The sequence below is a fragment of the Veillonella sp. genome (assembly GCF_032470285.1).
GTDB lineage: Bacteria > Bacillota > Negativicutes > Veillonellales > Veillonellaceae > Veillonella.
In genome coordinates this window covers 288,358-346,028 of sequence record NZ_JAWEKP010000002.1, presented here as the reverse complement: position 1 = coordinate 346,028, position 57,671 = coordinate 288,358, and the positions used below count along the sequence as shown (strand labels likewise).

At 38.7% G+C, this 57,671-nt stretch carries 53 protein-coding genes and 1 riboswitch (2 of these 54 only partly in view); of the genes, 41 read left to right on the top strand and 12 right to left on the bottom strand.

Annotation, left to right across the window (positions count from 1 at the left end; genetic code table 11):
* Positions 1-1,031 carry the end of a DNA gyrase subunit A gene (gene gyrA, locus E7B10_RS04090; protein ID WP_287510768.1) on the top strand. Its footprint begins 1,438 nt before the window's first position, so only the last 1,031 of its 2,469 coding nucleotides appear in the window; its start codon lies beyond the left edge, outside the window; it ends in the stop codon at positions 1,029-1,031.
* 80 nt (positions 1,032-1,111) lie between these two features.
* Positions 1,112-1,483 carry a hypothetical protein gene (locus E7B10_RS04085; protein ID WP_004694430.1) on the top strand — a complete coding sequence of 124 codons (372 nt, stop codon included), beginning with the start codon at positions 1,112-1,114 and terminating at the stop codon, positions 1,481-1,483.
* Between the two features lie 448 nt (positions 1,484-1,931).
* On the opposite strand, the gene E7B10_RS04080 is transcribed toward E7B10_RS04085, so the two are convergent.
* Positions 1,932-3,287, bottom strand: a complete 1,356-nt coding sequence (locus E7B10_RS04080) for an MFS transporter (protein WP_024060921.1) — start codon at positions 3,285-3,287, stop codon at positions 1,932-1,934.
* Positions 3,288-3,389: 102 nt separating this feature from the next.
* Between E7B10_RS04080 and E7B10_RS04075 the strand changes: the two genes are divergently transcribed.
* From E7B10_RS04075 to E7B10_RS04040, 8 genes are all read left to right on the top strand, one after another.
* The gene (locus E7B10_RS04075) at positions 3,390-4,487 is read left to right on the top strand and encodes a metalloregulator ArsR/SmtB family transcription factor (protein WP_004694435.1); all 1,098 of its coding nucleotides are present in this window, start codon (positions 3,390-3,392) and stop codon (positions 4,485-4,487) included.
* A gap of 112 nt (positions 4,488-4,599) precedes the next feature.
* Complete coding sequence (locus E7B10_RS04070; protein WP_004694437.1) at positions 4,600-4,974, top strand: hypothetical protein; 375 nt, start codon at positions 4,600-4,602, stop codon at positions 4,972-4,974.
* 438 nt (positions 4,975-5,412) lie between these two features.
* Positions 5,413-6,843, top strand: coding sequence for a [FeFe] hydrogenase, group A (locus E7B10_RS04065; protein WP_287510015.1), 1,431 nt, complete (start codon positions 5,413-5,415; stop codon positions 6,841-6,843).
* Between the two features lie 487 nt (positions 6,844-7,330).
* Positions 7,331-8,479 (top strand): glycoside hydrolase family 3 N-terminal domain-containing protein, encoded by a 1,149-nt coding sequence (locus E7B10_RS04060; protein ID WP_042986571.1) that lies wholly within the window; start codon positions 7,331-7,333, stop codon positions 8,477-8,479.
* Positions 8,480-8,969: 490 nt separating this feature from the next.
* On the top strand, positions 8,970-10,034 hold the full coding sequence (locus tag E7B10_RS04055) for an ATP-binding protein (protein ID WP_302010196.1): 1,065 nt from the start codon (positions 8,970-8,972) through the stop codon (positions 10,032-10,034).
* A gap of 292 nt (positions 10,035-10,326) precedes the next feature.
* Complete coding sequence (locus E7B10_RS04050; RefSeq protein WP_316055510.1) at positions 10,327-11,193, top strand: sigma-70 family RNA polymerase sigma factor; 867 nt, start codon at positions 10,327-10,329, stop codon at positions 11,191-11,193.
* Between the two features lie 319 nt (positions 11,194-11,512).
* Positions 11,513-12,121: a hypothetical protein gene (locus tag E7B10_RS04045; RefSeq protein WP_004694448.1), complete on the top strand. Its 609-nt coding sequence runs from the start codon at positions 11,513-11,515 to the stop codon at positions 12,119-12,121.
* Positions 12,122-12,434: 313 nt separating this feature from the next.
* Complete coding sequence (locus E7B10_RS04040) at positions 12,435-13,436, top strand: DNA cytosine methyltransferase (protein WP_123138229.1); 1,002 nt, start codon at positions 12,435-12,437, stop codon at positions 13,434-13,436.
* A 44-nt stretch (positions 13,437-13,480) separates the two neighbouring features.
* On the opposite strand, the gene E7B10_RS04035 is transcribed toward E7B10_RS04040, so the two are convergent.
* Positions 13,481-14,374 (bottom strand): hypothetical protein, encoded by an 894-nt coding sequence (locus tag E7B10_RS04035; RefSeq protein ID WP_123138228.1) that lies wholly within the window; start codon positions 14,372-14,374, stop codon positions 13,481-13,483.
* Positions 14,375-14,523: 149 nt separating this feature from the next.
* On the opposite strand from E7B10_RS04035, the gene E7B10_RS04030 reads away from it, so the two are divergent.
* A complete protein-coding gene (locus E7B10_RS04030) occupies positions 14,524-15,441 on the top strand; it encodes a DUF6731 family protein (RefSeq protein ID WP_123138227.1) in 918 nt (305 codons plus the stop codon).
* Complete coding sequence (locus tag E7B10_RS04025; RefSeq protein WP_123138226.1) at positions 15,422-15,889, top strand: hypothetical protein; 468 nt, start codon at positions 15,422-15,424, stop codon at positions 15,887-15,889. The genes E7B10_RS04030 and E7B10_RS04025 overlap by 20 nt, the downstream gene beginning before the upstream one ends.
* Positions 15,890-15,950: 61 nt before the next feature.
* On the opposite strand, the gene E7B10_RS04020 is transcribed toward E7B10_RS04025, so the two are convergent.
* Entirely contained in the window at positions 15,951-16,115 is a 165-nt protein-coding gene (locus tag E7B10_RS04020; protein WP_165850987.1) for a hypothetical protein, read from the bottom strand.
* A gap of 5 nt (positions 16,116-16,120) precedes the next feature.
* On the bottom strand, positions 16,121-17,425 hold the full coding sequence (locus tag E7B10_RS04015; protein ID WP_287507996.1) for a cytosine permease: 1,305 nt from the start codon (positions 17,423-17,425) through the stop codon (positions 16,121-16,123).
* 334 nt (positions 17,426-17,759) lie between these two features.
* Here E7B10_RS04015 and E7B10_RS04010 point away from each other — a divergent pair, with 334 nt between their 5' ends.
* Entirely contained in the window at positions 17,760-20,072 is a 2,313-nt protein-coding gene (locus E7B10_RS04010) for a hypothetical protein (RefSeq protein ID WP_287507998.1), read from the top strand.
* Positions 20,073-20,407: 335 nt separating this feature from the next.
* Here E7B10_RS04010 and E7B10_RS04005 read toward each other — a convergent pair whose 3' ends face one another.
* On the bottom strand, positions 20,408-21,826 hold the full coding sequence (locus E7B10_RS04005; RefSeq protein ID WP_278467413.1) for a sodium:solute symporter: 1,419 nt from the start codon (positions 21,824-21,826) through the stop codon (positions 20,408-20,410).
* A 273-nt stretch (positions 21,827-22,099) separates the two neighbouring features.
* Between E7B10_RS04005 and E7B10_RS04000 the strand changes: the two genes are divergently transcribed.
* The 7 genes from E7B10_RS04000 (at position 22,100) to E7B10_RS03970 (ending at position 28,271) form a co-directional block, all read left to right on the top strand.
* Positions 22,100-22,681 carry a hypothetical protein gene (locus E7B10_RS04000; protein ID WP_118091186.1) on the top strand — a complete coding sequence of 194 codons (582 nt, stop codon included), beginning with the start codon at positions 22,100-22,102 and terminating at the stop codon, positions 22,679-22,681.
* A gap of 8 nt (positions 22,682-22,689) precedes the next feature.
* The gene (locus E7B10_RS03995) at positions 22,690-23,259 is read left to right on the top strand and encodes a hypothetical protein (RefSeq protein WP_004698206.1); all 570 of its coding nucleotides are present in this window, start codon (positions 22,690-22,692) and stop codon (positions 23,257-23,259) included.
* A gap of 5 nt (positions 23,260-23,264) precedes the next feature.
* Positions 23,265-23,705 carry a hypothetical protein gene (locus E7B10_RS03990; protein WP_118091187.1) on the top strand — a complete coding sequence of 147 codons (441 nt, stop codon included), beginning with the start codon at positions 23,265-23,267 and terminating at the stop codon, positions 23,703-23,705.
* Positions 23,706-24,176: 471 nt separating this feature from the next.
* Positions 24,177-25,397: a hypothetical protein gene (locus E7B10_RS03985; protein WP_038125637.1), complete on the top strand. Its 1,221-nt coding sequence runs from the start codon at positions 24,177-24,179 to the stop codon at positions 25,395-25,397.
* A 35-nt stretch (positions 25,398-25,432) separates the two neighbouring features.
* Positions 25,433-26,008, top strand: coding sequence for a TonB-dependent receptor (locus tag E7B10_RS03980; RefSeq protein WP_118091188.1), 576 nt, complete (start codon positions 25,433-25,435; stop codon positions 26,006-26,008).
* Positions 26,009-26,457: 449 nt separating this feature from the next.
* Complete coding sequence (locus tag E7B10_RS03975; RefSeq protein ID WP_118091189.1) at positions 26,458-26,994, top strand: flavin reductase; 537 nt, start codon at positions 26,458-26,460, stop codon at positions 26,992-26,994.
* Between the two features lie 35 nt (positions 26,995-27,029).
* Entirely contained in the window at positions 27,030-28,271 is a 1,242-nt protein-coding gene (locus tag E7B10_RS03970) for a hypothetical protein (RefSeq protein ID WP_180773332.1), read from the top strand.
* Between the two features lie 159 nt (positions 28,272-28,430).
* Here E7B10_RS03970 and E7B10_RS03965 read toward each other — a convergent pair whose 3' ends face one another.
* A complete protein-coding gene (locus E7B10_RS03965; RefSeq protein ID WP_118091190.1) occupies positions 28,431-29,762 on the bottom strand; it encodes a hypothetical protein in 1,332 nt (443 codons plus the stop codon).
* 298 nt (positions 29,763-30,060) lie between these two features.
* On the opposite strand from E7B10_RS03965, the gene E7B10_RS03960 reads away from it, so the two are divergent.
* From E7B10_RS03960 to E7B10_RS03930, 7 genes are all read left to right on the top strand, one after another.
* Positions 30,061-30,309 carry a hypothetical protein gene (locus E7B10_RS03960; protein WP_256196221.1) on the top strand — a complete coding sequence of 83 codons (249 nt, stop codon included), beginning with the start codon at positions 30,061-30,063 and terminating at the stop codon, positions 30,307-30,309.
* 376 nt (positions 30,310-30,685) lie between these two features.
* Positions 30,686-31,129, top strand: a complete 444-nt coding sequence (locus E7B10_RS03955) for a hypothetical protein (protein ID WP_004698117.1) — start codon at positions 30,686-30,688, stop codon at positions 31,127-31,129.
* Positions 31,129-31,728 carry a DNA-3-methyladenine glycosylase I gene (locus E7B10_RS03950; protein WP_101928877.1) on the top strand — a complete coding sequence of 200 codons (600 nt, stop codon included), beginning with the start codon at positions 31,129-31,131 and terminating at the stop codon, positions 31,726-31,728. Before E7B10_RS03955 ends, E7B10_RS03950 begins: the two co-directional genes overlap by 1 nt.
* A gap of 451 nt (positions 31,729-32,179) precedes the next feature.
* Entirely contained in the window at positions 32,180-32,896 is a 717-nt protein-coding gene (locus tag E7B10_RS03945) for a DUF554 domain-containing protein (RefSeq protein ID WP_316055509.1), read from the top strand.
* A 402-nt stretch (positions 32,897-33,298) separates the two neighbouring features.
* A complete protein-coding gene (locus E7B10_RS03940; RefSeq protein WP_287510800.1) occupies positions 33,299-33,619 on the top strand; it encodes a HigA family addiction module antitoxin in 321 nt (106 codons plus the stop codon).
* An 86-nt stretch (positions 33,620-33,705) separates the two neighbouring features.
* Positions 33,706-34,059 (top strand): Spx/MgsR family RNA polymerase-binding regulatory protein, encoded by a 354-nt coding sequence (locus E7B10_RS03935; RefSeq protein WP_005384960.1) that lies wholly within the window; start codon positions 33,706-33,708, stop codon positions 34,057-34,059.
* A 302-nt stretch (positions 34,060-34,361) separates the two neighbouring features.
* Positions 34,362-35,135, top strand: a complete 774-nt coding sequence (locus tag E7B10_RS03930; RefSeq protein WP_021148765.1) for a hypothetical protein — start codon at positions 34,362-34,364, stop codon at positions 35,133-35,135.
* 139 nt (positions 35,136-35,274) lie between these two features.
* Here the strand turns inward: E7B10_RS03930 and pgtP are convergent, their stop codons facing one another.
* Positions 35,275-36,597 carry a phosphoglycerate transporter protein PgtP gene (gene pgtP, locus E7B10_RS03925; RefSeq protein ID WP_287510799.1) on the bottom strand — a complete coding sequence of 441 codons (1,323 nt, stop codon included), beginning with the start codon at positions 36,595-36,597 and terminating at the stop codon, positions 35,275-35,277.
* Positions 36,598-37,109: 512 nt separating this feature from the next.
* Between pgtP and E7B10_RS03920 the strand changes: the two genes are divergently transcribed.
* The gene (locus E7B10_RS03920) at positions 37,110-39,047 is read left to right on the top strand and encodes a cation-translocating P-type ATPase (RefSeq protein WP_004698168.1); all 1,938 of its coding nucleotides are present in this window, start codon (positions 37,110-37,112) and stop codon (positions 39,045-39,047) included.
* Between the two features lie 186 nt (positions 39,048-39,233).
* On the opposite strand, the gene E7B10_RS03915 is transcribed toward E7B10_RS03920, so the two are convergent.
* Positions 39,234-39,824 (bottom strand): nitroreductase, encoded by a 591-nt coding sequence (locus E7B10_RS03915; protein WP_128114211.1) that lies wholly within the window; start codon positions 39,822-39,824, stop codon positions 39,234-39,236.
* A 376-nt stretch (positions 39,825-40,200) separates the two neighbouring features.
* Between E7B10_RS03915 and E7B10_RS03910 the strand changes: the two genes are divergently transcribed.
* The 10 genes from E7B10_RS03910 to E7B10_RS03865 all read left to right on the top strand — a co-directional run bounded on the left by E7B10_RS03910 (position 40,201) and on the right by E7B10_RS03865 (position 51,311).
* Complete coding sequence (locus E7B10_RS03910) at positions 40,201-40,719, top strand: MarR family winged helix-turn-helix transcriptional regulator (protein WP_004694519.1); 519 nt, start codon at positions 40,201-40,203, stop codon at positions 40,717-40,719.
* A 154-nt stretch (positions 40,720-40,873) separates the two neighbouring features.
* A complete protein-coding gene (locus tag E7B10_RS03905) occupies positions 40,874-41,272 on the top strand; it encodes a hypothetical protein (protein ID WP_004694522.1) in 399 nt (132 codons plus the stop codon).
* Between the two features lie 90 nt (positions 41,273-41,362).
* Complete coding sequence (locus E7B10_RS03900) at positions 41,363-42,133, top strand: carboxymuconolactone decarboxylase family protein (protein ID WP_004698144.1); 771 nt, start codon at positions 41,363-41,365, stop codon at positions 42,131-42,133.
* A gap of 9 nt (positions 42,134-42,142) precedes the next feature.
* On the top strand, positions 42,143-42,769 hold the full coding sequence (locus E7B10_RS03895; protein ID WP_004698228.1) for a site-2 protease family protein: 627 nt from the start codon (positions 42,143-42,145) through the stop codon (positions 42,767-42,769).
* A gap of 342 nt (positions 42,770-43,111) precedes the next feature.
* The gene (locus E7B10_RS03890) at positions 43,112-43,345 is read left to right on the top strand and encodes a (2Fe-2S)-binding protein (RefSeq protein WP_024061575.1); all 234 of its coding nucleotides are present in this window, start codon (positions 43,112-43,114) and stop codon (positions 43,343-43,345) included.
* A 276-nt stretch (positions 43,346-43,621) separates the two neighbouring features.
* Positions 43,622-44,770 carry a glycoside hydrolase family 3 protein gene (locus E7B10_RS03885; RefSeq protein WP_302943238.1) on the top strand — a complete coding sequence of 383 codons (1,149 nt, stop codon included), beginning with the start codon at positions 43,622-43,624 and terminating at the stop codon, positions 44,768-44,770.
* A 353-nt stretch (positions 44,771-45,123) separates the two neighbouring features.
* A complete protein-coding gene (locus tag E7B10_RS03880; protein WP_316055508.1) occupies positions 45,124-46,668 on the top strand; it encodes a ClC family H(+)/Cl(-) exchange transporter in 1,545 nt (514 codons plus the stop codon).
* A 52-nt stretch (positions 46,669-46,720) separates the two neighbouring features.
* Positions 46,721-47,170 (top strand): GNAT family N-acetyltransferase, encoded by a 450-nt coding sequence (locus tag E7B10_RS03875; RefSeq protein ID WP_012864970.1) that lies wholly within the window; start codon positions 46,721-46,723, stop codon positions 47,168-47,170.
* Positions 47,171-47,195: 25 nt separating this feature from the next.
* Positions 47,196-47,990 carry a sulfite exporter TauE/SafE family protein gene (locus E7B10_RS03870; protein WP_058948294.1) on the top strand — a complete coding sequence of 265 codons (795 nt, stop codon included), beginning with the start codon at positions 47,196-47,198 and terminating at the stop codon, positions 47,988-47,990.
* 498 nt (positions 47,991-48,488) lie between these two features.
* The gene (locus tag E7B10_RS03865; protein WP_316055507.1) at positions 48,489-51,311 is read left to right on the top strand and encodes an FAD-binding and (Fe-S)-binding domain-containing protein; all 2,823 of its coding nucleotides are present in this window, start codon (positions 48,489-48,491) and stop codon (positions 51,309-51,311) included.
* Positions 51,312-51,595: 284 nt separating this feature from the next.
* On the opposite strand, the gene E7B10_RS03860 is transcribed toward E7B10_RS03865, so the two are convergent.
* Positions 51,596-51,670: a type I toxin-antitoxin system Fst family toxin gene (locus tag E7B10_RS03860; RefSeq protein WP_229039624.1), complete on the bottom strand. Its 75-nt coding sequence runs from the start codon at positions 51,668-51,670 to the stop codon at positions 51,596-51,598.
* A gap of 118 nt (positions 51,671-51,788) precedes the next feature.
* Here E7B10_RS03860 and E7B10_RS03855 point away from each other — a divergent pair, with 118 nt between their 5' ends.
* Entirely contained in the window at positions 51,789-52,430 is a 642-nt protein-coding gene (locus E7B10_RS03855; RefSeq protein WP_077707811.1) for a tetratricopeptide repeat protein, read from the top strand.
* Positions 52,431-52,855: 425 nt separating this feature from the next.
* Here E7B10_RS03855 and E7B10_RS03850 read toward each other — a convergent pair whose 3' ends face one another.
* Complete coding sequence (locus E7B10_RS03850; RefSeq protein WP_008714666.1) at positions 52,856-53,233, bottom strand: type II toxin-antitoxin system HicB family antitoxin; 378 nt, start codon at positions 53,231-53,233, stop codon at positions 52,856-52,858.
* 9 nt (positions 53,234-53,242) lie between these two features.
* Positions 53,243-53,419: a type II toxin-antitoxin system HicA family toxin gene (locus E7B10_RS03845; RefSeq protein WP_008714667.1), complete on the bottom strand. Its 177-nt coding sequence runs from the start codon at positions 53,417-53,419 to the stop codon at positions 53,243-53,245.
* Between the two features lie 247 nt (positions 53,420-53,666).
* On the opposite strand from E7B10_RS03845, the gene E7B10_RS03840 reads away from it, so the two are divergent.
* Entirely contained in the window at positions 53,667-54,566 is a 900-nt protein-coding gene (locus tag E7B10_RS03840; RefSeq protein ID WP_024061583.1) for a DUF3829 domain-containing protein, read from the top strand.
* A 93-nt stretch (positions 54,567-54,659) separates the two neighbouring features.
* Here the strand turns inward: E7B10_RS03840 and rarD are convergent, their stop codons facing one another.
* On the bottom strand, positions 54,660-55,556 hold the full coding sequence (gene rarD / locus E7B10_RS03835) for an EamA family transporter RarD (protein WP_024061584.1): 897 nt from the start codon (positions 55,554-55,556) through the stop codon (positions 54,660-54,662).
* A gap of 268 nt (positions 55,557-55,824) precedes the next feature.
* Positions 55,825-56,001: riboswitch (cobalamin riboswitch) on the top strand.
* Between the two features lie 290 nt (positions 56,002-56,291).
* Between rarD and E7B10_RS03830 the strand changes: the two genes are divergently transcribed.
* A protein-coding gene (locus E7B10_RS03830) for a methylmalonyl-CoA mutase family protein (RefSeq protein ID WP_302683029.1) crosses the window boundary here: on the top strand, positions 56,292-57,671 show its 5' portion. 783 nt of this gene lie beyond the right edge of the window; 1,380 of the gene's 2,163 nt are visible here — the first part of the coding sequence; the start codon lies at positions 56,292-56,294; its stop codon lies off the right edge, out of view.

Sequence of the window (57,671 nt, the reverse complement as noted above, 5' to 3'; positions counted from 1 at the left end):
AATACGGCGACCCTCGTCGTTCTGAAATCACCATCGATACGTCTGACCTTGATGTAGAAGACCTCATTGCTGACGAAGAAATGGTTATTACCTTGACTAAACAAGGCTATATCAAACGCATGAACGCGAACGTATATCGCAACCAACATAAAGGCGGCGCTGGCGTTATCGGCATGAAGACGAAGGAAGATGATTATGTAACGCAAATTATGCATGTGCGGACCCATAATACATTGCTATTCTTCACATCTGCAGGCCGTGCATATCGCCTCAAGGCGTACGAAGTGCCGGAAGCAGGCTCCCGCAACTCTCGCGGTACCGCTATGGTTAACGTATTGCCGCTTGCGGTAGGCGAATCCGTTACGACTATGATTGACCTTGAACGGGTCCATGAAGATGTAAATTTATTCATGGTCACTGAGTTCGGCGTTGTAAAACGTACGGCTATTGAAGAATACCGTAATATCCGTCGTTCTGGCCTCAATGCAATTAATCTCGACGAAGGCGATCGTTTGATTTCCGTTAACGTGACGACTGGCAACCAAGATATCTTGATTGGCACTAAGTTGGGCATTGCTATTCGCTTCAGCGAGCACGATGTGCGCCTCATGAAACGGGCGGCTCACGGCGTGCGCGGTATTAAACTCAATGCAGGCGACGTGGTTGTAGGCGCTGGTGTTCTTAATACTGATGAAAGTGAAGCACAAGTGTTTACTATCTCTGAAGAAGGTTTTGGTAAACGCAATGATGCGGAAGCTTACACATTGCAAAAACGCGGTGGTAAAGGCTCTAAGAACTTCAAGATTACGAACAAAACTGGCGATGTAGTAGCCGTAGAAGTTGTTCATAACGATGACGAAGTCATGCTTATTTCTGAGCAAGGTAAAATCATCCGCTTCAATATGAATGACATCGCTGTGAAGAAGGGCAAAGCTATCTCTGGTGTGAAAACACAAAATCTCGACGAAGGTGATAAGGTAGCTAGTATTGCTGTTATTCCAGGCGCTGAAATCGAAGAAGAAGTAGAATAATATAAAACACTATATTAACTATTGAGTAATTATGGGCGACCATCTAAGATGGTCGCCTCTAGTGTTGGGGGAGTTTAAAAATGAAAAAATGGCTAGCTGCTATGTTTGCAGCAGGGGTTTTCTTTGTAGGTGGCTTTGGTCAAGCTAGTGCTGCTGACTGGTACTATATCGATGCTGATGCTGACGATGCGGCATGGTTTATTGACAACTCTTCTGTATATAAAACAGATGATGCGGCCACAGTACTTGTTAAAATTAACAATGTTGAAGGCTTTACATATATCTACACAGTACGGATCGATCGCAAAGAAAAAACATGGACAGAACTTGATACAACAGTATATAGCAATGCTGGTATAGCATTGTTATCCAGTAAAGAAGCACAAAAACCTACGAAAATTGAACCGGATACCATGGGGGCGGAAGTTATGCAGGCCCTATGGGGTAAATAATCCAACAATTTAATAGAAGCTGATATTCGCTCTGTCTATTTAGATACTCAGAACGTATAAGTAGCCCCGAACTATCCTGAAAGCCTCCATAGTGACCTAAGTCGGTTTCAGAATAGTTCGGGGCTTTCTATATTATTAGTACTCTTACAGGGCGAATATCCGCTTTCAAATCCGTTGGATTATTTAATCCCATAAGGGGCCTTGCTAGACTTCCTAGGGAGAAAAAGTGACCTAAGTCGTTTTCAGAGTAGTTCGAGGTTTTCTATATCATTAGTACTTTTACAGGGCGAATATCCATATTCAATCGTGTCAGATTCATTTTTTCATACAGAGAGAATATTCCAAGGTGAGTGTGTTTTTGTTTTAGGTAGGTATGTTATTGAATAGATATGACAAAGAGGTTGTAATTAAAACTTAGTTTTAATTACAGCCTCTGGATTAGATTGTATTAACTATTATGATGGGAAAATTTAAATACTTCTTTTAAACTTATAATAACCAGAATTAGTGTAATTCCCCATCCAATTCGAGTTGCTAATAATAAATCATTTGACCAGATATTTAAGCAAGTTGCACCAATAGCTGAACCGATTGAAATCGCAACATTTTGCAGCATTCGTTGCAAAGCTCCTGTACTTCCTTGGATTTCCATAGGACTGGCTTGCATAATACTGGCAATATTAGCAGGTTGAAAGTATCCTCCACCAATACCGTAGATGAATAATCCTAATGTTAAGAGTTGATAAGGCCAGTTAGGATTGATCAGTAAGAGAAAAATCAAGGATATGATAATAATACTTAGACCAATATGGCTAAATAGCTTATTTTTATTGCCGTTATTGATTTTACTGGATATTCTTGAAAAAAGCACCAGCCCTGTAGGAGCTCCTAGAACAAGAAATCCAGTTTGCCCCACTTCTAGATGATATGATTGTTCAAAAATGAAGGGGGGAAGTAAAAAGATCATTGCAGAGGCAAAGCCAAAAGTAACTGTTTGAAAAAGGTAAGAGATTACTTGAGGATTATTTTTTAATCCTTTGATATCGATAAGTGCGTGTTTGTTATTAAGTTCCACATAGTAAAATATAATTCCGAGCAACAAGCTAGATAGTATCAGGATTATACCAACTACAAATAGATGTGATTTGTTTAATAAAGATAATCCTAATAAGAGAGAAACTAACATGAGAGTGTTTATAGTAATTCCAAGCATATCTAATTGTCGGTTGTTGTTTTTTTCGGAGAGTTTATTGAGAAGGAAATTATTACATGCAATTCCAAAAATTACAAAAGGAATATTTATCAAAAAAATAAGTTGCCAGAAACTTAACGAAAGTATGATCCCGCCTAAAGAGGGCCCTAGAATAGGGCCTAAACCAATCATAATTCCGAGGATACCAATAGAGCTATTTTTACGTTTTTCAGAAACTAAAGTTGTAATTAGTGCGGCAGAAGTAGCTTGTAAAGCAGCCGCTCCTATGCCTTGAAAAATTCGTCCAATAATTAATAAACTGATATTGTTAATTAAGCCACAAAATAAAGAACTTAGACCAAAAAGCACGAATCCTAAATACGAAATTTTTAATTTTCCAAATTTATCGCTTAATACGCCTAAAGGTAGGATAGAGATAGCTAAAGCTAAAGTATAACCGGTTATTGTGAAGGCTGCAATATCAGTTGAAGTTTGAAATTGTTCTTTTAAAAAGGGTAATGCTATATTGATAATTCCTGTATCGAGAGTGGATAATAACATTCCCATACCTGCAACAATTGTTATGAGTAAATCTTGCAATTGTTTATTCATAAAGATTTCTCCTTTTCTTTAAAACTATTAAGTATAATATAATAAGTCTAAAGTCTATAATCAAACGATTCAAAAAATATCGAATCGTTTAGGAGGATGTTTATGTCTATTACAATTCGGTTTAGCGATTATGCTTTGGAAACAAATGAAACGTTAATACAAAGAATACAATTTGTGTATTCCCCTTTAAATGAACTTTTTAGAAGTTTACATGTGCTTTTAAATCCGCGCCATCATGGAACTAATATTGATTGGGTGATTGAGATACAAGATAAACTTACTGAAGAATTTTATGAGAATCTTCATTATTTCCAACTTTTTTATGAACTGGGGGTCTCTCCTATTTTACTTTGTAATTTTCGTTATCATATGACAACGATTGAAGAGGAAATACAAAATTTAAAGAAATTTCTGGTTAATTATCCGACTATTCAATTAATTGAGTATTTGGAGAGAATAATAGATGATAGAGAAAATGCCTTTATTCCAACATTAGCAAAAGGACTAGAGTGGAAAGATTTTTCTTTAAATGAAAATGATCAATTGCTTAAAGATTTGAAGCGAAATGCTACAAGTGTTTATAGGAGACTTTTTTCTTTTATTGATTGGTATAGAAAATCAATTTTTGATGATACTTGGAAAGAAAAATCAATTGAGCAAAAGCTTTTAATTGAAATACAAAAGCAATCTTCATTTTTGAGGGAAAAAGGTTTTATAGAGATGTTTAATCATTTACAAATTGATCGAATCCATTGGGAAAAAGGAGCTTTAGCTATTATTAAACCTTTTAATCAAGAGGTTTATTTAAAGGACAGTGACTCTATTATGTTGTTACCAAGTTATTTTATTTGGCCGCATCTGTTTGTTGAATCTTTTAATCAAGGAATTGCTATTACTTATGATATTGCGGAGCAACCAAGTTATTATAACTCCACACCGGAGGGATTAGTTACTATTTTTAAAGCCTTGAGCGATTCAGTGCGGTTGCAAATTATGAATTATGTTTTGGAAAAACCAAGTACGACACAGTCTTTAGCGCAAATTTTATTAATGACTGAATCAAGCGTATCGAGACACTTACAAATTTTAAAAGACGCAAAGTTATTGAAAGCAAGAAAAGTGAAGAAGTTTGTTCTATATGAACCGACAGAGTTAGTTACTCAACTTATGCCGAATTTCTATCGCTTCTTTCGAAATTAAGAGAAGATGAATTACCATGTTGTGGGTTGATAGAGATAGTTTTCATATAACATTTAGTTTTCCCTTATATACTAGTTTGTATATTTTTGTATTTTCTTTGAGAGGTATTAATATGAAAAAAACATTGGCAGCTGTTTTGGCAGCAGGTGCATTATTAATCGGCGGTATTGGTAGTGTTGATGCGGCTAATTGGTATACAGTAGGCACTGATAGCAATGGTGTTACTTGGTCTATCGACAATGATTCCGTTAAAAAAGATGATAAAAAAGCGGTAATGGATATTAAAGCTATGGACTATGAAGGTTACCATTACATTGTGACTGAAGAGTTTAATCATAAAAAACGGGAAGTTAAGGATCTTAAGGTGACTCTTTATAATCCACAAGGTTATGTTGTGAAAGAGGAACAAGTTAATAAAAATAGCCGTAAAGTTGAGCCAGGTACGCCTGCGTACGCTGTATTCCAACTTATTTGGGGCGGTAAATAATTGAATCCTACAGACGAGTACACTATTGCTTAGTACCGGCTTGTCTAGATTGAATGATTTTGTGAAAGCTTCACACACGCACGTTCTTTTAAAGAGCGTGCGTTTTTTATGTACAATATAATTTTGTTTTAGCTCTTATAGTATTAACAATTAAGCCATTAGTTTTTATAGTGCTAATAAGTAAGTCACTTATTAAGGCACGTTAGTTAACGCCCTTAAGATAGATGAATTATTCATTATTCTATGTTAAAATGTGATTTATATTACACTTTTTCGGAGGTTTTGTGCAAAAGTGTAACAATTCTACATAGTATAAACTTTCACCATATCGTATACTATAGGTAAGATGCAGAAGTATGGCTTGGGCGCAGTGCTCTGTAGTTTAGCATATTTCGCCCCAATAGGTTTGGTAGTTATAGTTTGTTAGAGGAGGTCCTCATGTCTCAATACGAATTTATCGATAAACGCGTGCCGATTGCACTAGACAATCCATCCATTTATCACGACATTTCCAAGTGTAAAAACTGTACGTTATGCCGTCGCGCTTGTGCGGATGTAATGAGCGTACTTGATTACTACGACCTTGATGCAAACGGCGATGTGCCTGTATGTATCCATTGCGGTCAATGTGCGGCAGCATGCCCATTCGACTCTATGCATGCTAAATCCGAGCTTGAAAAGGTAAAAGCAGCCCTTGCAGATCCTGAAAAAATCGTCGTTATCCAAACGGCTCCGGCTGTTCGTGTAGCCATTGGTGAAGGCTTCGGTTATGAACCTGGCACATTCTTGGAAGGTAAAATGGTCGGTGCCTTGCGTGCACTTGGTGCAGATTATGTAGTAGATACTAACTTTGGTGCGGACTTAACCATCATGGAGGAAGCGTCTGAGCTTGTGGAACGCCTTAAAAATGGTGGTCAAATTCCTCAGTTTACAAGTTGCTGCCCAGCGTGGGTTCGCTTTGCGGAAATCTACTTCCCTGAATTGATTCCTAACTTGTCTTCTACACGTTCTTGTATCGCTATGGAAGCGGCCATGATTAAAACGTACTTTGCAGAGAAAAAAGGCATCGATCCTCGTAATATCGTATCCGTATCTGTAAACCCTTGTACGGCTAAAAAAGCAGAAACGAAACGGGAAGAAGAAAATGCGGCGGCTCGTTACCATAATGATGACTCCCTTGGCATGGATACAGATATTTCCATCACAACTCGTGAGTTCATCCGTTGGATCCAAGAGGAAAACCTCGACTTCAATGCCGTTGAAGATTCCCAATTTGATGACTTAATCGGTATGGAAACTGGCGCATCCATCATCTTCGGTAACACTGGTGGGGTTATGGAAGCGGCGATGCGTACGGCTTACAAGCTCATCACTGATAAAGAGCCACCTCCATATGCGTTGACTCACCTCGAAGACGTTCGCGGTATGGAAGGCGTAAAAGAGGCAACTGTTCAATTGGGTGACGACGTAACATTGTCCGTTGCCGTTGTTCATGGTGGTAAGAACACACGTGACTTCTTGAATGCTTTGAAAGACAGCGGTAAACACTACGACTTCATCGAAGTTATGGCGTGCCCAGGTGGTTGTATCGGTGGCGGTGGTCAACCGCGTACTAAATTGCCTCAAGCGGTTAAAACTAAGGAAGCTCGTATCGGCGGTCTTTACGAAGCTGACGAAAACTACAAATGGGTTGCGTCCTATGAAAATGAAGAAATCCAAACATTGTACAAAGATTTCTTAGGCGAACCATTGGGGCACAAGGCACACGAACTTTTACACACACACTACACAAATCGTAGTGCAGTTCTTGGTACTCGTAAAGATGTAACACCTGAAACGTGCCCAACATCCCCTAAATTCAAAGGCTAATGATAGTCGATTGCTTGAATATGGTGCAAGTTGGTGTTGATGATGTGCCAGTAAACAAAGAAAAAATTTAAAGATTAATAATAGTCGATTACTTAAACAGTAGGCTGTTACGGCAACTCAATGTTTATAAACATATAGTAGCGTTTGCTATTTAGGGTATAACAACATAAAATAGAAAATCCTACGGGTCATGAGTGACTTGATACTCACGTAGCCTTTGTTACAGTGCGGTCACTTTTTAAACGATCCGTAGGATTTTTTATATAATTATTCAAAATTCACATATTTTTACTGTATAACTTTATTATAATAATTCAGTACAAAAAAAATTATTTTATTATGAGGAAAAGATGAATCATTTAGTGTATAATATAAAAATATACTGTACGGATCAAGAGGGGACTTATGGGTGTTGCATTGGGAGAGCAACATAGAAAGCCCATAATATTCATAATATTGCGTAAGCATTAAGGAGCTTTTAGGAGAGATGAACCAGTTTTTTCGGCGGGTCCTGAGTGGCCTTGCCTTACTAGTTGCTGTCGTTGGTACAACTGGATGCCAACATGAGAGTCAGGCAGAACAAGAAACGGTACGAACCGTATCGTACCGTGCCGTCCTGGAGTCCAACAAACCTGTGTCTGAAAAGGTGGACACTTGGATTGCGGCCATGTCCCAAGAGGATAAGGTAGGGCAGCTGATGATGATCAGCCTTCATGGTAGTACGATAGGACAATCCCAAAAGGATGTGATCCGAAAATACCGTGTCAGTGGCGTTATGCTAACGAATGAAAATCTTATTAATAAGAACCAAGTGAAAACTTTCACCAGCGATATTATGCAAACGGCGATAACCTCTAGCATGGTGACACCCTATATTGCGGTGCATCGTGATCGCATATTGCATGGGAATGAAAGTTTCTTGCGGTTGCCGAAGCCCAATCGATGGGGGCAATTGCCTATGGATCGTATCATTAATTTGGCCACGCGATCTGCTATTGAAATGCGGGATATGGGCTTTAACTTGGTTATTGGGCCTAATGCTAACCTAGGTGTTCCTAATATGTCCTATACATCGGACCCCACGTGGGCAGGCCATATAAATCTTGCCATGGTGGAGCGTTACCAAATTAATCATATGTGGTCCGCTTATAACTACTTTCCGGCAGTGACCTTAGGGGATGCGTCCTTTGGCTCAGCTAATGAGGCAAAAGCATATCTCAGCAATAATGATGTAGCCGTCTTTAAACGGCTCATTGCACAGACGACGGCGAATAGCTATATGCTTGTGATGAGCCATATCCAGATTCCCGCCATCGATAATGAACACTTGGCGAGTTCCTCTAAGCCGATTATTGATGGTTGGCTTCGCAAGGAGCTTGGTTATAAAGGTATCGTTATGACGGACCGTATCGATGTGGGTGCGTTGCAATCCAATCAAAAGATAGGCGATTACGCTGTGGCTTCCATTTTGGCGGGCAGTGACCTCATTCTTGTTGATGCGGATACGATTCATATCGATGAAGTCCATCGTGCGCTGACGCAAGCGGTGGCGGATGGAACGATTTCGACCGAGCGTCTCAATGAATCGATTAAGCGCATCTTATTGATGAAAATGCAAACGCAAATTGATCCATAAGATATTTAAGAATATTAGATTTTGTAATCAGAAATTTACGAATTAGATATTTACAAGTTAGATATTTACTATTAAGAAACTTAGTACTAAGAAATTTAGTAACAGTTTAATATGCTTTACATGCAAATGACGTGCTATACCTTTTGGGTAGCACGTCATTTTTAAACTATATAGATTAAATTATATAGATTAAATTATATAGATTAAACTATATAGTTTAAACTATATAGTTTAATATGTATAGCTTATCTTATAATATATAACTTATATAACCATGCCTTATAGGATATGTTGATATCAAAGGTATATGAAAATAAAGTAATCATAAGGACTTTTATGATGATAAGGCAATACGTATCGCATAAAAGCTCTGATTTGATGGGTAAAAAAATTAACATAATAAAAAGCTATGTTAACTATATGAAAAAAAGTTTAATAATGATTTAAAATTATGATATAATAATTTCCGTAAATAGTTGGAGGTGAGTATATGAATTTTGTGGGACGTGCTGAAATTATAGAGCGTATCCAGTCCCGAATTGCAATGGGCCAAATGAGTTTATGTGTTGTATATGGTCCTCATCGCAGTGGTAAATCTTATGTGGCTTCGCAACTTGTACGCCGTCATAAGGCGATATATTTGGCGGGGCGTATGGCCAATGAATCCGTCCATGTGGCTGATATAAATAGAGCTCTTGAGGCACGTTTTGTTCCTGCTAATGCTCAAGATACATTCGAGCCTGTAGAGAGTTTGCAGCAGGCTTTTGTGAGACTTTTTGAAAGCAGTGTGAAAACACCTCAGACTGTGGTGATTGACGATTATCCATCCTTGGTGGAAGCAGTTCCTCAGTTTCCCATTCACTTGCGTGATTTATTAGATACCTATAAAGATACGAGCCGTTTGAATATCATTTTGATGGCGAATGGTCTGGAACAACTCGATGGCCGCATCATTGGCGATCGTAGCCTCATTGCTCCTTTCGTGTCCGAATATCTTGAGGTGAAACCATTTTCCTTGGTTGATATGAAATCTTTGGGCCTTCACTATGCAAAGGATGATTTGCGCACCGTCTTTGCCGTAACCGGTGGGTTACCTGCCTATGTGCAATACTTTGATAATGGTGAAAGCATCGATACGAATATTATTAACTTGTTCTTCTCAGTAACGGGAGCTCTCTTTGAAGAAACACAATATATTTTGCATCGAGATATGAAGAATATAACTGGCGCCAATGCCATTTTAACGGGCCTTGCTAGCTTGGAAAGACCGTACTACGTAGAGCTTTTACAAGAAAGCCAAATTAAAAGTGGCACCTTTACATCTCGTTTGAACGATCTCATGTCCATGGGGCTCGTGGGCCGTATTCAGGCAAGTAACCGTGGGAACGCAAAGTACGCGGATTACCATTTTACGAACAGTATGTTCCATTTCTGGTACCGCTATGTATATAAATATTGGGGCGATATCGTGCGCGGTTATGGCGCTGATGTATATTATAATCATGTAAAACCGCAGCTCAATGACTTTGTCCAAGCCGCGTGTATTGCGATTTAATCAGACAATTTCAGATTGAATACTACTACCTAAAGATTGAATACTATTACCCAATGATAGTATATATTTCCTCTTATAATGACACCACATTGCGTATGTGGTGTCATTTTTAGTAATTATCTATTTTCAGCAATTACTCTTTGAATCGCATACGTATGGTGTACTGTGGATGGAAACTAAGACTCAAATATAACAGAATATAGGGAAATTCCAAGGAATTGCCAATTTGTCAAAACACTCTTTCCGCGGTATTGTGTACATAAGCGCTATGCCATGGCAGGAAAGGGGATTTATGTTATACACAAACGAAGAACCTTTAGTACAAAAAACAAGTATTAAAACTGCAAACTTACAACATGACAACTATCAGTCAGAAACGTTAGAAACACAGGCATTACCATCTCATTCTTTACTATCGAAAGCTAATGAGTCTAGGGAAAGTATTCCAGAGGAATTGAAATTACAGACCCTCGTCTGTGGTCATCAAGTTTTATCGTCCTTGTCGGACAAGAGCCTCGTGTCTATCTGTCAAAAGCCGAATATGCGGATTCAGACGGTGGGATATCAGCCGTGGTCCGCTGATGAGCTTCGTCATGATGCGGCACAAATCGAGCTCTGTCGCAGGTATCGACCGCTCATCTTGCACTATACGAATCGCATGGGAAACCGCGAGTTCCGCGAGGACGTAGAGAGCTATCTCTGGGCCATCCTCATAGAATCGATTTATAGCTTTGATTTGAACGGGGCCGTACCGTTCCCAGGCTTTGTGAAAGCTGGCATCATGTACGGTTACATGCGGTACTGGAAGCGTGAACGATTGCGCTATCGCCGTGAAATTCACATTCCAGATCGCGCCACTGATGATGGAGACGTCGTATTTTGTATGGATATCTTCGCATCTGGTGAGAATGTGGCGGATATGGTGATGAGTGCCGATGAAGAGCATAGGCTGCGAGCACGCCTCGTATGGGCCTTAGGCAGACTATCGCCTGATCAACGAGACCTACTGCGTCGTGTCTACGGTGAGTGCCAAAGCTTGGTATCGGTTAGTGAAGAATTGAACTGTAGCCGCCAAGCCATCCAACGGCGCCACGAACGAGCCATTCGGAAGCTGCGGAGGTATTTGAGTACGGACTTTGAACACTTGTGTGTGCATTAGTTATTATAATTTAATTTCTTATTTATATCCTATATATTGCATATTTCTTTTAATCTCGATTAACAAATATACATAGAATATGCAATTCTCAATTTAAATGAGAAAATAATGACACATCAAGGTATATATAACTTTTACAAGATCATAAAGTCTTTAAATATACATAAATTTCTATAGTTTTGTATATATATTTACAAATTATACAGGCTGATATACAATTAAGTCAGCAGCAGATTAAAGCATGCTAATCTGCTTTCACAGAACACGTGTTCATTGTATTGTTGAAAGGAATGTTCCTGATTAGATTGGAGAGGATTCCATGGCAATAGATGATAAACTAACAGATTTGATGGCCGCTCGGCTATCTAAGGGAGAAGATTTGGATTTGATCTATACGAATCCAAAGAATCACATTGTTTGTTTTATTCCTACCTATCAACCTAGTGGTGGAGACAGTACGAAGTGTTATTTTGTGGATGGACGGGAAGAAATGGTCCATCTGCCGATGCGCACAATCACGCGAGAGCTAGCGATGCAGGAAGGGCTGAGACCCAATTACATCATGACTAGCGACGGTCGACGCAGTAGCTATACCGCGCCTAAGACCTATGGTCCGCATCTAACCTTTGCGCATATTAAATGTCGCCGCCCCATCGGCAAGGACGTGGTGTACGGCCTCTTTAACGTGGCTATACCCTATGAATATATCGTTACGGAAGGTCCAGAACCCGATACGAGCTATATTCATGTGGCGGACTTTGCACCCATCTTGGTGTACCAATCCCCGCGTCATGTCAAACACAAACTGAACGAAGCGATGCTAGAACACTGCAACTACGTGCGAAAAATGCTAGCCCGCATCAAACTCAGTCAAAACCCTCAAGTCGTGGCCGAACTATTTATCGCCTGGAGAGACCTAACGAGATAACTCGTTGGACGGTGAAAGTAGAAATAGGAGGGTGGAGAGAAATTTGGAAAAGGAGGATAGGCGTATAAGAAAATATATAAATAGTGGTATTTAAAACAGATAAAAAACATTCTTTGTGTAAGCAAAGAATGTTTTTTTATTTTAAAGAGTTAAGTTTATGGTCTTTATTTATTAATCTAGATATGGTATTATTTCTGTATTTATAAAATAATTTTTTAAATATTTTTAGTATTTAGTTGAAAAAATCGAACATTTGTGCTATAATTATATAAAATAATAATAGTAAATTTATATATATTTAGGGGTGTATTCTATGAAGCTTATAAGTCTTTTTAGTGGTTGTGGTGGCTTGGATTTAGGCTTTGAGCGTGCTGGATTTCAAATTCCGATTGCTAATGAATATGATAAGACAATCTGGGATACTTTTAAAGCTAATCATCCTAATACTCATCTTATTGAAGGTGATATAAGAAAAGTAAATAAGAGAGATATAGAAGAATTTATTACAGACGATATTGATGGCATTATTGGTGGACCTCCTTGTCAATCGTGGTCTGAAGCAGGAGCTTTAAGAGGTATAGAAGATGAAAGAGGACAATTATTCTATGATTATATTCGTATATTAAAGGATTTTAAACCTAAATTTTTCTTAGCTGAAAATGTTAGTGGAATGCTTGCTAGTAGACATTCTCAGGCGGTAGAAAATATTATACACTTATTTAATAATGCTGGATATGATGTGAGTGTTAATTTAGTAAATGCTAAGGATTATGGTGTTGCGCAAGAACGAAAAAGAGTTTTTTTTATAGGATTTAGAAAAGATCTTAAAGTCGATTTCAAATTTCCAACGGGCTCAACACATAATGATGAAGATAAAATATCTTTAAGAGATATAATTTGGGATTTGAAAGATTCGGCAGTGCCTGCTCTTGAAAAAAATAATAGAAATCCTAATGCTATTAATAATAATGAATATTTTGTTGGTGCATATTCTACTATATTTATGAGTAGAAACCGTGTTAAAAGTTGGGATGAACAAGCTTATACAGTGCAGGCCTCTGGTCGTCAATGTCAACTTCATCCACAAGCTCCAAAAATGGAAAAAGTTGATAAGAATAAATATATTTTTGTTAAATCTCATGAAAATTTATATAGAAGAATGACGGTCAGAGAGGTTGCTCGTGTTCAAGGCTTTCCTGATGACTTTAAATTTATTTATAGTAAAGTTGATGTAGGCTATAAAATGATTGGTAATGCAGTTCCAGTTAATTTAGCATATGAGATTGCTTCTGCTATTAAAGCTACTTTAGAGTAAAAATAAAAAAAATATGGTTGATATATTTATATCAACCATATTTTTTATTCATGGGTAATTTCATCGTAGTTCACAACGTTATTTTCATTTAAATCCTTAGTATTGATACTCCGTAAAGCATTCAGAGCATATTTTAATTTATCACACGCTATATCTCCACCTATAGTTAAAGGGGAGCCAAAGTTTAAATTGTGAGATAATTTAGAATCCTCTATAGTCCAGTCCACAGAAACTGCAAGAGGGCGATTTCCATCATATCTATCATCAAATGATCTATAGTTTAAAGCTTTATAGACACAAAATAAATTAGGATTTCTTTTGACATAACTGGGAATAGGTTCTAATTGATCAATTATATTTTCAATTGATGAAATGTTATTTGTTATTAGTATATAATTAGCTATGCCAGAATTTTCTATAATTTTACCATTAACAGAAGCATTTTTTTTGTTAGCTGCTAAATTAGTACCTGAATAGACATCCATTACTTCGGACTCTGTGAGATCCAGTTGTGTACTTAGTTTTCCACCAGTTTTATTGGTTAACTCAAATTTCCAACCTAAAGTAATTGATCCTGCTTGTGTTCTTGAGAATTTTGTTTTATAAATTAGTTTTTTTGCTTGAAATTGTGATCTTAATTTGTAAGTTGCCTCATTTATTTTAGTTTCCCAATTATCACCAAATAGTTGTTTAGCTCGTTCTTTACTAATTTTATTCTCTACAAAATCAGCATTTTCTTTTTTATAAGAAATCTTAATTTCTCTTATTTTATTTGTATTAATATCTTGTGCTTCAATATAAATATCCGTTTTAGGCTCACCATGAGGGCTTGATGGTTTTCCTGCAAAGTTAACCTTGTAAGTATTACCTTCGAAATTAAATTGTGTATCATTTTGGAATAACTCTAGAATAGCCCGTTCGGCTTCAGTAAACTTCATAATACATCTCCTCTTATAAAATTTATATTCACTAAATAATAGTTTATTAGTATAAAGTTATCATATATAGTGAATGATCAACTTATTAGTTGTGGTGTAATAGCCTTTCCTATATAATTTATATTATATTATATAAGGGGGGATTGAATATGTCTAACAAAAGCTTTACTCTTAAATTCCATTACTATTTTGTTAAATCCTCAAGAGAAGGTCATTTAGCATCTTTTGAAATTGATACTAATAAAAAGTTAGAACGATTATTAATAAAATTATCTGAATGTGGTCATGAAGAGAGAGTTCTGAAACATAATCAAGATGATGATAATATGATTATTCTACAGTCTTTGTCTAAGGAGACTAACGGGTTTTGGAAGTTAAACTTCGTGAAAGTTAGAAACGGTACTTTACCAGGAAGATTAAGTGCAGATGGTGTATTCAGTGAAATTATTTTGGAGCCAGATGAATATATAGGGGAAGATATGACCATTATTTATTCTCCCGAACATTCTTTGGTGGGGCTACAACGTAATTTCTTTAGTGTAAGTGCCTCAAAGGTTCAAGATTATTTTTGCGATAAAGAAACAACTTTTATGGAAGATGGCATTAGTTTTATATTTGAGGCTATTCTTGACTCTAAGGAGATTCCAGAAACAGCTATTATAAGAAATGTTGAGGTTTCTTGTTATGATTTAAATGGCGCATCAATAGAGGATGTTATTTCAAATGATAAGTCTTATGGTGCAAGAAGAATTAGCTTAGTATATGGTATGGGTACTGCACCTAAAGATAAAGGCTTGCTTGGAGGAATTCGTAACTTTTTAGGAGTGTGTATGAATGACCCAAGATATAAGAAGATAAAGGCCTCATATCGTAGAGATGATAATAGTCCAATTGAGACGATTGATTTTCTCGAATCTAAAGTTGAGGACCGTATTTCTTTAACATACTCGAAAACAGATCCAATTACTTATGATCGAGTTTATATGGCTTTTTTACCAAAATTTAAGGAACAATTAGCCGTTATTGCTATAGGTGAAGGCGAAGATAATGAAAATGATAATAGGTAAATATAAAATACTTATTTTTTTTCTTTGCGTGAGCATTGTTTTGACGTTTGGTTTTGATGTAGATAAAGTGAGAAGTGATGATTTCTTATCATCTATTCTCACAGTTGCTTCTATTATCGTAGGATTCATTACTGCTACAGTAAGTCTATTTATAGGTATAGCCGGAACGAATGTTATGCAGCGGCTGAATAATAGAGGTAAGATTGATGAGTTAGTATTTCGCTTTAAAAGTATAATTTATACAGGTATTTTGTCCATTATAATATCTATATACATGTACTTATTTGATAAGGTTAAGTACATATATATTAATGATTATATTACTATACCGATAAGTTCGATAATTATTGTTTGTTTATTTACCTCACTTTCTTTAAGCATATATTATACATTAAATTTAACAAAAATAATGCTTTTAATTTTTAGAGACTTAGTAAAAAAATCATAATTTAATAAAAAGGAGACTGTTACAAAACAGTCTCTTTTTTACGTTTTATATGTTTATTAAATTACGGCTGCCATTTTGAATATCCAAATCCCATCATAATAATGCTCACCACGAGCATGCCGTTACCAAGGGTAATGGCGCTTTCACTTGTGGCTAGACAGGTAATAAAGGATCCGATGCCCATAATGATTGTGCCTAGTATAGCAGATAGTTTATGAATTGCCATGATAATCACCCTTTGCTTTCACTAACAACATTAGGTTTAACAATATACGTAATGAGTGCGTACAGTAGGGCACCGATTACAATCCCGTTCAGCGAAGCCAGTCCGAATGGTATGAATTTAACACAGACCAATGCGATGGCCCATGTAATCCAAGGAACTAGATTCCATTTTTTGAAAGTCGTTTTGTTGTAATCGATATATTTTCCACGATGAACTAGGTAAAAGTCCGCTAAGATAATACCGCATAGTGGCGGAACGATGATGCCTAGTGTACTTAAGAATACAAAGAGGGAGTCGATTTTATATGGTTGTGTCATTGTGGCTAATGCAGAGATAACAATGAGCACGGCTAGCATAATATTTCGGTTCAGTTTGAAAGAGTTTGCTAGGTTCAATGATGTGGAATAGAGGTTCGCACCATTTGTGGTGAAGATATTTGTAGTCAACAATAGTAAGCTTGGGAACACGAGGCCAAAGCTTAATAGTACGTTGATTAAGTCACCATCATTCATAGCAACGCCTGCGATAGCACCGCAGCTGATCATCAAGGTATTGCCACCCAATAGACCAATTGTGCTCGCTGTAATAACGTCTTTCTTGCTTTTACCATAGCGCATAATATCAGCGATACATGTGGCAGTAGATAAAATCCATGTGCCGATAACGATGGTAATGCCTGAAAGTAAATCGATAGGTTGTAATGGCACATAGTTAAATAATTCTTGCCAACCACCGATTGTTTGAACCGAGCGAGCCGCCGTTCCTAGGGAGAGGAATACGATGGACGGAATTGCAATATAGCCGAATACAGCAAGGGATTTAATACCGAGAACTGCAAAGATACCCATGATAACGGCGCTGAGCATCATAGCAATGACTTCGCCCGTATAGGAAAGATTGAATATTTGAGCAATAAAATGTCCATATAAAGCCGCTTGAATAGTGTACCAACCTAGATTGACGATAGGTACGAAGAGAGAGGCAATTCTAGATCCTTCCTGACCGAAGCTGTATCGAGTCAAAAGGGCAAAGGTAAGGCCTGTTTTATAGGCGATTACACTCACTAGGCCTGCGATGATACATAAGAAAATATTCCCTAGGATCATGGCTAATAGTAATTCGTTGAAAGTCAGTCCCGCAGCTAATCCGCCACCAGCCATCATACTAGTAACAAGAAAAACGAACCCAGTCCAAACGATGGTGAGAGAAAAGCAGGACTTTCTTGCCTCTAATGGGACAGGCTCTCTAGAGTACTCATTATCTGTGTTTGTATCAACTGGTTCTACAAACTCTAATTTCTCCTTACTCATACATCTATACTCCTTTACGTAATAAAAAATCTACCATGATGTGTTTAAGATTTATATAAGCATGGGTAGTAAAGACCTATTATGTAGCGTAAATATAGTGAATTTCTCTAATAAAGGATAGATATTTAATTTGTCATAAACGAATCGTATTTATCTTCATTAAAACATACGTAGAATGAATATTCAATATGCATATTATACATACTAGGTAATGTTGAGAATGATAGCTCTTATATTATAGTTCCTATATTACTAGTAAGTTTTAATGTTACAATAGGTATAGATTACGCATCGTTCTTAGTGTGTATATAGTTTTATAATAAAAGGGTGTTGTATGTATAATGTAACAATTACAACGACAGGCATTTTTAATGAGATTCGTCCTTCTTTGTTTCCTCTTGTAGAGGGCAAGGAAGGGATTACGTTTATGAATGCTTTGGAGTATAGTACAGATGATATTTTGCCTTTTGAAGAGGGCGATGATATTACGGATAATGGACCTGAGATTGAGCTAGAGCATGAACGGATTCGAGCCTTTATAATCGCTCTTTGCGCAGAACATGGTAAACCGTATAACGAATTACGAGATGAGTTCGTAAAGGCTTTGCCTGAGTTTATGCTAGATGGTACCTATAAAGGTGAGGAGCTACTTTCAGCAAAGAGAAGAGGGCGTTACAATGTCCATGCCTTGTATAAGAGCGCGCGTGGACGAGATTTACTATTCCAACGCAATTATGGAAATACGAATGGGATGCTTTACTTATCTGACCATATGGTGGGATATTTAATAGAGTCTTTATATGGTAGGAGTGGAATTTTTGGAATGGCAGCAGGAGCACAGCGTATTACCACTCCTTTGCGGTGTTATACCATTCATCAAGCAATAAATCGCATTGATAGATATTATTTACCTGAGTTGATTGCAGTTCAAGCACTAGATAATACCTATTCTATGGATAAATCAAACCGGTCTGAGTTTCTGCTGATTGCTGATGCCTTGGGGGCTTATATGGTGCAGACCATGCATGGTCAGACAGAATCTGAACAGCTGGATACACTGTCCAAAGATCCATTTTTCCGCAAAATTTGTGAGCCTGTTCATCGGTTTTATAGGAATTTGACCAATGATGCCATCATTTCTGTATATGATGAAAGTAACGACTGGGCTGATAGTTTGTTACATGATTATATATATAATCTATATGACAGATTCAGTGAGGGGCTAGATTATTGGGAGGAAAAAAATGAAGGTGTACTTGGTTATGTGAGATATCGTATACTAAGTCCTTTGGCGGATGATCTTGTTAGAGAACTATCTCAGGAAAAGCTACGCGTTGATTTGTATCCTAGTTTTGATAAAGCTAGAGCGTATTTTGATTTCTTGGTGTTTTATACTAGCCATGCGAAGAACATGCTTATTAAGATAGGCGTTAAAGAAGATGATGACTGCCAGAACGATATGACTGATGATGGGAATACCTGTGGAGGTCTATTGTCTCGAGTAGAATCACTGCCTCATGAAGGAGTTCAATTGACGGTATTGGAACGTATATATTGCCTTCTAGATGCTTGTTATGAGGCTATTCGACGATATCAGAACTATGAAGCGCTTGTGCCTATCGTTGATACTTTGGATGCAACTATAGGTGAGGTAGATATCGAATCTCCTAACTCTTGGCAGGCTGAGTATGTGCAGCGAGTATCTCGATTATCTAAATGGTACCGCATGTTAGGGAATGCTTTCACAGGAAATAATATCTATTGGAATTTATTGCAAGACCTCATTACAGCACAAGAGCAAGCACCGTTGGTTCATGAGCCTTATTTTAATAACTATGTTTGTGATGTAAGCTGTCAGGACAATGTCTTTAATTTGGAATGTTTGCGGTATTTATTGTTGCATCATGATATTGAAACAGATAATCGTGAAAGCTACGAGCACCGTGTTCAGGCTATCGATCATCCATATTTCAAGATGCCTTTCAAGGCATATGGACAAATACACGATTTGCTAGACTTAGATACTGAACTCAATAGTAATGATATTGTATATTTTTTAGTTCTCTTGAAAGCCATCCATCGTTTCTACCTAGATCAATTAGACCAAAATTTATGGAAAGAGTTGATCCAATTATGGTCTATGTATGGTAAACGAAATTTCCAAGACTATTATGCAGAATGCTTATGTGCTAAGTATATGGTTGTGCTCGCTGTACATATGGGGGATAGAGAAGCGGCAGCACACATCAAGCAGAATTTACACACAAGCTTTGAGAGGGCAAGACATTGGCATGAGCCCGCACCAAGTGATTATGGATGGTCTACCTTTGCATTCTATACGATGGCTCAAATCGACGAAGCCCTTGGTAATTTAGATTCAGCGCAAGATAACTATGATAAAGCCTATGTTACAAAAGCCTATACACAAGCTAGCTGGGCTTATTATGAAAGTAAATATAGTAGCCTTTGGAAGGAAACTCAACTGTCCGTAGTTGAAAGAAAAACAGCAATAGCTGAAACAAAATCTGCAGTAACTGAAATAAAGCCAGATTTTGAGGCTGTTATACAGGAGAATAAAGGGAAATTCTCCACTATTGATGAATATAAAGAGTACTTCAATACACATATGATGTATCTATATAGATAAATCGTTGTATAGGATAACTAAAAAAGCCTTACAAAAAGCAAATAGCCCTCCGTTGCCTAGTGTAACTAGATAACTGAAAGGCCATTTCCTAATCTTTTTTCAATTTCGAGATGCGCCTGACGTTACGACTCGTCTGACTATCTTCTTATATTATAGTAAGGTTATTATATATCGTCAAATTATGATGAACACGTGTATGGCATACAGTTTGATGAGGGTATTGTAAAATAAGAAAAACTCCTATTGGCTTTCACCGATAGGAGTTTTTGGTTTTATAATTGTAATTGTATAGCACTTTTAAGTCTATTATTAAGTTACAGATTATAATAAATTGATTATATTTCTTTTACATCATCAGGTATAGCCGGAGGAGCCGGTGGTTTACCCATGGCTCTTTCAATGCATACGACAGCTACAAAGGCGATGAGGCTGACGATGGAACCGAAGATGATGGACATAATGCCATATGGGTTGCCAACAAATTCCCAGTACACGCCTGCGATGGAGCCGAGCACGATGGACCAAATGCCAGCGCCAGCTGTTGCATTTTTCCAAGTAAGGCCAAGTAGGAATGCGGCGAATGGGCCAGCGGATCTCATTGTGAAAGCAAATACGAGCATCGGAATGATGGCTTTGCTTACGAGGGAGATGATAATGGCGATGATACCGAGGAATAGCACGCATAGACGGCTATATCTAGTGAGCTGTGCATCGGTGAGGCTTTTACCAAAATGATGTTCCACAATATCCTTGGTAAATACAGTTGCGGCGCCTAATAGGTCGCCTGCGCCTGATGAAAGTGTGGCCGATACGACAGCGGCCATAACGAAGCCCGCCATTACTGGAGACATGAGGTTAAGTGCTACCGTTGCCACTGCATTGTTGGCTTCAATTCTGGGGAATTCAGCCAATGCTACGAGGCCTAAAATCGCAGGAACAAAGGCGAATAGAGCCATGATAATCCCGCAAATGATAGAACCGAGAACGGCCGTTCTTTCATTTTTCGCTGCAAAGTACCGCTGAACTGACTCTTGGCCAGTGGAGAAGGTCATGAAATACATGATGACAAGGCCGATGATGGTTTTCCAACCCACCTTTGTGAAGCCAAGCTGTTCAGGTGGCAATTTTGCCACTACTGATTCCCAGCCGCCTACATTGTGCAACACAAACGGCACCGCGAGGGAGAAGCCCCCAACGAGAACGAAGAAGTGGATAACGTCCGTCATCGTTACGCTCCACATGCCGCCGGACATGGTGTAAATTACGAGTACCGCACCGCAGATGAGGATGGCGAGCTCTGTTGAAAGTCCGGTGAGAACGCTAATAATGGTTGCAGTTGCTGTAATCTGTACGCCTGCCAGTGTAATCGTTGCCAGCATGGACAGAATGGAAGTAATGAGATGGCTAGACGCGCCGAAACGACGGCCGATGATCTCCGGTACAGTTGTTGCCATGGCACGCCGCAAGAGTGGTGCGATGAAAGCAACGAGAATAACACCAATCCCTGCAGATACGACGTACCAACCTGCAGATAAACCCCAAGAACCATACGCTTTCGCTGCTACACCTACGGTGCTCCCACCACCGATTTCTGTAGCTGCTAATGTGCCTGCCGTCATAAGAACCCCAATACGACGACCTGCGAGTAGATAGTCAGTACTATCTTTTACACGAATATGACAATACACGCCGACTAATAAATTCAGTAATAAATAGGCGCAAACAATAACCCAAATAATAGTCAGAGAATCCATATGACACCTCCAAAAATTTACACTATCTAGAGATTCATACTAAATCACCCTTACTACTTGCGGTGCATATATCAAGTATAGTTTAATTATCCATAAAAACTGGGGAAAATACAAAGAGGAGTTTCTTGGAACGTTGGAGAATGTATATATATTAGGAACTAAAATATAAAATTATTAATCATAGGCACAGCCTTATTTACATAGTATACTTATGCTAATAAGACTGTGCTTATTTTATTGAGAGACAAGATTCATTTTTTGAGAGAGGTTTTTATGATTCAACGTATTTTGATGCTAGCTCTTGTGTTGCTGGCTTTCACCATGCCTACAGAGGCAATTACATTTCAGGAGCTGAAGACGTCACCACAGTTTAAGCTAGTTCATCAGCATGAGTATGAGAAACCGAGTGCAATTGTTAATGATGGTGGTATGTATGTGTATTTAAATACCTATTCTGTGGAGGTCCAAAAGTATGCGCCGCCACAGTATACATTGAGTGCTATTTATTATGTGGTACATACGTCGCACTATCAGGCTGAGATTATTGAAAAAAGGCTCACTGTAAATTATGATGCAAACTATTCATTGGCCACATTGATTAAATCATCTCATACGATGAATCCGAGTCCATCTATGTTGGCTTTGATTGAGGCTAGTGAAAGTAAGTCGGGCTTATTTATGTCTGATTCAGACCGTGCAATTTATACACTGGATGGTGCGCTTAAGAAGAACCCATCTTCGGAAGGTACTAGGAATCTTCCGCTTAATCGCAAGAATATTATTATGTATGATTTAGCAGATGCTATGTTTATGTCTGCCTATCAGCAGCATTTTGATGATATTGTGGCCCAATGAGGTGGATGATGAAACGCATATATTTACTTTCACTATGGTTACTAAGCTGCCTCGTGTTGCCAATGCAAATCCAAGCCGTATCACAAGCTGACTTATTAAACGCAGAACGATTTGAACACATCGATTCGAGTGCTGACTCTGGAAGAGGAGATGGAAAATATTTGGATCTTTCATCTGTTAAGTCTGTAACGGCGCCGAATGGCCATCGTCGTATTGAAGCCGTCATTTATGTTTCCATGCCTGCTGCGAATATGATTCAAGGACTTTCAGTACAATACGATTACCAAATGGATCGTTCTTTGCGCCATTTGATTAATGATCATGATAGAAGTTTAAAACAAGGTGATAAGACCCCATATATCTCTATTTGGCGTGCAAAGCAAGGAAGTTCAGGAATTACAGGGACCGTTAATGATGGCGGTACCTATTACAATAATGGACAAATTCGCCAACAACGTATATATGCAGAAAATCTAAAAGCTATGATTCTACCTGCTGAATTTGGTGATGAAAAATATAAATTGCCTAATTTGATCTATAAAAAGATCTTTGGACTATCTTATGATGATGAGTTGTAATATTTATGTATGGCACTAGAGTGGTTAAAACAGTGAATAAACATAGATTAAAGATAAAACTTGTTTTTGGACTCCTAATAAAGCTTGTACTTTTACTTATTTGGGGAATCTCTATTTGGGCTTTCTATACATTGCTCTATGATCGATATGTATTAGAAGCATATCCATTAAGGGATTATTTGCCAGTATTGATATTTACCTTTGGGAATATTTGGGTTTTACCGTGGCTTATTTTGTGGCATGAGAAACTATATCCAGCGTTTGATAAACCAAAAATTTATTATAGAGTGAAAGCTTGGTACTTTTCTTTGAAAGACCAATCTTTAGTGGGGACATTTATCTTTTATAGTATAGATTTTGTTATAAAGCTAGGGCTATTAATGTATGGCACTCTTATTGTTTTAGCTATTGTTATTTTTGTATCTCTTACTTGGCTCCGGTTCTGATCATTACTGGACTGATTCTTCATTAGCTCTTAAAAGCTCCTAAACACTCATATTGGATTTCTGATATATTCTTAACTTATTTACATAATGCAAAAGCCAAGCTATTCATATTTAAAAATAGCTTGGTTTTTATTAGTGGAGCACTTGTGGCGCTTATTTGTCTAGAAATAGCAAAATAGCCCTTCGTTTCTTCGGAAATTGGATAAAACGAAAAGGCCATTTCTACATGTTATTTGTTTGTGAGATGAGCCTGACGTCACTACTCGTCTGACTATCTACTTATATTATAGGGATAAAGGGATATATCGTCAAATGGAGATAAACCTTATATATACCAATTATAGATATATCATACATATACTAAATTATAAAATTATTAATAATAGGCACAGCCTTGTTTACATAGTATACTTATGCTAATAAGGTTGTGCTTATTTATGTTGTAATGTGAGAGAAAAAAGAGAGGGTTTTATGTTACGTAAAAGTTTGATTATCATGGCTGTACTAGCTGCTTTCACCATGAATGTAAGCGCTGTACAGATAGAAGTGCCAGCAGGACAGCCACCTATACCAGGGGCAGATGCGAATATCCCTGCCAATGCCTATGAAAACTATCGGGCCGGTAGCTTGAGCAATGTAGGAGCTAGTGATGTTATAAAATTACATTCTGAATCTAAAAAACGCATGGACATGTATGTAACTGACTGGGGACTAACACGAGATGAAGTCAATCAGATAGCAAGCGATTCGGAGAAGTTGATGGACTTACTTGTTAATGAGTCTGCAGTTGTGTTGTTGCATGATGAGCGTAATAACATTCGGGCATCTGTTCCTGGACTACTATTAGCAAGTAAGTATTACCCAAAACGCAGTGATGGTGAACGTTTATCTATTGTAAGAGAGAATTCCATATTTTTTGCGATTGGTACAAAACAGAATTATGATGATGCATTAGGCAAATTAAAATCAGAGCGAAAAGGGGAGTTTACATATCCGGGTATCACACATGGTAAATGGGCTATTGAAACTGAGTCTTTCGGTGAGAATACGCCTGCTATGGTTGCTGTAGTTGGTTTATTTAATCAACCGAATCAAGAATATATGGTAGGTCTTAGCTACAAAAATCAGCCTGTTACCGGCAAGCTCGAGCACGTTATGAGTAATTATGTAATTCCGTCGATTCGATCGTTAGATGACATGGATCATTATAGTGAAAGTATTCAATGGGATAATTTCACATATCGTATTCCTAAAGGGCTCAAACTAATAGCACAGAAATCGTTAAAGGACTCTGCCGAAATGAGAGACTATCGTGGATCAGGTATCCGACTTATTGTAGCTAAGAAACCTGTAAAAGTAGATGATAAATATATCTATTCATTTATTGACGAGATTTCGGAAATAAAGCCAGAAAGTCAAATCATAGGTGATGCACCTATTCAATCAGCATCTGTTTGGAATAATGGCGTTCCTAGTCTTTTAGTAGATAACTATCAACCAGGAAAAACGTCTTTAATGCATCGATTCTTACGTGATGACAAGAATGTATATATAATGAGCTTAGTTTATATTGATGGGGCTACGCCATATTCTCATATTCAGCTGCGTAATACGGTAGAATATTCTGATTTTGCAAATGTTGAGACACTGCGGAATAAAGTAATCCGTATGCAAAGTAAAGATAAAATGTAATTCAGTTGTTTATAAGATCGTTCAGGAGAGAGAACATGAAAAGAAAATGCATGATTACGGGGCTTGTTATCGGCCTGCAATTGGTAAGTGGTTATAGTTATGTGACAGATGCAAGTTGGTTGAGCAAAACGTGGGATCGCCTTGAAACAAATGCAGCGAAACAGTCTTACGATTGGCCGAAAGCTGAGCAGTATACTCATTATGCGGGAGGACAACTTGTAGGTGCTAACTTACCAGACGAGGATATGATGGTTCTTGGTGTTTCATTAGGTAATACCTTTGATAGTGTGAAAGCAAGTTTGGGGCAGCCTACTAAAGAAACTAGTAGAGGACTCACCTATGGTGGTGTTACCTTTGGGAGTTTTAAAATGGATGGTGTAGAGTCAGTTGTTACCTATATGATGATCGAGAATCGTGATGCCACAACACATAGAGGCATTGCCGTAGGCGACTCCATGCGAAAAGTCCTTAATGTATACGGTAGACCTGATTTAGTAGACTCTAATAATCGATGGTTTTATGGGAAATATCGCTATCGTACGGATATGATGCATGGCATACAATTTGAACAAAAAGGCGATAAAGTAAGTAAAATTATGATTTATAAATGATTATATTTTTACCATATCTATGAAAAAAGCCGAGCTTTTAATTCATAGAATTAGCTCGGCTTTTATTACTGTATTCATATATTTGTATAATATAATGCTTATTGTATCGCATATTAGTTCGCTATATAATAAGCATAGGATAGTTAGACGAGGTTGGGCCTCTCTTCGTCATCGAAGGGAGGGATAAGCCTATGAGTGATTATGAAATAATCATGCTCTTATTACAGGTGATAACTGTGGTTATTGCTTTTGGAGCTTTAATAGCGCTTATTTGTCTCACAAAAGACAAATAGCCCTTCGTTATCTTAGATGATTCGATAACTGAAAGGCCATTTCTCAAGCTTTTTTGTTTTCAGAGATGAGCCTGACGGTATGACTCGTCTGACTATCTACCTATATTATAGGGGTAAAGATTTATATCGTCAAATTGAGATAAACTGGAGGTTCTTATGAAAGCATTTGAAACAAAGGATTATAAAGCTTTTACCATGTTTGAGAATCGTTGGGCTCTTGTTACGGCTGGAATGCTTGATGATTTTAATACATGTACGGTTAGTTGGGGCAGTATGGGCAACATATGGGGCCCTAATGGTGGCGATATATCCACGGTGACAGTGTACATTCATCCAGCGCGTTATACTCAAGAGTTTATGGCGAAATATGATACCTTTACAGTTAGCTTTTTCTCTGAAAGTTATCGCAAGGCTCTTGGTTATTTAGGTTCTCATTCTGGCCGCGACGAAAATAAGGTGGCAAATTCTGGCCTAACACCAGTTGTGGCAGGCGATGGGGTGACCTTCAAAGAAGCAGATCTAACATTTGTATGTAAAAAACTGTATGAGCATCAATTTGATGAAGCCCACTTAGCAGATAATGTAAAGGAATATTATGCAGCGAATCCATCTATGTATACTCAAGTTGGTAAAGATTGCTGGGAACCACATTATATGTACATCGGAGAAGTAGTTGAGGCTATAGGAGTCTAGTTTTATATAAGATTTATTCATGTTGAGAGAATGATATGATTAAGAGCGTGTTTTTAATAGGTTTTTGTTCACTTGGCTTTATGGTAACGGCACATGCTGCCAATATAGATCTTCCTGGTGGAGATGCCATGGTGTCTGATACTGCTTATGAAAGCTATTCTTATAATAGTGTTGATATGGATCTGGTAGAGGCTCAGTTTAGACGTCACTCAGGCCCTGTGGTAGCACAGACTGTGAAAAATGGGCGTAGGACGGTAGAGCAAGCTAAGGCATATATGGATGGCAATGCCAAGTTTTTAAAGCGCCAAGCTAATCAAAGTACGGTGTTCATCTTTGACGATGGTACACGGCATATTCGCTTTTCTATGCCTTATCCAAGTCTTGAAAGTAAGGCGATTAATGATAACACTAATTCCGTTGTTAATGTCGTAAATGGTATCCCTCAATATTATATTAAAAGTATGAATGCAGATATCGTAGTCGATGTGGATGATAAGACTACCTATACGGATCGTGCCTTCACATATAAAACGGTAAAAAATGGTCAATGGCAGCAGAAGTATGGGATTATGACACGTATCTCTGGAAAAGAAGAGAAAGCTGAGCCGCGTACGAGTACGGGTGTTGAGTTTTCCCTGCCTAGTGATACGAACCATGTGTATCGTGTTAACATCATAAATCGAGGTAATGGCAATCCAGATCATATTAGGTATGCAGAAGGGGCTTTAGCGAATTATGTGATTCCATCGGTAGAGGATACAAAAGTGATAGATCGCTATTCTAATGTTGAGAAATGGGGAAACTTTGAATATCGTGTGCTCAAGAATAGTACGAGAAAAGCCGATTATGAGCCTACCTCCTATGGTGAGGAAACGCGCGTTTATAAGGGGGGCGATATAGTGCAGCTGATTAAGCGCCGTCCGATTTTTTCAAATGATGAAAAACATTTTTATTCAGGTGCTTTTTCTACGATGGATACGATGAGCCGAAAATACCCGTATTCAGTTAATGATAATGCGACCATTTGGCGTAATGGTATGCCTGCATTTAGTGGCAGTGTAAAATTTGATAATGGTATTAATTATACATATTTTACAATCCGTGATGATAAATATGTGTACAGCATTGAAGTTGCTTATAAAGCCAATATGGTGAAGACGTCTTATCATGATATTCGTAATATGGTAGAAATGGCAAAATTGATCAATCATCCGCATAAGCAAGCGTTTCCTGCGTTGGAGTACCTTTGGGAAGCTGATGTTTTTAAACTGCCTTAAAGCTAAACTAATATTTTGTCTATATGTAGATACACTTAGGTATAAAAAGAAATAGAGAGAAATAAAACAGTCAGTATTGTGATTCAGTACTGGCTGTTTATTTACATATCTGATAGTATTAGGTTATTTTTGAACAGTGTTTTAATATGTATCGATTTCCTATGCTTCTGGAAATAGGACATGTTCTTGCATTTTAAAACTAGGATTATTGGTAGAGTCAAAAAACTCAATCATATTTCGTAATTTTTGAACTTCTTCAGCATGTAAAAAACTTGGATAAAAGATGGTATAGGTAAAGCTATAGATCCCATCATAGGAGCTAAAGGTTAGGATATAATCATCTTTATGGGGTTTATAGATATGTGTGGATAGTCCAGGAATATTATTATTCCATATAACGGCATAATTAATATAATCTGATGTTGGGTGGTAATAGTAAATATCCCAGAACGTATTTAAATCAGCTTTAAAGTTGTAATGACCGTTTATAACAAGTTCATGCGCATATGGGTTTTTAGGAATATTGTCAGTAGAAACAAAGAATGTTATATCTCCTTTTTTGTAGTATCTAACATCTTGGTGTTCAGAGGCCTTACTTTCACCTTCGTATATGGCGTCTTTTGGTACGCGGTATTGTACACCGTTTAAGCTTTCTATGCGTGAATATTGATTTAATTCATTTAGGTTTTGTACAGAGGGAAGCACATAATTAGCCAATAATTTATCTGTAGGAACCTTGTTCAGAACGGGGTTGTTATCATAATAGACAAACCCTGCGTGATATAAGGGATGACGCATGTTATAGCCCTTAAATTTAAAATTGATCGTGTCGATGGTGAGCGTTGTTTTTTTACCGTTTTTAAAGTGTGGCATCTTCATGCTATCCCAAGTGCTGTAGGTAACAGTAGGATATGAAAATACAGTGCCCTTTATATCAGAAATCTGTTTGGAGGACTTTCGTTTCGCATTGTCTTGCAAGAAATTACGGACGTCTTTGTCTGTTAGCTTTTCATAAGCTATTTTGGTGTTGCGCCAGTCGTAATCTTTAAAATCTGCGTAGTCAATTTCTAAATTGAGACTTCCATTATTGGTTAAAACTCGATAGTCCTCAATGGTTCGACTTGGATTTTGGTAACGTCCTATATGATAATCACTTTTTATGCCCGCTACTGGGAATGAAAGGCGAATTTGGTTGTATTGATCATGAACGGAAATGACCGTATTATGGTAATTTTGACCGCGATATATAGAGGCTGCTTTAGTATACTCAATTTCGTTTTTATTAATACCGTTAGCCTTGTCCGTTAACTTTAATGTTTTCACATAGTTTGCTACATCCTTTTCAATATCAGGGTTCGTGGTTTGGTAATTTATGTAGGCATCCTTGGAAAACTTAGAATCTGCACCAGGAATATTAACATCGATGGCTCCTATTGGTGATAATATAGTGCTCATGATGAAAGCACACGCTAATAGTGGTAGTTTAGTCATGGTGGTATCTCCCGTTTACATTTCTATATTTATTAGTATTGTAGTAATCTGTAGGTTATGTTATTAAGTATAATTATATAACTAAATGACTATATTTTTAAGTGACATGGAAACGTGTTTTGTTTACATGCTACTACTCCCTATGGGGCATGAGTGCTTTTTTTATAGGTATTGTAGCGTTAGGTTCTGATTTCAGTGTGATTATCTTAATATTAGGTCTATAGGTTATTTGTAGTTTGAGAGGTTAGGAGAGAAACGTGATGAGCTCACTTATGGGGGCATCAAATTTGGACATTCTTTGATGCAAGATAGTCGTCCTATCGTATGGTATATGATTGTCAGCAATCGTGATGCCGTGACTGCCCGTGGCATTGCTGTTGGCGATTCCTTGAAAAAAGTGATGGACATCTATGGGCGTCCTGATTTTATAGACTTTAATAATCGATGGTTCTATGGATATCTACGCTATAACAGTGACAATATTGTAGGTATATTTTTCGAGCACAATGGCAGCAAGGTGACAAAAATTATTATTAGTGACAACTAAACTGTTTTTATTAGTGAAAGTCTTAATACATATATGCAGCCCTTTATCTATTAAACTGGATAAAGGGCTTTTAGAATGATGAAATAGAGCGGAATAGTTTATATAGTGACTTCTTTTGTTGATCAGTACCATAAATAGTGTAAATTGATAAAATTTTTATAAAATATAATCCCACAAGAACTGCAAAATCTGATATAATATTAATATGAAAATCGATGTATGTAAGGACTAAAAAATGGTGTGTATGAAGTGATTTTCTAGCCTAGAAAATCACTATATCCTTGGTATTCAGTCGATATAATCGGAATGTTGTATATATGAAATGACTACGCAAATGCGTAGTTTTTATTATTTTTTGTTTGGTGTAGGTAGTCCCATGAGTGTAGTGAAGCCCTTATTATGGCTATTAGAACCGTATATCGTATATAAAGCCTATTTGTGGGGTGCCCGTTTCATGGCACAACCCTTCACGTGGGAAGGCGAATTAGATTGGTTTGCTTTTATGTTAACCCTATTGCTCGTCATTGATGTGGTGGCGTTGCCCTTGGTGATCTTCTATTGCCCTGGTTTGAATCCTGGGGTACGTGTTCCAGACTGGATTCGCCGTCTAGGAACGCCTATTTACGCAGTCCATAATTGGCTTGATAGTAAGGTAGGTGACGACACATCTACGCCGATTATATGGCTTCGTAAAGCCTTGCATTCCTTGCTTTTATTCATTTATTATCTAGTGCCACTTTATGTGGGTGGTCATCTCATAATGGGCCTCGTAGTAGCGCTCATGTATGACGTCCTCGTATGGGCTCATGGAGGTGTGTGATGACGACTTGTGAATGGCCGACGACGCCTTTATATCAGGATTACCACGATTACGAGTGGGGCCGACCAATTCATGATGACCAACATCAATTTGAACATCTTTGTCTTGAAAGTCTCCAATGTGGACTCAGTTGGCTTACGATTTTGAATAAACGGAACATCATTCGAGCATGCTTTGATCATTTTGATATTGATGCGGTGGCTGCTTATGGTGAAAGCGACATTGAACGCATCATGCAGACGGAGGGGATGCTTAAGCATCGTCCTAAAATTGAAGCCATTATCAATAATGCTGCTGCTTTTAAACGTATTCAATCTGAATTTGGTTCGTTTTGTAACTATATTTGGGGATTTACAAATCATAAAACGATTATTTATGAAAACCATCCAGAAGGTCATTTTCCTACAAAGAATGGTTTATCTACGCGGATAAGCAAAGACTTAAAGCAGCGGGGCTTTAAGTTTGTAGGTCCTGTTACAATTTATTCGCATCTACAAGCTAGTGGCCTCATCAATGATCACGGTAAAGACTGCCCTTGCTTTAAGGAGATTAATAAAACAGCAGATATCGTACGGTTACCTGTAGACGATGAAGCGTAAGGGCGATAAGTATAAATTAGTTAACAATAGTTTTTATGCATACTTGTGTTTACATAATTGAATTTGTTGTTATGTGGAATTGGGTGTACACTAAAGTCGATGAGGCGATAGCGACTCATCTCATGTCGGCCCGCTTTATATATAAACACATATACTCTCTCTCTCCTAAGCGGGTCTATCATTAGTTCTCTCTCAACGCTATAAACTATACAGAGCCTCTACCTTATTGGGTAGAGGCTTTTTGCTGTATATAATGTTATAAGAGGAGCAATACTGTATTAGGGAGCCCTATAACAGCATTAAACAGGCTATATGTATGGTCTTAAAGAATCTTTAATTAATTCAATTTCATAGTATATATTTTATACCATATAAATTGATTTCTTTCGATGTAGTTGTTATACTGAAGTAAATTGATAGTGTTACTTTCACAATTAAAGAAGGGAAATATATGATTGGTTTGGGAACGACCATTAACATTGGTCTCATTATAGCTGGTAGCCTATGTGGCCTCGCGTTTGGTCGCTTTATGAAAGAAAATTTAAAGCAGACGCTCATGATTGTGAGCGGTATTATCGTGCTCCTCCTCGGTATGAGCGGGGCCATGCAGTATATGCTCGTCATTGTCAACGGATCTCTACAAACAACGGGGCCGCTATTGATGATTATTAGCATGGTCGTAGGCGCCGTGATTGGCGAAATTATCGATCTTAATCATTGGATTACCGTGTTTGGTGATTGGGTGAAAGCTCGCACTGGCAATGCTGGTGATCCAAAGTTTACACATGCTTTTATTACTGCATCTTTGACGTTTACCGTAGGTGCTATGGGGGTACTTGGTGCCATTCAAGACGGTCTTACTGGAAATTATCAGACGTTGCTTTTAAAAGGCATCCTCGACGGTATTATCGTTATGGTTATGGTATCCTCTATGGGAAAAGGGGCGCTGTTCTCCTTTATTCCTGTAGGTATTACGCAATGGCTCATCACGGCAATGGCACATATTGCAGCGCCTCTGATGACACCTAGTGCCATCGATAACCTATCCTACGTCGGATCTATTCTGATTTTCTGTGTTGGTATCGACCTCATTTGGCCTGGTAAAGTACGTATTGCAAACCTTTTGCCAGCCATTTTCATGGCAATGGGGCTTACATTTTTGCTATAACTAGTATTATAAATAATACATAGATTTTCATAAGAGACCTATATTCTCTCAACCTTTAATATGTATTTTATACATGATACGGTCGAGGATGTAGGTCTTTTTACTTTTTAAAATTAATTTAGTTGAAGTGGGAATTAATGATAGTTTTAATTCAATTATGACGATAGGGTAAATTGATTACATTCCGAAATAGGTGGCCAATAGAGTCATCTCAAGTGTAGGAATTAGATGATGTTTTATAGAATCTCTTTATTAAAATTATTTGTAGAATAATTTTAATTCTATGTATAGTTTTTCATCAAGTATATGTTATTGAATTATACCTGTTAGACAGGTATAATCAAAGGAGAGATTCTATGATTATCGGATTTGTAGATTATCATTAATAGAGAGGAAATTAATATGGAAAAGTTTATTCCTACACCTACCATTAGTGAAATATTAAAAGAAGAGTTTATGGATCCATTAGGACTATCTGCATATCGATTGGCTAAGGATATACATGTGCCTGTTTCACGGATTCAAGAAATATTGAATGGTACACGATCTATTTCAGCAGATACATCGTTGCGTTTAGCGAAATACTTTGATGTTTCGGAAGGGTATTTCTTGCGTTTACAGATGGATGTTGATTTGCGTACAGCAAAACTTAGTGAGGGGATGGATGAAGTATTATTCTCTATTGCACATTGTGCTTCATTAGAACCCGTAGATTGTCAATAAGAGATTGATAATTTTCGATGTATTTGGTACAATTATCTTAAATTAGTAAGTCATTACAACATTGAATATTGATATAAGGAGAACCTATGTTATTCGTTGAATATCCTAAATGCACAACATGCAAAAAAGCAAAGAAATTCTTAGATGATCACAACATTAAGTACACAGATCGTGACATCAAGTCCGAAAACCCTACAGCAGAGGAAATTGCTGCTTGGTATCCACAATCTGGCAAGGATTTGAAAGCATTCTTTAATACTTCTGGTATGATTTACCGTGAACAACAATTAAAGGATAAATTGCCGAACCTTAGTGAAGAAGAAAAACTAGCATTATTAGCATCTAATGGCATGCTTGTAAAACGTCCTATCTTGGTTCTTGAAGACAAAGTACTTGTTGGATTTAAAGAAGCAGAATGGATTGAGGCGTTGAAGCTCTAATTTCATATTAGTTAACCGAAAGAACAGGTCCCTAAAAGCCTCCATAGCGAGCTAAGTCGTTTTTAGGAACCTGTTCTTTCTACGTTTTAATAAAGAAATTAGAGCTCACAACTAGGACCCCTCATTTATCAAAAATTTTGATTTGTATATTTCTTTTATGTTTTGTATAATAATTACACCATAGCAATACCCCTATGGGTATTTTAGGCGTTAGCAATATAAGTGTTAATAGTATTATTTATAGAAGTAAAAGGTATTTCCGGATTAAGTAAGGCCGGTATCTGATTTATAGAGAGGTCTATATGAAGTTTTTACAGTCTTTATCAGCGCAGGTGTCTCTGCGCACGCAGGGGGCTATTTTGGCACTCGGCTTGTTATTTATCATATTAGATGCGCTTACGGAGCCTATGAACCCAGCTATTGATTTGGCGTGGGTAACGGTCATCATTTGTGGCTTGCCATTGCTCATCAACAGCGTGCAAAGTATTTTGGATCATTTAGAGATTCATGCTAATTTTCTCATCGTGATAGCCATGGTGGCGCTCATTGCGATTGGAGATTATCATACGGCGGCTTATGTAGGTCTCATCGTACATGGTGGCTTTTTCTTAGAGCAGCTTATTACGGGCGACGTACACTATACATTGGATGATGACATGTTGCCGACCATGCCTACACAGCTTGTAGCCTTGCGTCAGGGCATCAACAATTATTCATCCGTCATTGTTGTGGCCGTCATGTTACTTTCTATGGGTTCCTATGCATTGACACAGAACTTTATGCATACCATTACATTGCTAGTTATCCTTTGTCCATGCTCTTTGGAACTCGTTCTTGTAGCACTCATGATGGGGTCCCTTGTAGATGAAAACTCTCCGACGGCGGGGCTTTCAAAAGAGGCGAAACAATGCCATTTGGGCCTACTCATCGTGTCCATTTTGTTCCACGTTGCTATCATCGGTGCTGGCGTGTTAGGATCTATTAATCCTGTAACAGCTGCTGCATTGCACGGCTTGGCGCGACTCGGTCTCGTGTATAATTTGAAAGTATTAAACGGCTCCTTGTGCGTCGCATAAAAAATTAAACTCCCCTAGTAATCCTAAGATTACTAGGGGAGTTTTGTATATACAACAGTGAGTTGCACAGTATGTATTTTACATTACGTATTATATAGTACGTAACGTATTATATGGTACGTATTATACAGTACGTATTCTATTGTTGTCCTTTGTCTCCAAGGGTGAGGAGTAGGAATACGATGGATAGGATACATGCACCAACGAGGGCAATGAAACCACCATCCCAACCGTAGAGGTCAACCATGAGACCCATGAAAGCACCAGCACCAGCAGAACCGATGAGGTAACCAAGAAGGCCTGTAAGGCCAGTAGCACCACCTGTTGCTACGCGTGGTACCATGTCTGCAGCTTGAAGGCCAATCATCATAACAGGACCGTAGATGAGGAAGCCGATAGCAATGAGTGCTAAGTTATCGATGAGGATATTGCCTGCAGGATTAAACCAGTATACAAGGATCGCTAAGATAACGAATAACATAAAACAAATCGTAGCTGGAGCACGACGGCCGCGGAATACGCGGTCACTTAAGTAACCACTTACAAGCATGCCTGGAATACCAGCCCATTCGTATAAGAAGTAAGCCCAACGGGAACCTTCTTTTGTGAAGCCTTTCACAGCGGTTAAATAGGTCGGTGCCCAGCTAACTACGCCGTAACGGATGAAGTATACAAAGATATTTGCAATCGCAAGATACCATAAGTATTTATTATGCAAAATATATTTGTAGAAGATTTCTTTGAAAGTACTTTTTTCTTCATTTTCTGTATGTGTATGAACGACTTCGTGTTTGTATTCTTCGATAGGAGGTAAGCCACAGGATTGAGGCGTATCTTTCAACAATACAAAGGTAATAATCGCTAACACGATAGAGATAAGGGCAGGGAAGAAGAAGATACTATGCCATGTACCGAATAGGTAGATGCCAAGCGTAGCAAGAGGAGCGATAATGCCGCCACCTAGGTTGTGGGAAACGTTCCACCAAGACCACCAAGCACCGCGTTCGGAACGGGAGAACCAAGTTACCATGTTTTTTGCATATGGAGGGTAGCCCATACCTTGGAACCAACCGTTTAATAAGGCAAGAACGCACATGATAGGAATACTGCTCATAACACCTGGTAAGGTGCCGAATAATAACATAACTAAAGCACTAAGCAATAGACCTACTGTGGAGAAGTATTTTGGGTTAGAGCGGTCAGACGCATTACCCATAACAAATTTACTTACGCCGTAAGCTACGGATAAGATGGTCATAACTATACCGAGATCCGCTTTGGTGTAGCCGTACTCAGCAATCATGTACGGAACAGCCAAGCTAAAGTTTTGGCGGATCAAATAGAATGTAGCATAACCAATAAATGTACCTGCAAAGACTTCGTGACGAAGACGTTTGTAGGTGGAATCGATTTGCGCCTCTGGTAAACGTTCAATATGAGGAGCAGGAGAGAAAATCGACATCGTTACACATCCTTTCTACAACATGTCATTTGTAATAATACCATGTAGGGTATGTAGTCGACTATACTTAATTTTTTATTATAATAAATAGTTATTAGAAAATTGAATTATGGATAGCATTTATCGAGGTGAAATAGTATTGAATAGCTTGAAAATCATCAAAATATCTTCTATGTAAAAATTATTAGATTTGCAAATACATATATGAATAACTGCTCATACATTTGTGTAATATGATCATGCGTGAATAATATAATCTCAATAGATCCAGTATTTACCTATGTTTCTACTTATATATGAATATTTGTACATATTTTGTTGTTGACACAAATATACCCATAGGGGTATAACATAATCATAAGGCATACTCCTATGGGTATATAAACAATAAAAATGGTAAACAGAACGATAAATAACATGTTTGCCCTTAAGGTGTTATATACATGGACGCATGTATGTAGACCGTAATCAATGTGTACATATCATTATATAAGCTTTCACAGGAGGTAATTATGGAACGGTGGAGCAAAATAGCAGAATGGTTCGATTTGAATCGTGAAAAGATTACATTAGTAGCCGGCGGTATCGGCGTAGTATTTAGTTTATTAGGTGTTCGTTTAGGCTTGCCCTTCGACTGGGCTTGGTTCACGATTGTATTGTGTGGGTTGCCTATCGTGTGGGGCGCAGCGGTTGCCATGTACGAAGAGTTTGATATAAAAGCAGACTTACTCGTGTCCTTGGCGCTTATTGCAGCTGTTGCTATCGGTGAAGTATTTGCGGCCGCAGAAATTGCTTTCATCATGCAACTGGGGGCCATGCTCGAAGAGTTTACCGTATCTAAAGCGCAAGCAGGTATCGAACGTCTCGTTAAATTGACGCCTACAACGGCACGCATCGTTCGCAACGGCAAGGAAGAGGTATTGCCTGCAGATATCGTAATGGTAGGCGACGTAATCCGCGTGTTGCCAGGTGAGGTTATCCCTGTGGATGGTACGATTTTGTCTGGTGATACAGCGATTGATCAATCCGTTATGACTGGCGAATCCATGCCGGTAGATAAAACGACGGGTGACGAAGTATTCTCTGGTACGGTGAACCAATTCGGCGCTTTCGATATGACTGCGACAAAAGAGGGCGAAGATAGCTCTATTCAACGTATGATTAAGCTCGTTAAATCTACAGACCCGGGCAATGCGAAAATCGTTAGCCTTGCAGACCGCTGGGCTACTTGGATTGTAGTGATTGCGTTATTGGCAGCGGTTGGTACTTATGTGGTAACCGGTGAAATCATCCGCGCCGTAACCATCCTCGTTGTATTCTGCCCTTGTGCTCTCGTATTGGCAACGCCGGCAGCGATTATGGCAGCTATTTCTAATGCGAGCCAACACGGTTTCCTCGTACGTCGTGGCAATATTATGGAACGCTTGGCGAAGGTTGATACGATGACCTTTGATAAAACGGGTACATTGACCTATGGTACGCCTGAGGTGACTGCCGTTGAAACAGTGGGTACTATGTCTGCTGCTGAATTATATCGCTTGGTGGCCTCTGTAGAAACTAAATCTGAACATCCTTTAGGCAAGGCTATCGTGAATGGATTTATGTCTCATCATGGTGAAAGCTTTGATTCGGTAGATTCCTTCCGCATGGTTCCTGGTAAAGGCTTAGAGGCTACTGTACAAGATAAAGCCGTCTTGGCTGGTAACGAAGCGATGATGACCTTGTCTAATATTTCTATTGCGGACTCTGTGAAAGAGGCTGTTCATGAGCATTTGAACCGAGGTGCATCCATTGTATATGTTGCCGTTGATGGTGTATTGGCTGGCTATGTGGCTTTGGCTGACCGTGTTCGCCGTGAAAGTCGCGCCGTAGTAGAGTCTTTAAATGATCTTGATGTAATGCCTGTACTTTTAACAGGTGACCATGTGGCAACAGCAAAAACGATTGGTAAACGATTGAACGTATCCAATGTGATTGCAGACTGTTTGCCAGAAGATAAAATGGATACAGTGGCTCAATTACAACAAAACGGCAACATTGTAGCCATGGTTGGCGATGGTGTAAACGATGCACCAGCCCTCAAAAAATCTGATGTGGGCATCGCTATGGGCGGTGTTGGTAGCGATATCGCGGTAGAGGCAGCAGATATCGTTCTCGTAAACGATAATATTAAAGAAATTCCTCATCTCGTAGCCTTATCTAAACGCATGATGACCACAATTAAGGTAAACCTTTCCTTCTCCTTGCTCTTGAACTTTGTGGCCATCATCTTGGCAATGGTTGGTACCTTATCCCCCGTGTGGGGCGCCCTTGTTCATAACGGAGGGAGCCTTCTCGTAGTTGCAAACTCTGCATTACTGTTGCGTTGGGCTTACAAATCTAATTACATAGTAGATGATGATCATTCCGTTCTCATGAACGCAGCTCGTAAACGTGTGTTTGAGGCTTAATAGTAGTTCATTATAAATATCAGTAAGGAGTGTGTGTATCGATTTGATTACTAAATCGATGAGCGTTAAAAAATAATATAGTCAATAAAAAGCGCTATCTATCCCTAAGGAAACTCAAATAGAGTTGTGGGATAGATAGCGCTTTTGTTTCACTTATAGTATGAAATCGATGGTTTCTAGTGTTGATTAATCAATATATGTTACAGGATAACCTTTGGCTTCGATTTCACGGCGGTTAAGACCATTTGGTAGATCTGGGTAGCCGATAGCGAGGCTAGCGTAGACTTTTTCGTCTTCGCTAAGACCTAGTTCACGCATTTTGGCTTGGATGCGTTCATTATCTTGAAGATGACGGATTTGGTTAACCCAGCAACTACCAAGGTCAAGTTCATTGCAAGCAAGCATCATGTTTTGCATAGCACATGACACGTCAGCAAAGTTGTTGGCATAACTTGGTTTACTAGCCAATACGATGAGTACAGGCGCATTATAGTGGAATACAAATTTGCCTTCGGCGGACATCTTAATGATATTCACCATGTAAGGTAAAGTATTTTCTGTAATCGGCATTTTGCCGTATTCTTCTTGAACGAGTGTTACTAGCTCTTTGAGCACGACTTGATTCGTAATAACCATGAAATGTGTTAATTGCGTATTACCGCCAGATGGAGCGCGGCGACCTGCGTCGAGCACTTGATCGATGAGCTTTCTAGATAATTGATCAGCTTTAAATTTACGTGTACTATGACGAGTTTTGATGCACTCTAAGGTGTTCATATAGGCCTCCTATTATAAGTTAGCTTTGATATAGAATTTCTTTTATTATACTACAAGGAAGGACCTAGTAGGGGGCGTATTTTTACTAAGTCATTTATTAGGAGACGGGCCTGCAACGAAAGAAGATTTCCTTGAAAACAGAAGTTATAACTTTCTAATTTAATATCAAATAAATTTATAAATAAAGTAACAACTTTATGGTATGATTTTTACCCATAAATTCTATAGAAGCGCCTAATTCTTAACGAATAAGAAAATAAATATTAATTGACAAATTTAAAAATATCTGTTCAAAGTGGGCTTTTTGCGTTGACTGTTTACCGTAAAATTGTGTACAATTAATTAGTAGATAATTGTGTGCATATGGAGGTAGAATATGGCAGAAATTGGTGTACTTGAAGGGTACAAACATAAAGAAGATGTTCCTGATTCAGAATATTTAAGATTGGAAAATCAATTGAGCTTTCCACTCTATGTAGTGGCAAAGGAAATTGTTAATGCATATCGTAGTCACTTAGATCCTTTAAATTTGACATATACTCAATACATCGTAATGATGGCATTGTGGCAATATGGTGATTTATCCGTTAAGGAATTGGGACAAGTATTGCGCCTTGATTCCGGTACATTAACACCGCTTTTAAAGAAATTAGAAGCCAAAGCATTCTTGAAACGCAAACGCAGTCGTCAAGATGAACGCGTAGTTATGGTAACCCTTACTGATACGGGCAAAGCATTACGTGATGTAGCGGTTCATATACCACGCCGCTTGGCTGAATCGTCAGGTCCTATATTTGACGTAGAAGAGACACGTCAATTGCGTATGTTGCTTAATAAATTGCTAGAAGCAATCGATAACGCAAATGCAAAAACAGCAGAGAACATGAAGGGCTAATTTGATACAACCTCATATGCATATATTCTGTAACTTTGGAAATCTAAAAATTTTATTAAAAATGTGATATACTATACATATAGCGTATTGTATTCAAGTCATGTGAGAGTATGACTGATTCGTGATTTGCCCTCGTGGCACAAAGGAGATCATTATGAATAAAAATTTATTAGGTGCATTTGTATTAGCCGGTACATTATTAGTAGGTGGTGTTGCAAACGCAGAAAACTGGAATGGGTTAGCTAACTACCCAGAGGTTCCAAATAGTGCAAATGGTACAGAAACGTATTTCTTTGATAAAGCATCTGAGTTTAAAGGTATCGATAGCAGCCGTAACAACGTATTTGGTGTTAATGTGATTAACATGCATAATAACCAATACGGGGAAGCTACATTGTTCAAATATCTTGTTAATCCAAGCTTACATACTGTATATCGTTACGCTCCAGATGGTCAAGTTTACCAAATTCAACCTGGAACAAATGAGTTCAATATGTTCATGGCTGCTTGGAAAGAAGTATACGGCACAACTTTCGAATTCCCAGCGTTATAATCTGATGGCCCGTGCCGTAATAATTACATAACTATTGCTGGTGAAAGCTCCTTTTGGGCTTTCACCAGTGTTGTTTATGGAGGTTTTTTTATGTCTAAATCTGAATTTGCTCAAGCCTATACGGAGCGTATGTTCCCTGATATTGCAGCCCCAGCAGGTTATATTGATCCAGAGTTTGAAGTATTGTTTGATAATTTTGCCTTTGATGAAGTCATCACCGAAGAAGGCCGTAATGTATCGGCAAAGGATCGCTTCTTAGCCATTCTTGCTACATTAGTAGGCGCCTCCGCTGTTGATGAATATGCATTAATGCTACCGGCAGCATTAAACTTTGGTCTTATTCCTGATGAAGTGGTAGAGCTCATTTATCAAGCGGTGCCCTATCTTGGCATCGGACGTGTGCGCCCATTCTTTAAGGTGACCAATAAGATTTTTGACTATCGAGGAGAAACCATTGTTGATCCCTCTCGCAGCACAATCACTGGAGAGTCCCGTCTTGAAAAAGGTGTAGAAAAACAAGTGGAAATCTTTGGCGAGTCTATGCGTAACTCTTACCAAGAAGGGCCAGAAGATATTCGTCATATCAACAAATGGCTTGCCAATATGTTCGGCGATTACTATACGCGTAAAGGCCTTAGCGTGGCTCATCGTGAAATGATTACCTTCTGCTTCCTTGCGGCTCAAGGTGGCTGTGAAGCTCAACTCAAGGCTCATGTAGAAGGTAATTTGAACGTAGGGAATAGTAAACAATATTTGATTAACATCGCATCCCAATGCGTGCCGTATATCGGCTATCCCCGTACCTTAAATGCCCTTCGTTGCATTCAAGAAGGCTACACCGCATGGGAAGCTAAACAATAAAGGAGTTCTATGTTTGATTTAAATCCGGTTCAGATATTAGCAAGTATTCCTGCTATTATGATCGTTTTTTCTATCTTTGGATATGCAGAGGCAAAGGTAGCAACTTGGTTTGGTGATCCAACGCCACGTCTGGCGGGACGCCTCACATTGTCACCAATGGCACACCTTGATCTAATTGGTACCATCTGTATTATTCTTGTTGGCTTTGGTTGGGCAAAACCTATGTCAATTAATCCATCTTACTTTAAAGATCCACGACGTGATATAAGCTTGCTTGCCTTTGCAGGTCCTGTGGCAGGTCTTATAGCAGGCTTTATATTCACCTTTATATATATGCTCCTTGGAAAATTAGGCCTCATGGAGTCCCAAGGTCTTGCCATGGTTATGCAATATATTATTTTATATAGTATTGGCTTATCAATCTTCTGTTTGATTCCGTTCCCACCATTGCCTGGTTTTAATATTATCTTGCCGTGGTTGCCTACAGAGTGGCAGATGAGATATTACCAATTAGGGATGCTTAATTTATTATTCTTTATCATCCTTATTAACACACCCATTATTTCTATGGTTATTCGTCCATTACAACAAACGATATTTAAAATCTACTTTGCCATTATTGGGCTCATACTATAATTATATTTTGTGAAAGTTTCTACCATAAAGATAATATCTTTATGGTAGTTTTTTATAGTTTATAGATAGATTTAGCTTATCTTTACATATAATGTATTTGTAAATTTTTTTCGTTTTTTATAGTAACAATTTTACTTTTGACTGTTCTTTGGATTTTATATTAAAAACTATCGATATAGTTCCTCAATTGTGTTATAATAAATACAAAGATCGTAAATTTTCGATATAGCAATATTATAGTGCATCACTAGATATTGTTGATATAGTAAATCGATACACTAAATCGATACACTAAATTGATACTGTATATAGATATTCAAGTGAATAAAAGAGGAATTACATATGAATTTTGAAGAAAATCAAGTGCCAGAGGCGATTCTGGACAAGCTTACAAAGGTGTGTACTTGCCGTAGCATTACGCGCAAAACGATTAAAGAAGCCATTTTAAATGGTGCTCATACATTTCCACAAGTAAAAGAAGTAACTCGTGCTGGTACGGGCGCTTGCGGTGGTAAAGGCTGTGGGCCTCGCATCGTAAAGTTGTTAGCTGAAATGAAAGAACAAGGCAAAATTTAAATTAAAACATCCAAAATATGAAATGTAAATTACGAAATTTCAAATTACAAAGTCGAAGCTAAGAACTATAAGCAATATAATATAAATTTAAAAGTTGAATCTATAAGCTGTAAATAGTAAACTTCAAAGATTAGATTAAATACATAAAGATTGTTGCTTAATCCCGCTATCGGACGTATCCGCAGGGTTTGGGTAACAGTCTTTTTGTGTTGTTGGGGTGGTCTTTATTTTTTGATATACTATACATAATACTTTTTAGAGATTTTGGAGGTATATATGTTTCGACGTTTCGTAGCAGCTACGATGATCGGCGCCTTAGCACTCACAACGGGTTGTGGTTTACATAATCCATTTACTTCAAAGGCAGAGCCTGTGACCTATGAGTCCGTAGTACAAAGCGAGCTTTCACCAGAGCAAAAGGTGGACAAGCTAGTGGCGAATATGTCCGATGCGGACAAGGTGGGCCAATTGTTAATGATTGGCATTCACGGTACGACGTTGAACGATGATGCTAAGTTTATGCTCAACGAATACCGCGTGGGCGGCATCATCTTGTTTGATCGGAACATGGAGTCCAAGGATCAAGTTAAAACGCTCATTGCAGACATTAATAAGGCTGGTAAAAGCGCGGGTTTAACGCCGTTGTTCCTCGGTATCGACCAGGAGGGTGGTGCCGTAGCGCGCATGGAGGATCAGCTCATTAAGGTTCCTCCTGCTGAGGAGCTAGGCAATGCACCTATTGAACAGGCTGCATCCTTGGCAAAACAGTCTGGTGCGGAATTAAAAGACTTGGGCTTTAACATTAACTTTGCTCCTGTGGCGGATTTGGGATTAACCTATGGTCGTTCTTATAGTACAAACCCTGATGAGGTTGTGCGCTATGCAGGTGCCGTTGGTAAGGCTTACGATGAAGCGGGCTTGTGGTATTCCTATAAACACTTCCCCGGCATTGGCAAGACTGACGTAGACTTGCATGCGGACACAAGCATCGTTCCTGTATCTAAAGAAACGCTGCTTTCAGAGGACACAAAGGTATTCGTAGACCTCATCAAACAGTCTAAACCGAATACCTATGCAATCATGGTATCTCATGCGATGTATCCACAAATCGACCCAGACCATCCCGCTAGTTTATCGAAGGCGATTATTACTGATTGGTTGCGCAAGGACATGGGTTATAATGGCGTTGTCGTAACAGACGATATGGATATGGGAGCCCTCGCGAAACACTACACCTTTGGCGATATGGCGGTGCAATCCATCCTCGCAGGCAGCGATATCTTGCTTGTGTGCCACGAATACGAACACATGCAAGAGGCTTACAATGGCCTTATGAAAGCCGTGAAAGACGGTCGCATCTCAAAAGAACGACTCGATGAATCGGTGAAACGGATTTTGCTTATGAAAATGAGCCGAGGATTGTAATCTCAAATGCCTCCGAATGTGTAAAGAAAATATATTTACACACTTGTTTAACAAAACTAGCCATCTCTTTTTAGAGGTGGCTAGCTCTGTGTTTAAAGCGCTATCTATTGTTTTGTGACTCGGACCTTTGACCTTGTATTCAGTGAGAAAGCTATTTTTATACATAATCCTTTCTTGAAAATGGGGGTTTACATAAGTATACTAATGATATGAATAGATAGTTTGACTGAGTGCTGAGCGATTTTGGTAGATGGTGCTCAATGACTTGGTGCTTAGTTTAACCCGTTAAATCGCTGAGATGGTTATATGGGATGTTTAGATAGGTGTTAGATAGTAATGCTAAGGAGAATCTTATGAAATTATGGAAATTTAATAAGCGGAGTTCTACCTTGGCAGATATGTCTATGAATCGTGTGCTTTTAACGGAGCTCATTGCAAAGGGGGCCCTTGTTGGGGTGATTGCAGGTTTCTTTGGGGCATCATACCGCTATTTGATACTTGAATCAGAGCATATCCGGTGGCACCTGATGGATGGTATTACTATGGAATGGGCCATAGGTTGGCTTGTGGCCATGGTCATTTTTGCTTTTATTGTAGATCGATTGCTAGCGTGGGCCCCATTGTCTGGTGGTTCGGGCATTCCTCAAATCGAAGGGGAAATGCTTGGACTCTTTGATATGAAGCCCTATCGGACACTAGTATCTAAAATGATTGGTGGCGTACTGACCGGCTTTGCAGGATTTTCCGTAGGTCGTGAAGGGCCAGCCGTACAGATTGGTGGTTCTGCCGGCAAAATCGTGTCTTACTGGATGAATTCGGGGCTACGAGAACAGCGTATTTTGACATCCGCAGGTGCTGGGGCAGGCTTAACAGCTGCCTTTAGTGCGCCCGTATCGGGAGCGATGTTCGTCTTTGAAGAGGTACATAAAAGCTTTTATCCGTATCTCGTTGTACCAACCTTCGTGGCAACTTTGATTTCTAACTATATTACAGTTAGTATCTTTGGACTTACACCAGCGTTAGGCTTTACGGTGACCTCAGGGGTTCCTATTGAATATTTTCCAATATTGCTCATGGTTGGTGTTATCATGGGGCTATGTGGCGTGTTATTCTGCCGTATGATTTTTGCTTTCAAGAGGTTCTTTGATTGGTTCAAATGTTCTCGATTCTTGAAATTAGCCCTTACCTTTGTGGCAGTGGCAGCCATTGGCTTTGATTCGCAACTCCTCTTGGGTGGGGGCAATGACCTTGTGGGTCAGCTTGCCTTTCAATCTCATGGCGTATTGCTCTTAGGTGGCATCGTATTAGGCAAGATTTTACTTACCACCTTCTGCTATGGCAGTGGTGCTCAAGGGGGCATATTTTTGCCCATGCTTGTAATTGGTGCCGCAACAGGTGCTTTTTGTGAAAGCTTACTTTCAACCTTAGGACTTATTTCTCCTGATTTTGTACCACAGTTCGTTATCTGTGCCATGGGTGGCATGTTAGCGGCCGCTATGCGGACCCCAATTTTGGCGATTTTGCTCGTTCTTGAAATGACGGATAGTTTCTCTAATATTTATGCTATCGGTATCGTTACGCTCGTGGCCTATCTTGTGGCGGAGCTTTTAAAAGAACCGCCGATTTACGATTCCTTGTTGCAAGCCATGAGTGGTCAAAGCAATCTAGAATCGGTGCAAACCTTCTTTCAAACGAAGGTGCCTGTGGTGGCAAACTATACAGATGTACAATTACAAGATTTGGCCTTGCCAGATGGGACGCTCATCGTAAGCATTCGTCGCAACGGCACATACATTGTGCCCCTTGGTGATGTGAAGCTCGAGCCAGGCGATGAATTACAAGTCTCCTGTGAACGTGGCCGATTGAAGGCGGCTAAGGAATTTTTCCAATCAAATTAGTCATTATATCTAAAGCTAATCGTTGATTCGTGGTATATATTAGGAGTAGTTTATGAAAATTGTGAAAGCTACTGAGTCAGATGTATTGGATCTGTACCGTTTGCAATTGCTTACATTTGAAAGCGAAGCGGAGATGATTGGAAGTCGAATGGTTCCTGCATTGATGGAGTCGGAAGAGGAGTTTAAAGCTACTTTCACCCAATGGCATACCTATAAACTGGTAGATGATGGGGGAAGAATCATCGGAGGTATTCGCTATCAATATGACGATGGCGTGGTAGAGGTCGGTCGCTTGATGGTGCATCCAAACTATCGGCAACAAGGGTTGGCTCGGAAGTTATTAGTTTTCGTAGATGAACAATGCAGTCAAGACCGGCGTGTATTATATACATGTACGAAAAGCTGGATTAATATAAAGTTATATACAAAAATGGGGTATAAAGCCGTTAGAGAAATACAGGATGAAACGGGATTATCCTTTGTATATATGGAGAAACAATAATTCAAACGGCATGGGAGGTTTTAATGTGCTTGATAATATAGTGGCATTTTATATATTCTTTACCGTAGTTGGCTTTTTAGCAGCTATGCTTGGCACCATCATCGGTGCCGGTGGGGGACTTGTCTTTGTGCCTCTCTTTATGTACTGGTTCCCAGAGTGGTCTCCATCTATGGTCGTAGGAACATCGCTTTTTTCTGTTATGTGTAACGCCATTTCTGGATCTATAGCGTATCTTAAGCAAAAAAAGGTATACATTAACGCTGCTATCATCTTTAGTCTTGCTACCTTCCCGGGGGCTATTTTAGGTGCCCAAATGTCTGGATGGTTCTCTGGTAAAGGCTTTATGTTTGCCTTTGGATGCTTTATGCTGTGTGCATCCGTATTGATTGGTTTTAAAAATTTTAGAAAAGGGGAAAGAAAGGAAGAAAGCCTTACTCTTGAGCAGTTGAGCTATAGTAAACCTATCGGTATTAGTATTAGCTTTTTTGTTGGCTTTATTTCGAGTATCTTTGGTATCGGTGGTGGCCTCATCCATGTGCCGGCTTTGATTTATCTCATGGGCTTTCCTACCCATATGGCAACGGCTACAAGTCAATCTATTCTCGCCGTATCAACAACGGTGGGGGTTATTACACATTTAATTGAAAGCCACATCATATTTAGTATTGCTATCCCTACTAGTATTGGCGCTATCTTTGGTGCTCAAGTAGGTGCTCGTATTGCAAAACGTCTCAAAGCAAAAGCTATCCTCGCCCTCATGAGCATAGCTGTCTTTGCATTGGCGGTACGTCTCATTCTTAAATCTGGTATTTTGGGATAATATGGTTTTATAATTAATCTATCTTTAATAAGCATAATTTAGTAAAGCTCTCTAATGGTGATTCGTAAGTGTTTATCATTAGAGGGCTTTCTGTATTTTCAGCATTTTATAAAAGGGTATAACTAAAAGTCATAGAGAACTATAAATGAGAATGAAAAATTTAAAATATATAGATCATACTATTTTTATGCATAATGTTAGTAATGTATTTACTATAGAATTATAGGTAGTACGAATCGTTATTTAGAGAGGTTTTAGCATATAATTACTGACTATATCTATACATGCTTAATAAATAAGGATTCTTGATTGCATATGTGGAAAAATGGGTACATGATAATGCTAATGAGATGTACTTTCAAATGAGGGAATAAAAGGGTAATTCATATTGATTTTTATTAGAAGAGATATAAATTATGCATAATTATAGTGAGGAGAATGAGAACGGCGTATACTAAAAGTAATAGATTCCTTAAGAAAGGATAGGAGGAAATACAAGTGAGTACACTTATTAGAGATTATGAACGTTTTGCCAAAGAGGCAAATGAGATTTGTAAAGGTCGCGTATATACCGATCATTTACGTCGTTATGCATATGGCGTTGATGCGTCTTGTTATAGCTATTTACCAAAGGTAGTCGTTAAAGCGGAGGATGAACGAGAAGTAAGACGCCTTATTCGTTTGTGTCAACAATGTGGTACACCATTTACATTCCGCGCGGCCGGCTCCTCTTTGTCTGGTCAATGCTCCAGTGAAGATGTGCTCATCGTATGTAATGATGGCTTCAAGAAAATGGAAGTTATCGACGATGGCAAGGCTTTAAAATGCGAATGTGGTGTTATCGGTTCCGATGCGAATGATTTATTGAAACCGTACAATCGTAAAATTGGTCCAGATCCTGCAACGCTTGCCACAGCATTAGTAGGTGGTATCTTGAATAATAACTCCTCTGGTATGTGCTGTGGTACGGCGCAAAACTCTTATAAAACAATTCGGTCCATTCGCGTTGTATTATTAGATGGCTCCATCCTTGATACGTCTGACCAAAAGAGTATTAATCAATTCCTTAAAGAAAAACCTCAAATGGTAGAGGATATCTTACAATTGCGTAAGGATATTTTGGCCGATGAAGAATTGACACACTTGATTCACCATAAGTACAAAATCAAAAATACAACAGGTTACGGCTTGAACTCCCTTGTTGATTTTGAAGATATTATCGATATCATCAACCACTTGTTCATCGGTTCTGAAGGTACATTAGGTTTCGTGTCTGAAATCGTATATAACACTGTTGAGGACGTACCGTATAAAGGCTGCGGTCTCATGTTCTTTAAAACATTGAACGATGCATCTCTTGCTGTTGTAGCCTTGGCTAATATGGGCCGTGACAAGGTTGTTGCTGCGGAAATGATGGACTATCAATCCCTTAAGACCGTTCAAGCGCTAGACAATGTGCCTGACTTCGTTCGCGAAGTTCCTGAAGGTACAAGTGCTATTTTGTTCCAAACTGAAAGCTACTCCAAAGAAACTGTCGATGAAAACTTAGCTTTTATTAAAGATAAATTGAAAGATATTCCAACAGCTATTCCAAGTCTTTACTCCCAAGATCCTAAAGAATACGATTCTTGGTGGGCTATCCGTAAAGGCATTTTGCCAATCGTTGGTGGTCAACGTAGAAAAGGCACCACTGTTATTACAGAAGACGTATGTTTCCAAATCGAAGACTTCACTAAGGGCATCGAAATGCTTACCGAATTATTCCACAAATACGATTTCGTAGACGGTGGCGTGATCTTTGGCCATGCGTTATCTGGTAATGTTCACTTTAACATTACACCTGACTTCAGCGATCCTAAAGATACTAAGAACTTCGGTGACTTGGTAAAAGAAATGTCTGAACGCGTCTCTGGCTTCGGTGGTTCTTTAAAAGCTGAACATGGTACAGGCCGTATGGTGGCACCGTTTATTGAAATGGAATGGGGGCGTAAAGCGTACGAGATCAACCGTCGTATTAAAGCTATCTTTGACCCTGAACGTATCTTGAATCCTGATGTTATCATTACTGATGACCCAGATGTGTATAAGAAAAATCTTAAAGCTCAATGCGTTATCGATGATGCTTTTACAATCTGTATGGAATGTGGTTTCTGTGAAAAACATTGTCCAAGCCGCAATTTAACATTGACTCCTCGTCAACGTATTGCATTGTTGCGTGAAACAAAACGCCTTGAAAACGAAGGCAATTTCACATTGGCTGCGGAACTTAAAAAAGGCTATGAATATTTTGGTGTAGATACCTGTGCTGCGTGCTCCATGTGTAAAGGCCTTTGCCCGCTCAGCATCGATACTGCTCAAATTGCATTATCCATGCGTCGCATCGATCCTCCAGCACCGGAATTAGCTAAGAAGATTTACGATAATTTCCCTACTACACTTCAAATGGCTCGTGCCGGCGTAAGTCTCGAAGGTATTGCAGGTTCTATCGTTACACAAAAAGCGATTTCCAAGATTACAGAAGGCTTACATGGTGTAACAGGTATTACTCCGTACATTCCTAAGACTACACCTAAGGCCAATCGTTACAGATTGAGAAGCCGTATTAAACCGACTAATTTTGAAAAGGTTGTATACTTTAGTACTTGTGCGAACCGCGCCTTCAAACCTAATCAAGGTTACGACGATGAACGCAGCTTGCAACAAGTTGTAGAAAGCCTTTGCAACAAGGCCCATATCGATATTATCTACCCTCAACATATCGAAAACCTCTGCTGTGGCTTGAGTTTTGAAAACTATGATGACGTTCATGAGCGCGCTGTTAAGGACTTACACGATGCATTGATGCAAGCATCTCAAAACGGTAAATATCCAATCGTGATCGATCATAGTGCATGTTTCAACCATGCTTTCAAACATATGCCAGACTTAGAAATCAACGATATTTCTGAATTTTTGTGCAAATACGTTGTGCCTCATCTCGACATTGAAAAATGTGATGAACGGGTCATCGTACATAAACAATGTAAGATCAAATCCTTGAATAAATCTCAATATATTGAAGATTTGGCTCGTCTATGCACAGACCATGTATTCAACATTAAATCCTTTGCATGCGATGGCTTTGCTGGTCAAAAAGGGTTCTTCACACCAGAACTCAACAAATGTGCTACCAAAGACCTTGCAGCCGAAATCGCTGAATACGGTGCAACACTAGGCGTAAGCTCCAGCTCTACCTGTGAAATCGGCCTTGGCGAAAACGGCGGCATCCCATTCATTGGCGTTGCATTCCTATTGGACCGTTGCTCTAAGGCTAAGAAATAAGTCTTGTATATCTATTGCTATTTACGTTAACGTTGCTAGTAGTTTACACTAAGGGTACTAGTAGGTTGGGTTAAAGTAACTGGTAGTTTATATTAATATTGCTTTAATATTGCTCGTAAATTATGTTAAAACTACTAATAGTTTTTTAGGAGTTTTATGAGATTTATTGCTAATTCTTTATTTTTCTAAGAAATGTGGTATACTAAACGTAGGTAGTAGAGTGTATGAAATTACCTGCAATATAACCAAAAAAAGGACGAGTGGCAGCTCGTCCTTTTTCTTGCTTATTTTTTGTTTTTATTGTTAAGCCAGTAGCTGTAGGTAGTTACAACTAAGGCAACAATAATAGGGGCAAGCAAGGTGCCCCAGAGTGTATAAAACAGCTCCTGCAATATACCACCTCCTTTCGGGAGGTATTTTATATTATATCATCATGCTATGGAGTCTTGTACATAATTAATGATTGGAGAATTCTTAATGAAGAAGGTTGTGCTTTTCTTTCTTTTAATAACAGCCCTTACGGGATGTGGATTGAATCAAAATACGAATAGTAATAAAACAGAATCAAATGCAACTAGTTCTGCTACTGGTTCCTCTACATCTGCTGCGGGAATCAGCCAAGCGACTACCAAGCAAGATGGACATCTAATTACAGCAAAGCAAGCCTTATCCGCTGGTGAGTATGCGAAAGCCATAGAGGAAGCTACAGCGTCCATTAAGGATAATGCTAATAATGCAGAAGCCTATTCTGTACGTGGCTTTGCAACAGCATTAAACGGTGATGCGGCTAAAGGGTTGACAGATACTAAAAAGGCTTATGATTTAGACCCTAATAATGTGGCTAATTACTATAACATGGCGATGGTCTATAAGTTGCAAGGGCAGTTAAACGATTCTAAACAATGGTTTGAAAAGGTATTGGAAAAGGACCCTAGTAACACCTGGTCTGTGTATGGTATTGCTACCATTTATGCAGACCAAGGGGAAGATACTAAGGCCCTTGATTGGTTAGAAAAGGCTATAAAAATTGATCCCTCTGTAAAATCCGTTGCAGCCGAACAAGACCATTTTGAACGCTTTCACAATAACGGACGATTTAAAACGTTGGTAGAATTATAGACATGGATGTGAAACAGATGATTCGCCTTATTATAAAGGTGATAGGATTTATATATTGGCTTATTTTTCTATACCTTGGCGGTCTAATGGTCGTAGACTGGTCAGGGTTTATGACTCGGTACAATATTGAAACACCAATTTTCCTTAGCTATATAGTGGTGGTAGGGTGTATTGTTATGCCTTATTTGGTGTTTTATTGGAAAAAACTGAATCCTAATGTTAAACCGCCCTATTTGGTGCGATGTCTTAGTGCCTATATGAACCGTCTAGAGGACCAACATAGTATATGGTTTGATGTGCTATATGTACTCAAGCTACTGCTCTATTTTGTAACAATCCTGTGGATGATCTGTATACTATTACTCATCTTAGCAGCTATTGCATGGACAATAGTTCTAATTTTACTGAGCAATTGATGATGTAAATTACATTGTTTTCTCTACTAATGCTTCTTGTAAAAGTTGAGAAAAATTAATTCCTTTAGCCAATGCTCTGTCGTTAAGCCATGCAGGAATCGTTAAGGTTTTCTTTACGGACTTACTATTTTTAGCTAAATCAATATCTGTTTGCACTAATGTAGGATATGTTGTATCGGTACATGGTAAGCTGCGAATAGATGTGGGGGTAGGTAGAGTTTGTCCATCTTCTAAAGCGCCTAATATATAGAGTTCCATAGCCTCTTGTGCATTGGTTATTAATTCTGTTAGTGTTGAGCCGGTGCTACTAGTGTATTCGAGATCTGGAAATTCGGCCCAGAAACCATCGGCATCATCATGGATTATGGCAGGGTATATAAATTTCATAGGTCCTCCTTATTTTAGTCCCGTACGTTTCAAAATGGCATTTAATAAACCGATAGGTACATCTTTTCCATGTACGGCAATAACTTCAACTTGATCATCCTTTTTTAAACGATGATGACTACCTCGTTGCCGTACATCCTTCCAGCCATTTTGCAGTAATAATTTAAGTAAATCCTTATCCTTCATATTCTCTCCTTTTATGATAACACGTGTATACGTACAAAACAATTATTAGGAGTTATACATTCTTATTTATAGTCTAACAGTATATAAAGGAAAATAGGGGTGACCATTGGTCACCCCTGATTCTATTAGTCACTTGACAAAATTGATAAATGACCTTCATATATTAATCCTATTCATAAAAATTATATCAGTATATAATTAATATATATAAATTAGGTTGTGTATTGATGGAAGGAGAGGATTCATCATGAAACTATTCGGTAAAAGGGTAGCAATGGCTGTATTGTGTGCGGCGACATTGGTATCCCCATTTTTTTTGAGCGGTTGTAGTATGTCAGAGCTATGGCAGGGTACTGAACAGAGCCGCAAGGAAATTGCGCAGCGGTCTGAGCAGGATCAGGTGCAGTTATTTAATCAATATGTGAAAGCTGTAAGTCGATACAATCGCATGGCTGTCATGTTTGATTATGCGAATACGCCAACTCTTAATGAGTTAAAAGCAGGGCAGCATTTAACTGTATTTAGTGCACCGAACTTTAAGCAGCTACAAAAAGAATTAGAAGAGGCTAAGCAAGCCGGTGTTCCGTATGATGAAATGAAGGAGCCTTTAGATAAGCTGCTTTCAAAATTGAACGAAATTACACCAGTAGCCGAAGAGCTCGATGCATACTATAAATCTAAAGGGTATACCACAGATAATTATGCTAAGGAGCAACAATTAGGCCCTAAATATGTTCAATTGTATGAACAATTTGTTCCTATTTATGCTGATTTTGATAATGTTATGCATAAAATCAATACAGACCGTTTGCAACAACGGTTGCAACAATTGCGTGATGCAGGCAAGAAAAATGCTGCTGCAGCACAAGAGGTTCATTTGCGACTTACTGCGGTCCTAGAAAAGATCGATAGTGAAAAACAACTAGACGTAAATGCTATCAATCAAGAGTTGCAATCTATTGGTGATGTATCAAATGGTATTACTAGTCCTAAGTATGATTCTGTTAAGACCTCTGTAAACTCTACGATTGGTGCAATCCGTACCTATATGGGTTCGAAACAAGATAACGACTATAATCGTATGATTGAGGCCTATAACCATTACATTTCTAATCTGAATACGACCAATATGAATGAGTTAGATTAAAATAAGTTAGATTAATACGTCTATATAAAAGAAAGCTGTATCAAATGAGGATATCATTTGATACAGCTTTTTAGTTGATATATAGGATATACCTTACTTTTTTAGGCTAATGCGCGTTGTAATTTGGCTTGATAAGGAGAATAATACTAAGGCTATCCAGATACAACCGAAGGCGATTATCTGTGGTGTGCCAAAGCTTTCACCAAAGTAGAAAATGGCTAGCAACAAGGCAATGGTAGGGGATACATATTGCAAGAAGCCTAGTAGATTGAGCGGCAATAGTTGTGCACCATAGGAGAATAGCACCAATGGGACAGATGTAGTTAGACCGCAGGCTATGAGCAACATAGTTGTATACCAGTCCGTGCCGAAATAGGACCACACGGTATTATCGACCATGGTCGTATATAGTAAGGCTAGCGGTGTTAATAGCCAGGCCTCAAAGGCGATGCTCGTAAAGGGAGAGATGCGCAGTTTCTTTTTTACAGCTCCATAGAGACCGAAGGAAACGGCGAGGATCATCGACACTAATGGCAAGGATCCCACTTGATAGGTGAGTAAGGCGATACCGATGGTAGCGATGAGGACACTCAGCTTTTTTGGTATCGATAGAACCTCTTTAAATAGGATGACACCTAATACTACATTGAAGAGTGGGTTGATGTAATAGCCAAGGCTCGTGTTCATAACTTGATTATTGGCGATGGCCCAAATGTAGGTGAACCAGTTTACACTGATGATGACTGCCGCAACTAAAAGTAGGAATAATTGTGAACGTTGTTCTTTTAGTAATTGAAAGTCCTTTTTGAATTGTTTAAAGTGTAGGCCAAATACAACGATAGCCATGCAAACACCTGACCAGATAATGCGCTGTGCCAGTATATTATACGGCGAAACATGGTTTAATAATGCCCAATATAGAGGGAGTAAGCCCCAAATTATATAACAACTAAGGGCTGTGATTAACCCTTTTTTACTTGTATGCTCCATAATGCCTCCTCATGATAGTACTTATTATATCACTGTTTCTAGTCTGTGAGGGAATAATAGTGTTTATATCCTATGAGATTTACTTGTGTTTATAGCTAATTTGAGGGGGTTTTTGTTTGATGTCTTATGATAGAGATATCTTGAATTTTAATTTATGCATTTTAGTTATTACGTATGATTTTCAGTTATAACTTTGATTTTGGCACTTATGATTAAATGTTATGTTCATTGACTTTGTGCATATTGTTACACTATATTGGACTTAGAACAACGAATATAGAGAATAGGTGTCGCAAGACTTAATAGAGAAATCGGTATAAGCCGATGCGGTCCCGCCACTGTAAGGATGAGCCTGCTTTCATATATGTCACTGGAGTAATCTGGGAAGGCGAAAGCGAGGTGATGATCCCGAGCCAGGAGAACTGCCTATTTGATAATCACCGTTATGTACCTACGAGCGATAGGAAGGGGATTGGGGTATGCTGGCTACAGTATTTTTTTAGTGTACCTTTCAATAAGAAACCTTACGTGTCACTTTAGGTGGCACGTTTTTTATTGCCCTTAGAGTGGATGTTGAGTATAGGAATCAGGTTTTATAGATATTAAACAGATGGACACATTTTGAGGTTGATGTGGTCCAATAAGATAAAGCTCGAGTGATTCATATATCTAACAATTCGCAGGTACGGTGCGCTGTTTCTCGGTATGGTTTCGAGTTGAAAAGGAGGCACATATATGTCTGACAAAAAGACTTCAAAGGATGCTGAACGCGATTTATTAGCACCTGTATCCTTTGATGAGTTTAAGAAACCTACGTATGAACAATGGCAGGCCGAGGTTGAAAAAGCGTTAAAAGGTGGCGACTTCCATAAGAAGATGTTCACTAAAACCTATGAGGGAATTACGTTACAACCAATTTATACGCCTGCATTGCATGGAGAAAAAATTCCAAAGGGTGTATACCCTGGGGCAGGTGAGTTCCTACGTGGCACAAAGGCAAGTGGTTATATTAAAGACTCTTGGGGCGTATCCCAATATGTAGACGAATCCTTTCCTAAGGATGCTAACCATGCAAGTTTATACGAAATTGTAAAAGGTGGCACCATTCACAATATTCGCCTTGATGAAGCAACACGCCATGATCAAGATGTGCAAGTAGGCGCGGCTGTTGGTATCGGCGGTACATCTCTGTCTACTATGGATGATTGTAGCCAATTGATTGAACGTTTTAATTTAAAGGAAAATCCTTTATACATTGAAACAGGTGCTTCTGCAGCTATCTTGCTCGGTATGCTAGCCGCTACGGTGAAAGGCTCTAAAAAACAGACCTCTGACTTGAAAGGTCTCGTTGGCGCAGACCCTATTGGTGTTTGGGCTAAAGATGGTACATTGCATATGTCTTTAGATACAGCCTTTGATGAAATGGCACATACTGTTGTATGGGCTAAAGAACAAGCTCCAGAGCTTAAAACTGTACTTGTATCTGGCGATGTATACGCTAATGGTGGCGCTAATGATGTGCAAGAGGTTGCCTATGCATTGGCAACAGCAGTTTGCTATGTGCGTCAATTAGCACAACGGAACATCGATATTCATACTATTGCTAAAAGCATGATATTCACATTCTCCTTAGGAGCCAACTTCTTTATGGAAATCGCGAAATTGCGCGCTTTGCGTGTGATCTGGGCGCGTATCATGGAGGCCTTCGGCGCTGATGAAAGCGACCGGGCGGTGCATGTTCACGGCAGAACATCGGCTTTCACAAAGACCGTATACGATCCGTATGTAAATCTGTTGCGTAACACGACACAGGCGTTCTCTGGCGTTGTGGGCGGTTTGGACAGTTTGGAGGTATCTCCGTTTGACCAGCCGATTCGCAAATCCGACGATTTCTCCCGTCGTATTGCGCGTAATATTCAGGTCATGTTGCAGACGGAATTCGAATTGCGTCAACCGGTTGACCCTGTAGGCGGTTCCTGGTATGTGGAAACATTGGCAGCCGAATTATGTGAAAAAATTTGGGCTGAGTTCCAAACTATTGAGGCTAAAGGTGGTATCGTAGCAGCTTTGAAAGAAGGCTATCCACAAGCTCAAGTTAAAGCAGTTCTTGACGAA

What these genes read in the sequence shown, in the direction of transcription:
- E7B10_RS04085 (WP_004694430.1), top strand. Translation starts at nt 1,112, where the DNA reads ATGAAAAAATGGCTAGCTGCTATGTTTGCAGCAGGGGTTTTCTTTGTA.
- E7B10_RS04080 (WP_024060921.1), bottom strand. Translation starts at nt 3,287, where the DNA reads ATGAATAAACAATTGCAAGATTTACTCATAACAATTGTTGCAGGTATG.
- E7B10_RS04075 (WP_004694435.1), top strand. Translation starts at nt 3,390, where the DNA reads ATGTCTATTACAATTCGGTTTAGCGATTATGCTTTGGAAACAAATGAA.
- E7B10_RS04070 (WP_004694437.1), top strand. Translation starts at nt 4,600, where the DNA reads ATGAAAAAAACATTGGCAGCTGTTTTGGCAGCAGGTGCATTATTAATC.
- E7B10_RS04065 (WP_287510015.1), top strand. Translation starts at nt 5,413, where the DNA reads ATGTCTCAATACGAATTTATCGATAAACGCGTGCCGATTGCACTAGAC.
- E7B10_RS04060 (WP_042986571.1), top strand. Translation starts at nt 7,331, where the DNA reads ATGAACCAGTTTTTTCGGCGGGTCCTGAGTGGCCTTGCCTTACTAGTT.
- E7B10_RS04055 (WP_302010196.1), top strand. Translation starts at nt 8,970, where the DNA reads ATGAATTTTGTGGGACGTGCTGAAATTATAGAGCGTATCCAGTCCCGA.
- E7B10_RS04050 (WP_316055510.1), top strand. Translation starts at nt 10,327, where the DNA reads ATGTTATACACAAACGAAGAACCTTTAGTACAAAAAACAAGTATTAAA.
- E7B10_RS04045 (WP_004694448.1), top strand. Translation starts at nt 11,513, where the DNA reads ATGGCAATAGATGATAAACTAACAGATTTGATGGCCGCTCGGCTATCT.
- E7B10_RS04040 (WP_123138229.1), top strand. Translation starts at nt 12,435, where the DNA reads ATGAAGCTTATAAGTCTTTTTAGTGGTTGTGGTGGCTTGGATTTAGGC.
- E7B10_RS04035 (WP_123138228.1), bottom strand. Translation starts at nt 14,374, where the DNA reads ATGAAGTTTACTGAAGCCGAACGGGCTATTCTAGAGTTATTCCAAAAT.
- E7B10_RS04030 (WP_123138227.1), top strand. Translation starts at nt 14,524, where the DNA reads ATGTCTAACAAAAGCTTTACTCTTAAATTCCATTACTATTTTGTTAAA.
- E7B10_RS04025 (WP_123138226.1), top strand. Translation starts at nt 15,422, where the DNA reads ATGAAAATGATAATAGGTAAATATAAAATACTTATTTTTTTTCTTTGC.
- E7B10_RS04020 (WP_165850987.1), bottom strand. Translation starts at nt 16,115, where the DNA reads ATGGCAATTCATAAACTATCTGCTATACTAGGCACAATCATTATGGGC.
- E7B10_RS04015 (WP_287507996.1), bottom strand. Translation starts at nt 17,425, where the DNA reads ATGAGTAAGGAGAAATTAGAGTTTGTAGAACCAGTTGATACAAACACA.
- E7B10_RS04010 (WP_287507998.1), top strand. Translation starts at nt 17,760, where the DNA reads ATGTATAATGTAACAATTACAACGACAGGCATTTTTAATGAGATTCGT.
- E7B10_RS04005 (WP_278467413.1), bottom strand. Translation starts at nt 21,826, where the DNA reads ATGGATTCTCTGACTATTATTTGGGTTATTGTTTGCGCCTATTTATTA.
- E7B10_RS04000 (WP_118091186.1), top strand. Translation starts at nt 22,100, where the DNA reads ATGATTCAACGTATTTTGATGCTAGCTCTTGTGTTGCTGGCTTTCACC.
- E7B10_RS03995 (WP_004698206.1), top strand. Translation starts at nt 22,690, where the DNA reads ATGAAACGCATATATTTACTTTCACTATGGTTACTAAGCTGCCTCGTG.
- E7B10_RS03990 (WP_118091187.1), top strand. Translation starts at nt 23,265, where the DNA reads ATGTATGGCACTAGAGTGGTTAAAACAGTGAATAAACATAGATTAAAG.
- E7B10_RS03985 (WP_038125637.1), top strand. Translation starts at nt 24,177, where the DNA reads ATGTTACGTAAAAGTTTGATTATCATGGCTGTACTAGCTGCTTTCACC.
- E7B10_RS03980 (WP_118091188.1), top strand. Translation starts at nt 25,433, where the DNA reads ATGAAAAGAAAATGCATGATTACGGGGCTTGTTATCGGCCTGCAATTG.
- E7B10_RS03975 (WP_118091189.1), top strand. Translation starts at nt 26,458, where the DNA reads ATGAAAGCATTTGAAACAAAGGATTATAAAGCTTTTACCATGTTTGAG.
- E7B10_RS03970 (WP_180773332.1), top strand. Translation starts at nt 27,030, where the DNA reads ATGATTAAGAGCGTGTTTTTAATAGGTTTTTGTTCACTTGGCTTTATG.
- E7B10_RS03965 (WP_118091190.1), bottom strand. Translation starts at nt 29,762, where the DNA reads ATGACTAAACTACCACTATTAGCGTGTGCTTTCATCATGAGCACTATA.
- E7B10_RS03955 (WP_004698117.1), top strand. Translation starts at nt 30,686, where the DNA reads ATGAGTGTAGTGAAGCCCTTATTATGGCTATTAGAACCGTATATCGTA.
- E7B10_RS03950 (WP_101928877.1), top strand. Translation starts at nt 31,129, where the DNA reads ATGACGACTTGTGAATGGCCGACGACGCCTTTATATCAGGATTACCAC.
- E7B10_RS03945 (WP_316055509.1), top strand. Translation starts at nt 32,180, where the DNA reads ATGATTGGTTTGGGAACGACCATTAACATTGGTCTCATTATAGCTGGT.
- E7B10_RS03940 (WP_287510800.1), top strand. Translation starts at nt 33,299, where the DNA reads ATGGAAAAGTTTATTCCTACACCTACCATTAGTGAAATATTAAAAGAA.
- E7B10_RS03935 (WP_005384960.1), top strand. Translation starts at nt 33,706, where the DNA reads ATGTTATTCGTTGAATATCCTAAATGCACAACATGCAAAAAAGCAAAG.
- E7B10_RS03930 (WP_021148765.1), top strand. Translation starts at nt 34,362, where the DNA reads ATGAAGTTTTTACAGTCTTTATCAGCGCAGGTGTCTCTGCGCACGCAG.
- pgtP (WP_287510799.1), bottom strand. Translation starts at nt 36,597, where the DNA reads ATGTCGATTTTCTCTCCTGCTCCTCATATTGAACGTTTACCAGAGGCG.
- E7B10_RS03920 (WP_004698168.1), top strand. Translation starts at nt 37,110, where the DNA reads ATGGAACGGTGGAGCAAAATAGCAGAATGGTTCGATTTGAATCGTGAA.
- E7B10_RS03915 (WP_128114211.1), bottom strand. Translation starts at nt 39,824, where the DNA reads ATGAACACCTTAGAGTGCATCAAAACTCGTCATAGTACACGTAAATTT.
- E7B10_RS03910 (WP_004694519.1), top strand. Translation starts at nt 40,201, where the DNA reads ATGGCAGAAATTGGTGTACTTGAAGGGTACAAACATAAAGAAGATGTT.
- E7B10_RS03905 (WP_004694522.1), top strand. Translation starts at nt 40,874, where the DNA reads ATGAATAAAAATTTATTAGGTGCATTTGTATTAGCCGGTACATTATTA.
- E7B10_RS03900 (WP_004698144.1), top strand. Translation starts at nt 41,363, where the DNA reads ATGTCTAAATCTGAATTTGCTCAAGCCTATACGGAGCGTATGTTCCCT.
- E7B10_RS03895 (WP_004698228.1), top strand. Translation starts at nt 42,143, where the DNA reads ATGTTTGATTTAAATCCGGTTCAGATATTAGCAAGTATTCCTGCTATT.
- E7B10_RS03890 (WP_024061575.1), top strand. Translation starts at nt 43,112, where the DNA reads ATGAATTTTGAAGAAAATCAAGTGCCAGAGGCGATTCTGGACAAGCTT.
- E7B10_RS03885 (WP_302943238.1), top strand. Translation starts at nt 43,622, where the DNA reads ATGTTTCGACGTTTCGTAGCAGCTACGATGATCGGCGCCTTAGCACTC.
- E7B10_RS03880 (WP_316055508.1), top strand. Translation starts at nt 45,124, where the DNA reads ATGAAATTATGGAAATTTAATAAGCGGAGTTCTACCTTGGCAGATATG.
- E7B10_RS03875 (WP_012864970.1), top strand. Translation starts at nt 46,721, where the DNA reads ATGAAAATTGTGAAAGCTACTGAGTCAGATGTATTGGATCTGTACCGT.
- E7B10_RS03855 (WP_077707811.1), top strand. Translation starts at nt 51,789, where the DNA reads ATGAAGAAGGTTGTGCTTTTCTTTCTTTTAATAACAGCCCTTACGGGA.
- E7B10_RS03850 (WP_008714666.1), bottom strand. Translation starts at nt 53,233, where the DNA reads ATGAAATTTATATACCCTGCCATAATCCATGATGATGCCGATGGTTTC.
- E7B10_RS03845 (WP_008714667.1), bottom strand. Translation starts at nt 53,419, where the DNA reads ATGAAGGATAAGGATTTACTTAAATTATTACTGCAAAATGGCTGGAAG.
- E7B10_RS03840 (WP_024061583.1), top strand. Translation starts at nt 53,667, where the DNA reads ATGAAACTATTCGGTAAAAGGGTAGCAATGGCTGTATTGTGTGCGGCG.
- rarD (WP_024061584.1), bottom strand. Translation starts at nt 55,556, where the DNA reads ATGGAGCATACAAGTAAAAAAGGGTTAATCACAGCCCTTAGTTGTTAT.